Source organism: Curtobacterium sp. UNCCL17 (assembly GCF_000686685.1).
GTDB lineage: Bacteria > Actinomycetota > Actinomycetes > Actinomycetales > Microbacteriaceae > Curtobacterium > Curtobacterium flaccumfaciens.
Window position 1 is genome coordinate 338,586 of the sequence record NZ_KK366002.1, and the last position, 54,667, is coordinate 393,252.

A 54,667-nucleotide genomic window follows, 5' to 3' on the forward strand; every position below is an offset into this window, starting at 1 on the left:
CGGGCGAGGCGCCGTGGACGCGCCCACAGTCGGCCTGGAGGCACGGTGCCGGCCCGCCACGGGCCTCCAGGCCGCCACCCGGCCGGTCGCAACACCCCGCTCACGTCCGCCGAGCGGTCACGAAGCGCCGCCTGCCGGCGGCGCAGCCGACGGTTCCTGACCACTCGGCGGGGGCCGGGCGGGGTGTCCTGACCAGCCGGCGGGCGGGCGGTCCGGGCAGGACGGGCGCCGCGCTCAGCCGCGGATGCGGAAGGCGTCACCGTCGCGCTCGACGGTCAGGCCGTCGTACCCGTGGACCCGGTGCAGGCCGGCCGTCACCGGGTGCTCGAGGGACCCGACGACGACCGTGGTCGCACCGGAGGCGATGGCGGACTCGAGTCCGGCGGGGGCGTCCTCGAACGCCACGCAGTCGGTCGGGTCGAGGCCGAGCAGGGCAGCTCCGCGCAGGTAGCCGTCGGGGTGGGGCTTGCCGTGCTCGACGTCCTCCGAAGGGACGAAGGCCTCGGGCACGGCGAACCCGGCGGCCACCATCCGGCCCGCGGCGAGGTCACGCGGGGCGCTCGTCACGAGGGCCACCGGGACACCGAGTTCGACGAGTCGCTGCACGAAGGCGACGGCGCCGGGGATCTCGAGGATGCCCTCGGTGCTCGCGGTCTCCTCGGCGACGAGTTCCGCCGCGATCCGCTGCTGCTCGGCCAGGGGCAGGTCGGGCAGGAAGCGCCGCAGGGTGTCGATCGCCTGCCGCCCGTGCGAGAACGCGAGGATCTCGTCGGGGTCGATGCCGTTCGCGTTCCCGAACCGGGTCCAGGTCGCCTCCACCACCGCGGTCGAGTCGACGAGGGTCCCGTCCATGTCGAAGAGGACCCCGGACGCCACGATGTCGATCACGCGCCCGACCCTAGCCCACGGGCCCCAGCGCGCCCCCCGACGCCCGCGCGGGCGGGGTCAGCGCGCTCGGACGTACCGGGTGAGCAGCACTCCGCCGGCGCCGAGCAACACGTGCGCCGGTCGCATCCGCCGGAGCTCCGGCGACGACCCTCGGGCGATGCGCGGCCCCGCCCCGCCCTCGAGCGACGGGTCGATCGTCAGGGTCAGCTCGTCGACGGCGTCCGCGGCGATGAGCGCCCCGAGGAAGGACGGCCCGCCCTCGCAGTGGATCATCCCGAGGCCACGGCCCGCCAACAGCCCACGGATCCGCCCGGCGTCCACCGAGTCCGGGTCATCGTCCGCGCTGCACGAGACGACGTCCGCGACCTCGGCGAGCGCCCGGGCCTTCGACGACGCAGCCGCCGTCGCCGACGTCAGGACGATCGGGCGCACCGGCGCCTCGGTGAACACCCGCGACGTCGGGTCGAGCGACAACGACCCGGTGACGATGGCGAACACGGGGTGGTCCGGCATGCCGTGCGCCCGACGCCAGGCGACGTCGGCGTCGTGCAGGACCATCGGCCCGTAGCCCTCGTCGCGGACGGTGCCGGCGGCGACGAGCACGACGTCGGCCACCCGCCGGAGCAGGTCGAAGACGCGCAGGTCGTCGTCGCCGCCGAGCGACCCGGACACCCCGGCGGCCGAGGCCGAACCGTCCAGCGTGGCGACGAAGTTCACGCGGAGCCAGGGGTCCCCGGCGTCGGCGGTGTAGAGCTCGAGCAGGTCGTCGTCGGACAGGTCCGCGATCGACGGGGGCAGGACGTTCACGTGTTGTGCCTCGATTCCACGGGGGTGCGCCATCCGAGCGTGGCCTCGACCATGCGCATCGCGTCGACGCTCTCGGCGACGTCGTGCATGCGGACGATCCGGGCGCCGAGCATCGCGCTCACGGTCGCCACGGCGAGCGATCCGGAGAGCCGTTCACCGCGGGGGCGGCCGAGCGACTCCCCCACGAAGTCCTTGTTCGACACCGCGGCGAGGACCGGGTAGCCGAGCGCGACGACCTCGGGCAGTCGACGGGTGAGCTCGAGGGTGTGCACGGTGTTCTTGTGCAGGTCGTGGCCCGGGTCGACGATGATCCGCGACTCGGGGATGCCCGCGGCGAGTGCCCGGTCGACCCGTTCGCGCAGGAACGCGACGACCTCGCCCGCGATGTCGCCGTACTGCGGCGGCGCCGGCAGGGGCCGTCGGGGTTCGGCGAGCGAGTGCGTGATGACGACGGTGGCGTCGGAGTCGGCGACCACGGCGGCCATCCGCGGGTCGGACAGGCCGGTGGTGTCGTTGACGACGGTCGCCCCGGCCGCGATCGCCGCCGCGGCGACCTCGGGACGGAAGGTGTCGACGCTGATGACGACGTCGGACTGCTGCGCGAGCTGCTCGACGACGGGCACGACGCGGTCGATCTCGTCGGAGGCGGGCAGCTCCGGGCCGGGGGCGAACTTCACGCCACCGATGTCGACCCAGTCGGCGCCCTGTTCGGCGGCGCGCACCGAGGCGGCGACGGCCCGGTCGAGCTCGAAGGTGGCGCCGCGGTCGTGGAACGAGTCGGGGGTGCGGTTCACGATCGCCATCACGGCGATGCGGTGGTCGAAGTCGATGGTGCGGCGGCCGAACGTCCGGACCGGGTGGCGCAGGTCCGGCACGACCCAGCCGGGTCCGGCCGCGCCGTCGGGGAGGCCCGTCATGCGTCCGCCCCGGCACTCGCGTCGTGCCCGGCGTCGGTCGCACGCCCCGCGCCGATGAGCGCGATCGCCTCGGCCCGCCCCGCGGTGTCGGCCAGCGAACCGGTGGCCGCCACCGTCACGGTCGTCGAACCGGTCTGGCGCTCCCCACGCGTCGTGACGCACTGGTGCTGGGCGTCGAGGACCACCAGGACGCCCTCGGCGCCGAGCCCCTCGGCGATGGTCGCGGCGACCTGTTCGCCGAGCCGCTCCTGCAGCTGCGGACGGGAGGCCACCGCGTCGAGCACCCGCGCCAGCGTGCCGAGCCCGATGAGGCGATCGCCCGGCGCGTACGCCAGGTGCGCGACCCCGAGGAACGGCAGCAGGTGGTGCTCGCAGACGGAGCGGAACTTGACGTCGCGGACGATGACGAGTCGACCGCGCTCACCGTCCTCGGCGTGCACGGTGCCGTCCCGGGCGATGGCGACCGCGTCGGTGCCGATCCCGGAGAAGAACTCGGCGTACGAGTCGGCGACACGGGCGGGGGTGCGGGTGAGTTCCGGGCGGTCGGGATCCTCGCCGATGGCGAGCAGCAGCTCGCGGACGGCGGCCTCGACACGGGCGCGGTCCATGGGTGACGTCACCCGCTCATCCAACACCAGCCATGGCCGGAGAACGCGGGCAGACGCCCAGCGCGAGGTGCGCGATCCGCGCGGAACGGGCCTCCCGGCTGTCACAACCTGTGAGACCGGTGTGACACGCCCGAAACCCAGCGTCCTTTAAACTCTCGTGGTGAGCGCCCCGCAGACCGACACCACGCCCCGGAACCGCTTCGCGACCGGCCTCGATCGATTCTTCTCCATCACGCAACGCGGATCGTCGATCCCCCGCGAGGTCCGCGGTGGCCTCGTCTCGTTCGTGACGATGGCGTACATCGTCATCCTGAACCCCCTCATCCTCGGCGGGTTCAGCGCCGACCAGGCCGCCAAGGACGTCAGCGGCGGATGGCTCGAGAACGCTCAGGTGGCCGCGGCGACCGGTCTCGTCGCCGGCGTGATGACCATCGCGATGGGCATCATCGCGAACCTGCCGTTCGGCATCGCCGCGGGGCTCGGGATCAACTCGTTCCTCGCCGTCAGCGTCGTGCACCAGGTCACCTGGGCCGAGGCGATGGGGCTGGTCGTCATCAACGGTGTGATCATCGTGATCCTCGCGTTGACCGGCATCCGGACGATGATCTTCACCGCCGTCCCGGCACAGCTCAAGGCCGCCATCACGGTCGGCATCGGCCTGTTCATCGCGTTCATAGGGCTCGTCGACTCCGGCTTCGTGCGGTCCTCCGGGCTCGCGTCGCCGCCGCTGCAGCTCGGCGAGGACGGCTCCGTCGGCGCCCTGCCGACCATCGTGTTCCTGATCGGCCTGATCATCATCGGCACGCTCATGGCCCGCCGGGTCAAGGGTGCGCTGCTCATCGGCATCGTCGCCACCACGATCATCGCGATCATCCTGCAGGCGATCTTCCAGGTGCCGACCTCGGTCGACTCGAAGACCGGCTGGAACCTCAACGCCCCCGGCCTGCCGAGCGCACTGTTCGCCGTGCCGGACCTGTCGCTCGTCGGCCACGCCGACGTCTTCGGTGCCTTCACCCGCATCGGCCCGCTCGCCGCGTCGATGCTCGTCTTCACCCTGGTCTTCACGAACTTCTTCGACGCCATGGGCACCATGACCGGTCTCGCCAAGGCCGCCGGTGTCGCGAAGCCCGACGGCACGTTCCCCCGCCTGAAGTCGGCGCTCGTCGTCGAGGGCGTCGGCGCGATCGCCGGTGGTGGCGCGTCGGTGTCGTCGAACACCGTCTTCATCGACTCGGCCTCCGGCATCGGCGAGGGCGCCCGCACGGGCATGGCCTCGGTCGTCACCGGACTGCTGTTCCTGGCGTCGATGTTCCTCACGCCGCTCACCCAGGTCGTCCCGCTCGAGGTCGCCGCCGCCGGGCTCGTCGTCGTCGGTGCGCTCATGGTCGCGCAGGTCGCGGACATCTCGTGGTCGGACTTCGGATCGGCCCTGCCGGCGTTCCTGACGATCGTCGTCATGCCGCTGACCTACTCGATCGCGAACGGCATCGGCGCCGGCTTCATCAGCTGGGTGCTCATCAAGCTGCTGTCCGGCCGTGGCCGTGAGGTCTCGTGGCTGCTCTACGTCGTCGCCGCGGGCTTCCTGCTGTACTTCGCGCGGGGGCCGCTGGAGGCGCTGCTCGGCGTCGGCTGAGGCTTTGGTCGGGCGGGGCCTGTCACAAGACGCCGTCGTGTCATCGAGACGCCGCCGATTCCGGCGGCGTCTCGACGTTTCTGGGGCGTCTCCGCAAGATGCCGGCGTCTTCCGCAGGCCGGCGTCGGCCTGGAGGCCCGTGGTCAGTCCGGCAGGTCGCTCGGCGTGGCCTCGTGGTGGCGCTGGTCCTGGGTGCGACGGTCTTCCTTCATGCCCGCCTCGAACAGGTGGCGACGGCCCTGCACGAGCTCGTCGCGCGCCGTGCGCTCGAGCTCCTTGGCGAGGGCGTAGTAGCCGTCGTCGTAGTCCTCGACGATCTGGAACGTCCAGCGGCCCGCGATGACGTTGCGGCCCACGAGTTCGGTGTCGATGCGTTCGGCGAGTTCGGTGTGCCCGGCCTTCCGCAGCTGCTCGACCGCCTCACCGAGGTTCAGGTCAGCGGTGCCGGTCAGTCGGTGGAACCCGTAGAGCAGGCCGCGGGCGTGCTCGATGACCTCGACCGCGGCGGACAGGCTGCCGAGCGCCTCGACCGTGGCCTCGGACACCCCCTCGGGAACCTGGTGCTGCGCGTCGGGGCCCTGTGCGTCGTTCGTCATGGGTCCCGTCTACACGACGACTGCCGAGGCCGAGCGCAGTCACTTCGTCTGGTTGGGGTGGTGGGTGTGCACGTCGGTGATGCACACCACGCGGTCATCCACGTCGACCGTGAACCAGATCCGGGCGCCGCGCTTCAGCTCGAACTGACGACGCGTCCACTCCCGGCCGGAGTGTCGAACCACACCGAGTTCCCCGCGCAGGGCGTGGCAGGACAGGTCCTCGGTCAACGGATCCGTGGTCAGCCGATCCCACGCGGCAGCGACTGCGTTCCGCTGCACCGCCACCACGTCGCGCCACCCCTGTTCCGCGCCGCGCGTCCCGAAGACGATCGTGTACTCCGTCGAACGGATCGGCCGGGGGACCCCGCCGCGCCGGCCCGCCACCGCGTCAGGGCTTCTCGACGCGGATCGGCTCAGCGAGGATCTCCGGCTCTCCGGTGTCCCAGCCTGCTGCGATCGCCTCGGCGCTGTTGCGCCACGCCTGCATCTCGAGCAGGAGCCTGCGCGGCTGCCGGAGCGAGAACGAGCCACGGGCGACGTCGACGATCTCCCGGGCGAAGCGCTGCTGGTCTGCGGCGCTGAGGAGCTTGATCCACGGGTACGGGATCGCCAGCCGATCGTGGAGTGGCAATTGCTCGTTGAGCGTCACCGCGGCGATGAGCTGCGCCGCGATGTCCAGGACCGCGTCGTCGTCGTCGGACCGTTCCTTCGTGGTGAGGACGAGGGGCTTCCCGTCGCGACGGGTGACCTCGAGCGGGGCTTCTTCCGCGGCGGCGAACACCTGCTTGGCGTGGCGGGAGAGGTCAGAGGACTGCACCGACCGTCGGGATCGGGGCGGAGCAACGAGCGTCATGGATCGAGCCTATTCAGAACGTGTTCTGAACGCAACGGTCGGTTGCGACGTCGGAGGTCGACACCTACCATTCGAACACACGTTCGAACGAGGAGACCCGATGATGATCACCGACACGGCCGCCACGGTGTGGTGGGCCGAGGGCACGCCGACCCGGCTGGTGTGGGCCGGACGGCGCTGGCGGGTGAGCGACACCCCCACCCGGCTGACCGTAACGCGCGCTGAACTGCCCACCGCGATCACCCATGCGCCCGAACGCACCGTGGGCTGGCGGTTCCAGGCGACCAGCGACGACGACGGCGAGGCCCTGGTGGTCGACATCGTGCCGCAGGGTGCCGGCTGGGGCGTGGCCCGGACGTGGACGTGAGCGGCCCGGACCGCTACCGTCCGGACATGGACAGGTGGGTGGCGCTGCTGCGCGGCGTCAACGTGAACGGCATCACGATCCGGAGCGCCGAGCTCGCGGAGCTCTTCCGAGGGCTCGGGTTCGACGACGTCCGCACCGTGCTCGCCTCGGGCAACGTCGTGTTCTCCGCCGACGAGCTCGCCGAGCAGCTCAAGACGTCGATCGAGCAGGGGCTGCGCGACCGGTTCGGGTACGACGCCTGGATCGTGCTCGTCCGGCACGACGCCCTCGCAGCCGTAGTCGACGGTTTCCCCTTCGCGCGTGCCGACGAACGGCACGACTACGTCGTGTTCGGGTCCGACGACGGTGCGCTCGACGCGTTGGTCGGGGACCTCGAACTCGACGACTCGGTCGAGCAGGTCGCCCGCGGGAACGGGGTCGTCTACTGGTCCTGCCCGAAGGGGTCGAGCACCGACACCGTGTTCGCCAAGCGGGCCGGCGCCGCACGCTTCAAGCGCACGACGACGACCCGCAACACGAACACGCTGCGGAAGCTCCTGTGACGCTCGGCACCCTGCACCACGTCGAGCTCCGTACCGCCGACCTCGACGCCGCCGCCGGGTCCTGGGGCTGGCTGCTCGGCGAACTCGGCTACGAACCGTTCCAGCAGTGGGACCACGGCCGGAGCTGGCGGCTCGGCCCGTTGTACGTCGTCCTCGAATCGGCGCCACTGGACGGCGATCACGACCGCCGCCGACGCCGGGGTGGCTCAGGCCTGCGGCGGCTGCCCGTTGCTCGCCATGGTGCCGCCGTCCACGGGCAGGACCGCACCCGTGATGAACGAGGCCGCGTCGCTGGCCAGGAACAGGATCGCCTCGGCGACCTCGGCAGAGCGACCCCCGCGGCCGAGGGCGATGCGCTCGGTGAACTTCGACTGCAGGGCCTCGTCCTCCGCCTGCTCCTGGGTCAGGTCGGTCCAGATGAGTCCCGGAGCGACGGCGTTCACGCGCACGCCGAACTGCCCGTTGTCGAGTGCAGCGGCCTTGGTGAAGTTCGTCACGCCTCCCTTCGCCGCGTTGTAGGGGCTCATCCGCCAATCGGCGTCCTCACCGGAGACCGACGACGTGTTGACGATCGACCCCTTCGTCTCGCGCAGGAACGGCAGCGCCGCCCGGGTGCCGTAGAACACACCGGACAGATCGGTCTCGATGACCCGGCGCCACTCGTCCGTGCTGATGTCGGTGATGTCGCCCGAGCTGAAGGTCCCGGCGTTGTTCACCAGGACGTCGAGGCGGTCGAAGCGGTCGATCGCCGCCGAGACGACGGTCTCCCAGTCCTCCGGGCTCGCCACGTCGGCGTGCAGGGCGACGACCCGGTGCGTCGGCAGGGAGTCACCCACCGCGCGGACCTTCTCCTCGACGCTGTCGGTCAGCACGACCGATGCGCCCTCGTCGATGAACGCCCGCACCGTCGCCTCACCGATGCCGGACCCAGCGCCCGTGACGATCGCGACCTTGCCCTCGAACCGGTTGCCCATGATGTCTCCTCTCGTTGCACGAACCGTGCCCGGGGAGACGCCATCGACCCGAGGGGCACGGCAGACCACGGTGCCCCGGGCCGACTGGACGCGTTCGGAGGCGCCGGGAACACCCCGGGGACGCAGGTCGCCCCGGCACCGCGAGGCGGAACCGGGGCGACGTGCGACTGCGGCGCAGGGACGGGCGTCAGCCGGTCGAGTCGTCGAGGTCGAAGTCGCGCTCCAGGGAGATCGTCGGGATCGACGCGGTGATGACCGAGCCGTCCGCCCGCAGCGTGCCCTGGATGTCGCTGGTGGTCGGGGCGTGCCCGGACATGCGCGGCCCGTGGTGCGGCAGCGGCACCACGGTGGGCTCCCCGGCCTCGATGTCCCACTGCTGGTTGTGCACCCACACCGTGAAGCCCGAACCGGTCTCAACCGTGAGGGTCATGGCTTCCTGCTCCAGGTCCACCCGGACCCGCGATCCACGCACCGTCAGACGGTAGGACAGACGGTCCCAGTGCTTCGGCAACCGCGGGTTGAAGGTCATCCGACCGCCGTGGTCGCGCATGCCACCGAAGCCGTTGACGAGCGCACCCCAGATGCCACCGGTCGACGCGATGTGCACGCCGTCCGAGGTGTTGCCGTGCAGGTCCGCCAGGTCGACGTAGAGCGCGGTCTGGAAGTACTGGTCGGCGAGGTCGTGGTACCCGACCTCGGCCGCCATGATCGACTGCACGACCGCGGACAGCGTCGAGTCACCGGTGGTGAGTGCGTCGTAGTAGTCGAAGTCGCGACGCTTCTCGGCCGCCGTGAACTCGTGCCCCTGCAGGAACAGCGCGAGCACGACGTCGGCCTGCTTGAGCACCTGGAACCGGTAGATCACCAGCGGGTGGTAGTGGAGCAGCAGCGGGCGCTTGGACTCCGGGGTGTTCTCGAGGTCCCAGAGTTCCTTGTCGAGGAACTGGGCGTCCTGTGGGTGGATGCCGCGGTGCGGGTCGAACGGGATCTCCATCGACTCGGCAGCGTGCTCCCACTCGACGAGCTCATCCGGCTGCAGACCGGTCCGGCGCACCATGCGGTCGTACTCTTCGGCGTCGTCGGCGGCGAGCTCGCGGCAGGCGTTGACGGCGAACCACAGGTTCGCCCGCGCCATCACGTTCGTGTAGAGGTTGTCGTCGACGACGGTCGTGTACTCGTCCGGCCCGGTGACGCCGTCGATGTGGAACTTCTTGTCGCCGTTGGACCGCCAGAACCCGAGGTCGGCCCAGAGCCGGGCGGTCTCGACGAGCACGTCGATGGCGCCGCGCTTCAGGAACTCGCGGTCGCCCGAGGCCCGGACGTACTGCATGAGCGCATGCGAGATGTCGGCATCGATGTGGTACTGCGCGGTGCCGGCGGCGTAGTACGCGCTGGACTCTTCCCCGTTGATCGTCCGCCACGGGAACAGGGCACCGCGCTGGTTCAGCTCGCGGGCCCGAGCCCGTGCCGCGTCGAGCATGTTGTAGCGGAAGCGCAGGGCGTTCCGGGCGACGATCGGCGCCGTGTACGACAGGAACGGCAGGACGTAGATCTCCATGTCCCAGAAGTAGTGGCCGCCGTAGCCGGAGCCGGTGACGCCCTTCGCGGCGATGCCGTGGCCGTCGGTGCGGGCGGTGGCCTGCGCCAGCTGGAAGAGGTTCCAGCGGACGGCCTGCTGGATCGCGGGCTGACCGGCGATCTCGACGTCGCTGCGGGCCCAGTAGTCGTCGAGCCAGTCGCGCTGCTTCGCGAAGGTCTCGTCGACGTTCTCGGCGTGCGCGCGGTCGAGCGTGCGGTCGCACCGGTCGGCGAGCTCGCGCACGGGCACCCCGCGGGAGGTGTGGTAGACCACGTGCTTCACGAGCCGGATGGGCTGCCCCGCGCGGGCCTGCACCCGGTAGACGTGCTTCGCCAGGTCGTCCTCGATCGAGGACGACTCGTCCCAGCTGTTCTCGGTCTCGATGTGGTGCTCGACGCCGACGCAGATCGTCATGCCGGAGCTGGACGCCTGGTACCCCAGGACCGAACGGCCGCCGGTGCTGCGCTTGAGCTTCGGCACGAGCACCCGCTCGGTGAACGACTCGGCCTTGCGCGGGTCGAAGGCGTTCGCCGCGGCCCGCATGCCGGCGTGGTACTCGTCCTGCACGTCCTGGCGGTTGAGGATCTGGCTGGACAGCAGGATCGAGGCGTCCGCGTCGAGCACGGTGACCTCGTAGTCGATGACGGCGAGGTGCCGGTCGGTGAACGACACGAGTCGACGTGCCCGGATGAGCACCCGCTTGCCGGACGGCGTCGACCACTCGGTCTCGCGGAACAGGTAGCCGCCGCGGAACTCCAGCCGACGCGTGTGCCGGAGGATGTCGGCCTCGGCCAGCACGAGCGGCTCGTCGTCGACGTAGAGGCGGATGACCTTGGCGTCGGGCGCGTTGATGATCGTCTGCCCGGTCTTCGCGAAGCCGAAGGCGTCCTCCGCGTGCCGGATCGGCCAGGTCTCGTGGAACCCGTTGATGTACGTGCCGTACTGCACGCCGCCACGGCCTTCGTCGAGGTTTCCGCGCAGGCCGAGGTACCCGTTGCCGACGGCGAAGTTCGTCTCGGCGACGCCCTGCTCGTCGGGGGTGTACTCGGTCTCGACGAGGGCCCACTCGTCGATCGGGTAGCGGACGCGGTCGAGGGGGTCCGAGGTGATGGGGTTCATGCTGCTCCGTGGGAAGGGAGGGAGATGGGTACGTCGGTGCGGCCGGCAGGCAGGGAGTGTTCGGCCGGGTGGCCTACGTCGTGCTGGTGGCCGGTGCGGGCAGCTCGTCGATGAGTTCGGCGAGGTCGGACACCACGACGTCGGCACCGTGCTCGCGCAGGGCGTCCGCCCCGGCGCCGCGGTCGACACCGACGACGAGACCGAACGAACCGTTGCGGCCGGCTTCGACCCCGCTGGTGGCGTCCTCGACCACGACGCACTCGGCGGCGGTGAGTCCGAACCGGGTCGCGGCGTCGAGGTAGGTGTCGGGCGCGGGCTTGCCGGTCAGGCCGTCCTGGCGCGCGACGAGCCCGTCGACGACCACCGGGAACCGGTCGAGGATGCCCGCCGTCCGGAGCACCGAGGTGGCGTTCGCCGAGCTCGAGACGACCGCGACGGACAGTCCGGCGGCGATCGCGGCGGTCAGGAACCGCAGCGAACCCGGGTAGGGCTCGACGCCGTGCTCGTCGAGCTCGGCGGTGAACTCCGCGTTCTTCCGGTTGCCGAGCCCGCACACCGTGTCGGTGTCGGGCGCGTCGTCAGGGGTGCCCTGCGGCAGGTCGATGCCGCGCGACTCGAGCAGCGAGCGCACGCCGTCGTAGCGGGGCTTGCCGTCGATGTAGGTGAAGTAGTCCTGCTCGGTGTACGGCGCGACCCCGTGTGCTTCGAGGTACGGCGTGAACAGTCGGCTCCAGGCCCGCATGTGGACGTCGGCCGTCGGGGTGAGCACGCCGTCGAGGTCGAACAGGAGCGCGCGCTGGTCACTGAGTCGAGCGGGCGTGCGGTGGTCCTGCGTCGTCATCTGCGGTCCTCCGGGGACTGGTGGTGGACGTGTGGCTCCCGACGAGTCTAGGACCGCTCCAGTCCGGACGTTCCGACGCGCCGCACCCTGTGGAGAGAGTTCACCGGCCGCTCCGCTGTGCAGGGAGGACCCCCGCCACGGCGCACCTGTGAGGCCTCTGATACACACCCCGGCACGCTGACCCGGACGAAAGGCACCACCATGACCAGCGACACCACGGCCGCACCCCACGACGGCACGCAGTCGAAGCTCCGCCAGGCGATCACCGGCCCGCTGCTGTTCCTCTTCATCCTCGGCGACGTGCTCGGCGCCGGCATCTACGCCCTGATGGGGACGCTGGCGAAGGACGTCGGCGGGGCGCTCTGGGCACCGCTGGTGCTCGCGCTCCTGCTGGCACTGCTCACGGCGGGCTCCTACGCCGAACTCGTGACGAAGTACCCGAAGGCCGGCGGTGCCGCGGTCTTCGCCGAACGCGCCTACAAGGCGCCCATCGTCTCCTTCCTGGTCGGGTTCAGCATGCTCGCCGCCGGCGTCACGAGCGCCGCCGGCCTGTCGCTCGCCTTCGCCGGCGACTACCTCGGCACGTTCGTCGACCTGCCGCCCGTGCCCACCGCGATCGTCTTCCTCGCTCTGATCGCCTGCCTGAACGCCCGCGGCATCTCCGATTCGCTCAAGAGCAACGTCGTGATGACGATCATCGAGGTCTCCGGCCTCGTCATCGTGATCGTCGTCGTGGCCGTGATGCTCGGCGGTGGCGGCGGTGACGTCTCCCGGATCGGCGCGTTCCCGTCCGAGGCCAACCCGGCCCTGGCGACCCTGAGCGCCGCGATCGTCGCCTACTACTCGTTCGTCGGCTTCGAGACGTCCGCCAACATCGCGGAGGAGGTCCGCGACCCCCGCCGCGTCTACCCGAAGGCCCTGTTCGGCGCCCTCGCCACGGCCGGCGTCGTCTACGTCCTCGTCGCCCTCGCCAGCGCGATCGCCCTGCCCGCTTCGGAGCTGTCCGAGTCCAGCGGCCCGCTGCTCGCGGTCGTCTCCGCCACCGGCGTCCCGATCCCCGACTGGGTCTTCAGCCTCATCGCCCTGGTCGCCGTCGCGAACGGCGCGCTGCTCACGATGATCATGTCGAGCCGCGTGACCTACGGCATGGCCGAGCAGCGACTCCTGCCCGCCCTGCTCGCGAAGGTCCTGCCGAACCGGAAGACCCCGTGGACCGCCATCGTCGCCACCACGATCGTCGCGATGCTCCTGACCCTGGTGGGTGACGTGGGCGTGCTGGCCGAGACCGTCGTGCTCCTGCTGCTCTTCGTGTTCATCAGCACGAACGTCGCCGTCCTGGTGCTCCGCCGCGACCACGTCGAGCACGACCACTTCAGGGTCTGGACGTTCGTCCCGGTGCTCGGGGTGCTGTCGTGCATCCTGCTGCTGACGCAGCAGAGCGGTCAGGTCTGGCTCTACGCCGCGATCCTGCTCGCCGTCGGCGTGGTCCTGTACTTCGTCGCCCGGTTCACCGGGCGACGTTCCGGACGCGACCACGAGGCGGGCGTGATCCACTGACGGCACGTACCACGGGCCTCCAGGCAGACCGTCTGGAGGCCCGTGGTACGTCCGCCGGTCCACCCGCGTCGTCAGCGCAGGTCGCGCACCCAGGCCTCGATCGCGTCCGAGATCTGCTGGCGGGCATCAGCACGGCTGATGGTCGCCGTGCGGTCGCCCGGCTGGTCGCCGTAGGCACCGAAGTCGGCGTGGTTCGACCCCTGGATCTCGGTCATGGTGGCGGTCGACGGCAGCTTGTCCCGCGCGGCGTCGACCTTGGCCGGGGTCGACAGACCGTCACGCGAACCGGAGACGCTCAGCACGTCGATGTAGGAGCGGCTGATGTCGTTCGCGCAGTAGCTGCCGAGCAGCAGCAGGCCGTCCGCGTCCTGGGCGAGCTGGCACGCGCGGACCCCGCCGAGGGAGTGCCCGCCGACCGCCCAGCGGGTGACCGAGGGTGCGTGGGCCTCGAACGTGGCGAGCGGCCGGGTGTCGAAGAACGCGAGGTTCAGCGTCGGCTTCGTGATGACCACCGTCGTGCCGTTGGCGACCACCTGCCGGAACGTGGCCATGTAGGCGTACGGATCGACCTTCGCGCCGGGGATGAAGACGATCCCGACCCCGTCGGCCTGGCCGGTCGGGGTCATCACCACCGAGTCACCGGCGTCCCGGACCGCGATCCGGTCGTCGCGCCAGACCTGCAGGGCGGCGCTACGGGTGCCCTGCATCACGATGTGGGCCCAGACGAGGAACACCACCGCGATCAGCACGACGACGGCGACGATCCAGGTGGTCCAGCGCAGCGCTCGGTTCATGTGGCCACCGTACGGCGCATCCGGACGGCGGCGTTCGCTTCGTGAGCAGGAATGGTCGGGTGCGACGTGCACACCCGACCATTCCTGCTCACGACGTCGCCCGGGAAGGGCGACCGGGACGCGCTACTTGATGGCGGCGCGGATCTCGGCGGCTGCTGCGCCGACGTCCGAGGCGCTGTAGATCGCGCTGCCGGCGACGGCGATGCGGGCACCGGCCTCCTGCACCGAGGCGACCGAGGACGCGTTCACGCCGCCCGCGATCGAGAACGGGACGCCCGACTCCTTGCCGGCGTCGAGCAGCGTCGAGAACGTGAAGCCCTCTTCGGCCTGCTCGTCGAGCCCGGCGTGGACCTCGACGAACTCGGCGCCGAGTGCGACGACCTCGCGGGCACGGGCGGCCTTGTCGGAGACGCCGATCAGGTCGACGACGATGCCCTTGCCGTGCTTCTTCGCGGCCTTGACGGCTCCGACGATCGTCGAGTCGCCGGCGACACCGAGGACGGTGACCAGGTCGGCACCGGCCGAGAAGGCGATGTCGGCCTCGAGCTCACCGGCGTCCATGGTCTTGAGGTCGGCGAACACGATCTTGTCGGGGTGTGCTTCCTTGATCGCGGTGACGGCGGACAGGCCGGCGCTCTTGATCAGGGGCGTGCCGAGCTCGAGGACGTCGACGTGCGGCGCGGCCGCGGCGGCGAGCTCGAGGGCGGCTTCGGTGGTCAGGGTGTCCATGGCGAACTGGAGCTGCATGGGTGTGCCTTTCATTCGAGGTTGGCGTGACGGGGCCAGAGGTCGTCGGCGGACTGCCCGCCTCGGGCCCACAGGGCGTGGAACACGGCGTCGCCCACCAGGGCGACGGCCTGTTCGAAGAGGCCACCGGCGTACTGGGCCGAGGCGGTGCCGGAGCGGTCGGTCTTCGTCGCGGCGGGCAGCACGATCGTGACGTCCGCCAGCTCGGAGAGCGGGGAGTCGTCGGTGGTCGAGAGCGCCACGACGGATGCGCCGACCTCGTGCGCGGTGCGCGCGGCCTGCACGATGCCGGTGGTCGTACCGGAGCCGCTCGCGACGAGGAGCAGGTCACCCGGACGGATGGCCGGGGTGGTGACCTCGCCGACGACGTGCGCGTCGAGGCCGAGGTGCATGAGGCGCATCGCGGTCATGCGGAGGGCGAGTCCGGAGCGCCCGGCGCCGTGGACGAACACCCGGTCGGCGCCCTCGATCAGGTCGAGTGCGCGCTGGGCCGGGGCGTCGTCGAGGCGGGCCGCCAGGTCGCCGACCTCGCGGACGACCAGGTCGAGCGCTGCGGAGACGGTGGTTGCTGCCATGCCCTCGATCCTTCCGTCGCGCGCCTCGGCACGCCGCTACCCGCCCCGGCAGGGACCCCATCCCATCGGGTGGGCCCGTCCGCTCGGGTGGGACGGGTACCGTCGCGTCCATGGACGCATCGGTCGACACCCTGGAGGCCCGGGGCGGCTCCGCCATCCGGCTCGCGGCCGCCGAGCACGCCCGCACGGTCGCCGAGCAGGCGGATCGGCACGCGCTGACCCTCGAGTCCGTCCTCGCCGTGCTCCGGTCGTCGCGGGTCACCGACGCGGCCGCCCGGGCCGAGGCCGTCGAGATCGCCTCGGCCGCCCTCGTCGACCTGCGCACCGTCACCGATCAGCAGCGGAGCACCCTGCTCGAACCCGTCACCGGCGCGTTCTCGCGGTTGCGCGCCGACCTGCGGCCGCTCGTGCGTTTCGGGGACCTCGACGTGCAGTTCGTCGAGCCGCCGGCCACCGGCCGTGCGCTCCCGGGTGACGTCGCCCACGCGGCCCGGGCGATCGTCCGGACCGCGGTGCTCGCCCTGGTCGACGACGGTGCGGCGAAGCGGGTGCGCATCCAGTGGGACTGCGACGGCCGGAACCTGCTCATGCAGCTCCGCGACGACGGCTCCGGCACGCTCGACGTGCACGACGACGCCATGCGGCCGATCGCGGAGCGGGTAGTCACGCTCGACGGGCGGGTGCAGGTCGCGAGCACGCCCGGCTGGGGGTCCGTGCTCGACATCTCACTGCCGCTCGACCCGCGGCCGGCCGAGGTGGACGCGGTCGACGACGGCGACCTGACCCCGCGGGAGCGCGACGTCCTGCGGCTCGTGGCGACCGGTGTCGGCAACCGGGAGATCGCCGAGGGACTCGGCATCAGCGTCAACACCGTGAAGTACCACGTGGCGAACCTGCTCCGGAAGCACGGCGCCCGGACCCGGGCCGAACTCGCGGCGTTCAGCTCCCGGGCGTGAACCGACGGGATCGCGACGAGGCGTCCCGACGAGACCGCGACAACGGGTACCGACGGTCGAGCGCGGGCTCGACGACGGTCGCCATCAGGAACTGGGAGAGCAGCCGCCCACCCGCCCAGTAGATGGGGATGACGAAGATCGCGGCACCCGGCCAGATGCGCGAACCGATGAGCGCCAGGGTGCCGAGCGTCACGACGATGCCGACACCGGAGTACAGGTACTGCCAGCCGCGCGAAGCAGCGTCGCGCTGCGCCTGCTCGCGCTCGGCGCGCTCGTCGAGACCGCGCACCCCCGGGTCGAGCGACGCCGGCTCCTCGGTGGCGAACAGGTCGCGCACGGGGACCTCGAGGGCCGTGGCCACCGCGGACAGCGACTCGAGGCTCGCGTCGTTGCCGCTCTCCATCCGTTGCACCGTCCGCACGGCGATGCCGCTCGTCTCGGCCAGTCGTTCCTGGGTCCAGCCCCGCAGTCGTCGGAGTTCACCGATCCGCATCTCGTTCATGTCCTGAACAGTAGGGAACCGCGGAACGGCACACCACGACAGGGACCCGCCACCGACACGACAGCTTCCCGCCAGTTCCCCGACAGCGGCGGTCCCCTACGCTCCGGGGGCGAAGCGGTACCCCATCCCGGACTCCGTCACCAGGTAGCGCGGGTGCGCGGGATCGGGCTCGAGCTTCCGCCGCAGCTGCGCCATGTACAGCCGCAGGTACCCGGAGTCGTTGCCGTGCGTCGGCCCCCAGACCTCGGTCAACAGCATCTCGCGGGTCATCAGGCGGTCGGGGTTCGTGACCAGGACCTCGAGCAGGCGCCACTCGGTGGGCGTCAGGCGGATCGCCGGACCCTCGGCCGGGGTGACCTGCTTCGCCACGAGGTCGACGAGCAGCGGTCCGATCGCGATCGTCGGGGTCTCCTCCGACGCCACCACCCGCCGCCGTCCGAGTGCCCGCAGCCGGGCGAGGAGCTCGTCCATCTGGAACGGCTTCGTCACGTAGTCGTCGGCACCGGCGTCGAGCGCGTCGACCTTGTCGGACGAGTCGGTGCGCCCGGAGAGCACGAGGACCGGCACCTGCGACCAGGCCCGGACGCCCTCGAGCACCCCGATGCCGTCGAGCCGGGGCATGCCGAGGTCGAGCAGAACCAGGTCGGGGCGCTCGGTGATGACGGCGTCGATCGCCTCGCGCCCGTCCCGAGCCGTGACGACGTCGTACCCGCGCGCCGAGAGCGTCACCGAGAGCGCGCGGACGAGCTGCGCGTCGTCGTCAGCGATCAGGACCTTCATCGGATCTCCACTCCCACGTGCCCGGCGATCGGCAGCCGCACCACCACGGTGAGCCCACCGCCCGGGGTGTCGTCGACCTCGATCGTGCCGCCCATGCCCTCGGTGAACCCACGCGCCAGGGCCAGGCCGAGCCCGAGGCCGGTCTCGTTGTCGGTGTCACCGAGTCGCTGGAACGGCTGGAACACCTCGTCGCGGCGGTCCTCGGGGATGCCGGGGCCGTGGTCGGCGACGCGGAGTTCCACCCCGCCGGCGAACGCGCTCGCGGCGACCCGGACGTGGGTGCCGTCCGGGGCGTACCGGGCGGCGTTGGCGAGCAGGTTCACGACGACGCGCTGCAGCAGGACCGGGTCGGCGAGCACCGGCGGCAGATCCGCGGGCAGGTCGAGGTCGACGTCGTCCGGGCCGAGCTCCAGCTCGTCGAGCGCGGGGGCGACCACCGTCTCGAGCGCGATCGCCGCCGGGGTGACCGCGAGGACACCGGCCTGGACCCGACTGACGTCCAACAGGTCTGCCAACAGCACCGCCAGCTGACCGAGGCTCTCGTCGGCGGTCGCGAGCAGCGCCTCCCGGTCGGCCCCGGACAGGTCGATGTCGGACGCACGCAGCGTCTGCACGGCGGCGGAGGCCGCGGCGATGGGGCGGCGCACGTCGTGGCCGACGGCCGCGAGCAGCGCGCTCCGGACCCGGTCGGCGGCGGCGATGCGCTCGGCGCCGACGGCGGTGCGTGTCAGCTCGCGGTGCTCGACGGCGGCGTCGAGCTGCTGCTCGACGACCCGCAGCAGCCGGCGCTGGGTCGGGTCGTCGGGCGCACCGGCGAACTCGAGCACGGCACCGGACGCCAGCGTCGTCGACGCGTCCGGCGTCGCACCGAACTCGCCGGAGGTCGCCGGCACCTCGTCGCCCTGGCGGATCCGGACGCCGGCGAAGCCGAACGCCTCCCGTGTGCGGTCGAGCAGTGCCTGCAGGGCGTCGTCGCCGCGGAGCACGCTGCCGGCGATGCCCATCAGGAGCCCGGACTCAGCCGAGGCCCGACGGGCAGCACGCGACCGCCGGGCGGACCGGTCGACCACGAAGCTGACCAGCACCGCACTGATCACGTACATGACCAGGGCGAACAGGTGCCACGGCTGCTGGACGGTGACCATGTAGAGGGGTTGCACGAAGAAGTAGTCGAGGCTCAGCCCGGACAGCACGGCCGTGAAGACCGCCGGCCACATCCCGCCCACGAGCGCCACGACCAGGACGAGCAGCTGGTACGCCAGCACGTCCACCGTGATGGCGTCCGGGTCGCTGCCGATCGACAGCACCCAGGTGAGCAGCGGCCCGACCAGGACCGACAGCACGAACGCGGCGACCACCCGGCCGCGGGACAGGCTGCCGCCGAGCTTGGGCAGGGTGATCCCGCCGCCAGCGCGCTCGTGCGTGACGACGTGCACGTCGATGTCGCCGGACTCGCGGATCACGGTGTTCCCGATCCCCGGACCGGTCATGGCGGCCGCGAGCCGGCTGCGGCGGCTGACCCCGATCACGATCTGGGTGGCGTCGATCGACCGCGCGAACCGCACCAGCGTGCTCGGCACGTCGTCGCCGACGACCTGGTGGTACGTGCCACCGAGCTGCTCGAGCAGGGTCCGCTGCTTGCCGAGCGCGCCGGGGTGCCGGACGCGCAGGCCGTCGTTCGTCGTCACGTGCACGGCGGCGAGTTCCCCACCGGCGCTGCGGGCGGCGATGCGGGCGCCGCGGCGCAGCAGGGTCTCGCCCTCGGGGCCACCGGTCAGGGCGACGAGCACGCGCTCCCGGGTCTCCCACCGGTGCTCGATGCCGTGCTCGGCGCGGTAGGCCTTGAGCGCGTCGTCGACCTCGTCGGCGAGCCAGAGCAGGGCGATCTCGCGCAGTGCGGTGAGGTTGCCGAGGCGGAAGTAGTTCGACAGCGCGGCGTCGATCCGGGCCGCCGGGTAGACGAGCCCGTCGGAGAGCCGTTCGCGCAGCGCTGCCGGGGCCAGGTCGACGACCTCGATCTGGTCGGCCGCACGCACCACGGCGTCGGGGACGGTCTCGCGCTGCACGGTGCCGGTGATCTCGCGGACCACGTCGCCGAGGGACTGCATGTGCTGCACGTTGACGGTCGAGATGACGTCGATGCCGGCATCCCGCAGCGCTTCGACGTCCTGCCAGCGCTTCTCGTTCGGGCTCCCCGGGGCGTTCGTGTGCGCGAGTTCGTCGACCAGCGCGACCTCGGGTGCCCGGGCGATGACGGCGTCGAGGTCGAGGTCGTCGAGGTCGACACCCCGGTGCGAGACGGTGCGGCGGGGCACGACCTCGAGCCCGTTCACCAGTGCTGCGGTGGCGGCGCGCTCGTGCGTCTCGACGACGGCGACGACCACGTCGCGACCCTCGTCGAGCAACCGACGCCCCTCTTCGAGCATCGTGTAGGTCTTGCCGACACCGGGCGCCGCACCGAGCAGGACCCGCAGCTTCCCGCGCTTCACGTGCTCATCCTCTCGCGTGCGGGGGTCGGCGCGGGGGCTGCGCACAACCAAAGTGACCTCGCGCCGCGCGATTCCGCGGTTCCGCGCGAGTTCGGTTGTGCGCAGCGCACTCGCGCCGGGCCACGCACGCTCAGGACGCCTTCGCCAGCGCCAGGTTCAGCGCGAGCACGTTCACCACGGGCTCACCGAGGAACCCGAGCTGCCGCGACTCGGTGTGCGACGCCACCAGCTGCCGCACGGTGTCCGCTGACAGGCCGCGCGCCGAGGCCACACGGGCCACCTGCTGCGACGCGTAGGCGGGGCTGATGTCCGGGTCGAGCCCCGAACCGGAAGCGGTCACGGCGTCGGCAGGCACCTGCGCGGCGGAGACCCCGTCGGCCTTCGCCAGCGCCGCACGACGCTCCTCGACGGCCTTGAGCAGGTCGGCGTTGTTCGGCCCGAGGTTCGAGCCGGAGGACGCTCCCGCGTCGTAGCCGTCCCCGGCGGCGGACGGCCGCGACTGGAACCAGCGGTCGGCCTGCTTGCCCGTGAACGACTGCCCGATCAACGAGGAACCGACGACCTTGCCGGACGAGTCCGTGACCATCGAACCGTTGGCCTGGTCGTGGAACGCCGCCTGGCCGACGCCCCAGACGGCGAGCGGGTACCCGACGCCCAGGACGACGGTGGCGACGAGGGTGAGGCGGATGGCCACACCGGCGGAACGGAAGGTGGAACGTGCAGATGCCATGACTAGAACCCCGGGATGAGACCGACCACGAGGTCGATCAGTTTGATGCCGATGAAGGGGACGACCACGCCGCCCAGCCCGTAGACGAGCAGGTTGCGGCCGAGGATCGACGACGCTGCCGCCGCGCGGTACTTGACGCCCCGCAGGGACAGCGGGATGAGCGCCACGATGACGAGCGCGTTGAAGACGACCGCCGACAGGATCGCGGACGACGGGCTGTGCAGCCCCATGATGTTGAGCGCAGCGAGCCCCGGGAACGCGGCCTGGAACATCGCCGGGATGATCGCGAAGTACTTCGCGACGTCGTTGGCGATGGAGAAGGTGGTCAGGGCGCCGCGGGTGATGAGCAGCTGCTTGCCGATGCGGACGACGTCGATGAGCTTGGTCGGGTCGGAGTCGAGGTCGACCATGTTGCCCGCCTCCTTCGCCGCCGTCGTGCCGGTGTTCATCGCGACGCCGACGTCCGCCTGCGCCAGGGCCGGGGCGTCGTTGGTGCCGTCACCGGTCATGGCGACGAGGTTGCCGCCCTCCTGCTCGCGCTTGATGTACGCGAGCTTGTCCTCCGGGGTGGCCTCGGCGAGGAAGTCGTCGACGCCGGCCTCGTGGGCGATGGCGGCCGCGGTGCGCGGGTTGTCGCCCGTGATCATCACCGTGCGGATGCCCATCGACCGGAGCTCGGCGAACCGCGACGCCATGCCGTCCTTGACGACGTCCTTCAGGTGCACGACACCGAGCAACGTGACCGCGCCCGTCGACGAGCGGCGACCGACGACGAGCGGGGTGCCGCCCTGGTCGGAGATCTCCGCGACGGTCGCATCGATGGCCGACACGACACCGGCTTCGGTGGTGTCCGCCCAGGCGAGCACCGCCGCAGCGGCACCCTTCCGGATCTGCGAGCCGTCGGGCAGGTCGAGACCCGACATGCGCGTCTGCGCCGTGAACGGCACCTCGACGGCCCCGTCGGGCAGACCGACGGCGGCGCCGTGCTCGCGCGCCAGGTCGACGATCGAGCGCCCCTCAGGGGTCGAGTCCGCAGCACTCGACAGGGCTGCCGCTTCCATCAGCGAGGCCTCGCTCACACCCGGCACGGGCACCACGCGGGATGCCCGTCGGTTGCCGTAGGTGATCGTGCCGGTCTTGTCGAGCAGCAGCGTCGTGATGTCACCGGCGGCCTCGACCGCGCGGCCCGACATCGCCAGCACGTTGTGCTGCACGAGCCGGTCCATGCCGGCGATGCCGATCGCGGAGAGCAGGGCTCCGATGGTGGTCGGGATGAGGCAGACGAGCAGGGCGATGAGCACCGGCACGCTGACCGTCGCACCGACGAGCCCCGCGATGGGCTGCATCGTCAGGCAGACGATCACGAAGACGATCGACAACGAGGCGAGCAGGATGTTCAGCGCGATCTCGTTCGGCGTCTTCTGCCGTGCCGCACCCTCGACCAGGCGGATCATCCGGTCGATGAAGGTCTCACCCGGCGTCGAGGTGATGCGCACCACGATCCGGTCCGACAGCACCCGGGTGCCGCCGGTGACGGCACTGCGGTCACCGCCGGACTCGCGGATGACCGGCGCGGACTCACCCGTGACGGCCGACTCGTCGACCGACGCGATGCCGTCGATGACGTCCCCGTCGCCCGGGATGACCTCGCCGGCGACGACCACGACCACGTCGCCCTTGGCCAGGTCGACGGACGCGACCTCCTCGGTCTCGTTGCCGGTCGCGGCCGCGTCGGTCGTCGCGTACCCGAGCACCCGGCGGGCGCTCGTGGTCGAACGGGTCTTCCGCAGGGTGTCGGCCTGCGCCTTGCCGCGACCCTCGGCCACCGACTCCGCCAGGTTGGCGAAGACGACGGTGAGCCAGAGCCAGACGGCGATGGCGATCGTGAACGCGGACGGCTCGACGACGGCGGCCGCCGTCGTCAGCGCTGCGCCGACCTCGACGATGAACATGACGGGGTTCCGCCACATGAGTCGCGGATCGAGTTTCCGCAGGGCGCCCGGGAGGCCCGCCACCAGTTGGCGGGGTCCGAATGCGGACGAGCGGGTGGCCGGTTCCACGGCGGTGCGCGGTTCCGACTCCGTGGTCACGGGGGTGGTCATGACAGTCCTTCTGCGAGCGGACCCAGTGCGAGCACCGGGAAGTAGGTGAGTGCGGTGACGATGACGGCGACGCCGCCGAGCAGCCCGATGAACAGCGGGCGGTGGGTGGGCAGCGTGCCGGCGGTCTCCGGCACCCGGTCCTGCGCGGCGAGGGACCCGGCGAGCGCCAGGACGAACACCATCGGCACGAAGCGGCCGAGCAGCATCACGACGCCGAGCGAGGAGTTCATCCACGTGGTGTTCGCGGTGAGCCCGCCGAAGGCCGAGCCGTTGTTGTTCGCACCCGAGGTGAAGGCGTAGAGCAGCTCGGTCAGCCCGTGGTTGCCGGGGTTGAAGATCGACGTCCCGAGCACCTGTTCGCGGACGCCGGGGATCACGAGCGAGAGCCCGGTGGCCAGGAGCACGAGCGTCGGCGTGACGAGGATGTACAGCGCCGCGAAGGTCATCTCCTTGGCGCGGATCTTCTTGCCGAGGTACTCCGGGGTGCGACCGACGAGCAGTCCGCCGATGAACACCGTGATGACGGCGAGCACGAGCATGCCGTACAGGCCGGATCCGACGCCGCCGGGGGTGACCTCGCCGAGCATCATGTTGACGAGCGCCATCATCCCGCCGATCGGGGTGTAGCTGTCGTGCATCGCGTTGACCGCACCGGTGGACGTCGAGGTGGTCGCGGTCGAGAAGAGCGTCGAACCGAGGATGCCGAAGCGGCTCTCCTTGCCCTCCATCGCGGCCCCGGCAGCGTGTGTGGCGACACCGCCGCCGCCGAGCTCGGCGATCGACATGACCGACAGCGACACGAGGAAGATCGCGCCCATCACGGCGAGGATCGCGTACCCCTGGCGGTCGTCGCCGACCATTCGCCCGAACGTGCGCGGGAGCGAGAACGGGATGACGAGCATCAGGAAGATCTCGACGAGGTTCGTCCATGCCTGCGGGTTCTCGAACGGGTGCGCCGAGTTGGCGTTGAAGTAGCCGCCACCGTTCGTGCCGAGTTCCTTGATCGCCTCCTGCGAGGCGACGAACCCGTCGGGGATGTGCTGCGTGCCACCGATGAGCGTGGTGACGTCGGTGCCGCTCCCCCACGACTGGACGACACCGCCGGCGACGAGGACGATCGCGAAGACGAACGCGCCGGGCAGCAGCAGACGGCCGAGGCCGCGCACGACGTCCACCCACACGTTGCCGAGGGTGCCGGACTTGCGACGGGCGAACCCACGCACCAGGGCCACAGCGACCGAGAGACCGACGGCCGCGGACAGGAAGTTCTGCACCGCCAGGCCGGCCATCTGCACCGAGTAGCCGAGGGTGACCTCGGGCGAGTACGACTGCCAGTTCGTGTTCGACACGAACGACGCCGCGGTGTTGAACGCGAGCGAGGGTCCGACGGCGGGCAGTCCGAGGTCGCCGGGCAGGACGACCTGGATGCGCTGCAGCAGGTAGACGAGCAGGAGCCCGGCGACGCTGAACAGCAGCACGCCGCGCAGGTACACGGGCCAGGACTGCTCGGCGTCCGGGTCGACCCCGATCAGCCGGTAGACCCCGCGCTCGACCCGGTTGTGGCGGACGGGCGTGAAGACCTTCGCCATCCAGTCACCGAGCGGGCGGTACGCGACGACGAGCAGCAGGACGAGGGTGGCGACCTGGGCGATGCCCGCCCAGACGTCCGCGGCGCCCACTAGAAGCGCTCCGGACGCACGAGCGCCCAGACGAGGTACACGACTGCGGCGATGCCGAGGACGGCGGCCGCGATGGTGATGCCGATCACAGCCGTTCCACCCCCTTGGCGATCAGTGCCACCACGCCGAACACGGCGAGGACACCGGCGACGACGAACACGTCGAACACGAGGGACTCCAGAAGATCTGCGGTGTCCGCGCCGGGTGACGCGGACGGCACCATGTGTGGTGCCGAGACCGATGCTGGGTCCTGCGCCGTGCCTCCAGGCCGCTCCTAACGGATCCCTGACGCCGCCCTGGCGGACGCATGCACGCTCCTAACGCGTTCCGGCGTCCTACGATCGAGACGTGACGATCCCCGTGGTCCCCGCCCGTCCCGGTACGACGGCGTCCGTCGTGGCGGCCGGACTGCTGGCGGTCGCCGGCGTCGGGTTCGGTGTGCTCTGGGGGACGGTGTTCGCGCCGCTGTGGCTCTTCGGCGAACGGCGACAGATGCTGCTGTGGTTCTGGGCGGCACCGTTGTCCGTCGTGCCGTGGCTCGTGGCCGTCGCGGCGCTCGTGCTCGCCGCGACGGAGTGGTTCCGCGGTGGTGGCCGGAGCCGGGCGGCGTTGACCATCGGGTGCATCGCGTTCGTCGTGCTCGCGCCGGTGGCGATGTTCTTCGGCGGATCCATCACGGGCGACTGACGCGCAACCGGTCGACGAGGTCGGCCACGGCCTCGACGAACTCGTCCGGACCCACGACGACGAAGTCGACCGCAAGTCCCGCGACCACGCCGGCGAGCCCGTCCCACGACCACGATCCGAGGGTGACGCGGGTCCGGTCGTCCTCGAGCTGCTCGACCAGGGCGTCCTCGGGCAGGTACGGCGCGATCCGCCGCGCATCGTCCGCCGTCGTGGTCACCGAACCGGTGCACGGCCACACGTCGTCGACCGCGGACCCCTTGAACCGCGCGGACACGAACGCGGCCGCATCGCCACCGGGGATCGGTCGCGGCGTGAAGGGGACGCGGGTGCGCATCCGGGGCGTGATCCGGTCGATGCGGTGCGTGCGCCAGTCGTCGCGGTCGACATCCCGGTCGAGCAGGTACCAGCGACCGTTCCGGGCGACGACGGCGTGCGGTTCCACCCGGTGCGGGGTCTCGTCGTCGCCGTACCCGAAGCGGAACACCTCCTGCAGGTGGACGGCCTCGCTCACCGCCACCAGGACCTCCGGGTCGGTGGTGGTCCGGCTCGTCGCGGTCACGGCCTGCACCGCGTCGACCCGGGACCGCAGCCGCGCGGGCATCACCTGCCGAACGGTCGCCAGGGCACGGGCCGCCGACTCGGCGACGTCCGCCCCCGAGGCCGGCGCCACGGCGAGCGCCAGGGCGATCGCCACCGCCTGGTCGTCGTCGAAGAGCAGCGGGGGCAGGTCGGATCCGGCCTCGAGCCGGTAGCCGCCGGCCGGCCCGCGGAGCGCCTCGACCCGGTACCCGAGCCCGCGGAGTCGATCGACGTCGCGGCGGACGGTGCGGGGACTGACGTCGAGCCGCCCGGCGAGCTCGTCCCCCGGCCAGTCGCGGTGCACCTGGAGCAGGGAGAGCAGCGCGAGCATCCGTGCGGAGGGTCCGGCCATGACGTCCATCTTCGTCCGAGAAGCGGACACGATCTGACCGCATTGCCCGACATCCTCGTCCCATGAGCATCGAGACGACAACCCACCTCAACTTCGACGGCGACGCCCGCGCGGCGCTCGACTTCTACGCATCGGTCTTCGGCGGCGAGGTCACCGCCGCCACCTACGGCCAGATGGGCGCCCTGGACGACCCGGCGTGGGCGGACCGGATCGTGTTCGGTCAGGTCTCCACTGCCGCCGGCTTCCGCGTCATGGCCTTCGACGTCTGGCCCGGGCAGCCCTACGACCAGGGATCGAACGCCTTCTACGTGTTCGTGCACGGCGACGACACCGCCGAGATCCAGCGGTACTGGGCCGCACTGTCCGACGGCGCCGAGATCCGGCAGCCCCTGGAACCCTCGGCCTGGGCACCGTTGGCCGGGCAGCTGCGCGACCGCTTCGGCGTGGTCTGGCAGCTCGACGTCGCCCCGGCTGGCGACTAGTCGGTCCTCACGGTCGCGGTCAGCGCGTCGGCGTCCACGTCGACACGGTGACCGCGGCCGTCACCGTCGCCGGCTCGAACACGGTGTCCGCCGCGACGTGGTGGTGACTCGGCCCCATGTGCACGACGTCGTGGACGTCCTCCGCCGACAGCTCCATGGTCCACGTCAGGTCCTCGGAGGACCGCAGCGCGAACGACGGCGTCAGGGAGTCGTGCAGCCGGCGTTCCTTCTCCGGGTCCACGCTGATCGTCGCCTCGGCGAGCTCCGCCAGGTGGCCGGCCCGCGGGGTCACCACCGCGAGCACGCCGTCGGCGCGCAGGACGCGGGCGTACTCGGTCTGGTTGCGGGGTGCGAAGACGTCGAGCAGGACGGCGGCAGCGCCGTCGACGACCGGGAGGCGCTCGGTCACGTCCCCGACGACGGCCCCCGCGCGCTCGTGGGCGCGTGCCGCACGCCGGATCGCGACGGCCGACAGGTCCAACGCGACCCCGAGACGTGGACCCGGCCGACCGCCGGCCGGAGCAGACGCGTCCGGCGCGGCCACGGGCCTCCCGTCCGGAACGTGCGCCGCGTCCAGCGCGTGCGCCAGGTAGGTCCCCGGACCGGAACCGACGTCGAGCACGATGCCGGGCGCGGTGGCGTCCGCGACGATCGCGGCGAGCGCCCGCTCGACGGGCGCGTAGTGCCCACGCCCCAGGAACCGCAGCCGCGCGTCCACCATCTCCGGGGTGTCCGCGGTGAGTGCGCGGCGCTTCGCGGGCAGGAGGGTCAGGTGGCCTTGCTTCGCCTCGTCGAACCGGTGCCCGTTCGGGCAGCCGACCTGGCCGCCGTCGACGCGACCGAGGGGCTCGGCGCACACGGGGCAGGCGAGCATCGGCAGCAGGTCGTCACGCACCGGCCCAGCGTACGGGCCTCGGTAGCCTGACCGGATGTCGCTGCAGCAGCTCTTCGGCCTCGACGGCCGCACCGCACTCGTGACGGGAGGCAGCTCCGGCATCGGCCGAGCGATCGCCACCGCACTCGCCGACGCGGGTGCCCACGTCCTCGTCGCCGCCCGGACGCCCGCGACCATCGACGCCACCGTCGCCGGCATCCGCCAGGCGGGCCGCTCGGCCGACGGCATCGTCGCGGACCTTTCCTGCCGCGCTGGAGCCCACGCACTCGCGGACTCCGCTGGCGACGTGGACGTGCTGGTGAACTCCGCCGGGATCAACCTGCGGCCGCCGATGCCCGAACTCGACGAGGCCACCTGGGACGCCACGATGGCCGTCAACCTCGACGCGCCGTTCGTGCTCGGGCAGCGTCTCGCACCCGGGATGGCGGCCCGCGGGTACGGACGGATCGTGTCGATCAGTTCGCAGCAGGCCCACCGCCCCTTCGCCGCCAGCGGCGCGTACGGGGTCTCCAAGGCCGGCCTGGAGGCACTGGCCCGGTCCCAGGCAGAGGCCTGGTCCGTGCAGGGGGTCACCTCCAACGTCCTCGTCCCCGGTTTCGTACGTACCCCGCTCAACGAGCGGCTCGGATCCGACCCGGCGACGGTGGCGGCCCTCGCCGCACGGACGCTGGTCGGCCGGAACGGGCTGGCGTCGGACTTCGCCGCGGCAGCGGTGTTCCTCGCCGGGCCCGGGTCGGCCTACGTCACCGGGCAGTCCATCGCGGTGGACGGCGGGTTCTCCGTCCACTGACCCCGAGGTGCGCCGACGGCAGGTCCGGGCGTCGCCTGAGGTACTGGCAGGGCCTGCCTGCACCGGGGACCGGCTGGCAGGATCGAGGGCGTGAAGACACTGGAGTTGCCACAGACAGACCTCACCGCTTCCGACGTCGTCGTTGGACTGATGCGGATCAACGACATGAGCGACGAGGACATCCGTTCGCTCTACAGCGCCTCGCGCGACGCGGGCGTGAACATGTTCGACCACGCCGCGGTGTACGGCGAATGGCACGGCTGCGAGCAGCGGTTCGGCGCGGCGGTCACGCTGTCGCCCGCGGAACGCGCCGAGATCGTGCTACAGACCAAGGTCGGCATCCGACCGACGCCGAAGGGCGCCTACTTCGACTTCTCGTACGAGCACATCCTCGAGTCCGTGCACGAGTCGCTCGAGGCGCTGCAGACCGAGTACGTCGACGTCCTGCTGCTGCACCGCCCCGACGCCCTGGTCGAGCCGGAAGAGGTCGCGAAGGCCTTCGACGAGCTGCACGCCGCCGGCAAGGTGCACCACTTCGGCGTCTCGAACCACACCCCCGGCCAGGTCGACCTGCTCAAGAAGCACGTCCGCCAGCCGCTCGCGTTCAACCAGGTGCAGCTCAGCATCACGCACGCCAACGTGATCTCGCAGGGTCTGACAGCGAACATGGGTGGCCTCGAGCAGTCGATCGATCGCGACAACGACATCCTCAACTACTCGCGCATCAACGACGTCACGCTCCAGGCCTGGTCGCCGTTCCAGAAGGGCTTCTTCGACGGCGTCTTCCTGGGCGACCGTGAGCAGTACGCCGAGCTGAACGACGTGCTCGAGGAGGTCGCAGCGGCGCACGGTGTCACCCCGACCGGCATCGCGGTCGCGTGGATCACCCGCCACCCCGCGCACTTCCAGGTCGTCCTCGGCACGACGAACCCGCAGCGTGTGCGGGACTCGGCCGCCGGCTCGGACGTCGAGCTGTCGCGCGAGGAGTGGTACCGGATCTTCACCGCGGCCGGACACACCGTTCCCTGAGCGGGAACGCCCCGGTCGGGTCGGGCAGGGTGGGGTCGTGCTCCACGACCTCGCTCTGCCCGTCCGCCTGACCACACGCTCCGGCGAGGTGACGCTGCGGAACGCCACGGAAGCGGACCTCGACGCACTCATGACGCTGTTGTCCGACGACCCGATCAGTGCCGCGCGTGGAGACGTCGCCGCACCGGAGGACCGCCCGCAGTACGCCGAGGCACTCCGGTCGATCGTGGACGACCCGGCGAACGCGCTGCTCGTCGCCGAGGACCCCGACGGGCAGCTCGTCGGGACGCTGCAGCTCACCCGGATCCCCGGCATGGCTCGTCGTGGTGCCACCCGATTGCTCGTCGAGGCAGTGCGGGTCAGCAGTGCTCGACGCTCCGGCGGCATCGGGAGTGCCCTGATGCGCTGGGTGACCGACGTCGCGGCACCGGCCCTCGGGACCCCGCTCGTGCAGCTCACGTCCGACGCTGCACGGACGGATGCGCACCGGTTCTACGAGCGCCTCGGCTTCACCGGCTCGCACGTCGGGTTCAAGTACCGGGTCATCGACCCTTCCGCCATCCCGCCTGATATGTCACACTGAGACCAGTCGCCCCATCGAGGTGGGTGCGGAAGTGATCCCCGGGAGCTCCTGCGGTATAGCGGGGCCCGGGGATTCGCGCGTTCACCGACGGTGTTCGTGGACGCTCAGCACATGGCCCAGCTGCTCGAGGTAGGCCGTCTCCCCTCGCCGAGCCAGCGCGACCACGCCGCACACCGCGTCCGCCGCCCAGAGAAGTGGCTCGCGGCCACCCGGCAGGTGCTCGAACGCCAACCCGTGCACCAACTTGCGTGATCGCAAGGCGTCGAGGTGCGCACGATCGTTCCGGTCCGAGGGCCCGCGAGATTCGAGGACGACTCGATCGACACCGCCCGCGCGGAGTTCCAAGATCAAGTGCTCAAGAGCGAGACGGCGACGACGCTCGCTCCGGACGGATGGGTCGGTCACGCTCACCACCCCGATGGCTGCAAACGGATGGTCGCACAGCATCCCGACGATCCCGGTGCGGTGCCGGGCGTCGCTCTCGGACCAGTGCAGCTTCCGCGCCGATCGTGGCTTGATGGCGCAGAGCGAGTCCCGGAACCGCTCAGCATCGCTGTCGGCAACTGTGACCGCCCCGAGGATGTACGCGCCGGGGTCACGTTCGTCTCCGGGCTCGGATTCGTCCACAGACGCCGTCGGTACCATTCCGGAATACTACCGGTCGGATGGGGACCGCGCGGCCGCTGCAGCCGGGCGCGCGCTAGTCGTCGGAGTCGGCGCCAGCAGACCTCGGCGTCGGCACGTTCACGTCGACCGGGGACACCCCGGCGGGATCGGCCGAGGCGCCACCCACGACGTCGAACGAGATCCCGAGCATCGCCGGGTCCTCGTCGAGTTCGAGCCCGTCCTGACGGACCTTGTCCTCCGGGATTGCACGGCCACCAGACGGGTCCCACGAGTTCGCGATCGACATGCGCACGAGCATGCCCGAGCCGCTTGGCAATCGCCCAAGAAACCCCGACGGAACCCCGGAACGGTCAGAGGTCGTCCGGGTGCAGCCGCTCACCGGCCTGCGGACGCCGGAACACCGGGCCGCCGCCGGCCTCGTCCTCGTCGTGGTGGCTGACGGGCGAGACGCTCGGGTCGACGGAGTCGTCGCCGACGTCGGCGCCGCGGTCCTCCTCCATCTCGAGCTCGGACTCGTCACTGCCGTCCACGGGGATGGACCGGCCCTGCTGTTCGGGATCGAACGGTGCGCTCATCGACATGGGGCGAGCATGCTCCCGCTCGGTGAACGCCGGGTCAACGCTGTCCGTCGGCCGCGATGAGTTCGAGCTGCGTCAGTGCCAGGTCGGTGCCGGCGGTGAACGTGAACGACGAACCCCCGCCGAGGATCCGGAACACCCGGGTCTGGCCGGCCCACGTGAACTCCGCACCGTCGACTGCGGTGACGGCGTCGTCGAGGCCGACCTGCCACGAGTAGGACCCCGGCGATGCCACCGTCACGGTGTACAGCGAGGCGGCGGCGCACGCCACGTCGAAGGACACGGACTCCCCCGCCGCGAGCGCCGTGACGGTGCGGCCGGTGTCGTCGGTGAGCGCCGAGACCCCGACGGGCAGGACGTCCACCGGGGCGTCCCGGTAGCCGTGCACGTCGGAGGCCGAGACGGGGCGGGTGTCCGACGCCCATCCCTGCGGTTCGTCGGACAGTGTGAACTCGATCCGCGACGCGGCCACGACCACGCTGTGCGGGATGGTGACCGAGGTCCAGGGCGAGCCGTCGACCGTCACCGACGCCACGTACGCGCCTGCGGAGCCGGCGGCGATCTCGATGACCGTGGCCGTCCCCCCAGGCTGCCGCAGCACCGTCCTGCGGACCGACGGCGGCACGAGCACGTAGGTGCCGGTCGACGGCGCCAGCGGGTACAGGCCGATGGTCGCGAAGACGTACCAGGCGCTCATCTCACCGTTGTCCTCGTCGCCGGGGTAGCCCTGGCCGAGGTCGGACCCGACGAACAGGCGCTCGAGCGACTCGCGGACGATGCGGTGCGCGTCGTCGTGCCGCCCGGTGAACATCGGGAAGAAGGGGATGTGGTGCGCGGGCTGGTTCGACAGCCCGAGCATGCCCATCCGGACGTCGCGGGCCTCGGTCATCTCGTGGATCGGGAAGCCGTACGAGCCGGAGCGCGCCAGGGCTCCGGTCTCGGGGGTCGCGAGGAACGCGTCGAGAGCGGCGTCGAAGCGCTCGGGCCCGCCGTGCAGGTCGACGACGCCGGCACCGTCGTGCGGCGCCGTGAACGCGGTGCCCCACGCGTTCGTCTCGGTGTAGTCGTCGCCCCAGTCGCGCGGGTCGAACTCGGTGCCGACCCGCCACGAGCCGTCCGGGTCGCGGCCGATGAAGAACCCGCGTTCGGAGTCGAAGACGTGCCGGTACTGCAGGGACCGACGGGCGAACCACTCGGCCTCGGCCTCGTAGCGGGACAGGTCGGCGGGCGTCCGGGCCCGCGACGCGAGCAGGCCCGCCATCACGGCCAGACCCCAGTCGTTGATGGCCGCGTCCAGGGTCCACGACATCCCCTCGTGGGTCGCCGTGTCGACGTGGCCGCGGAAGGCGCCCGGGAGGCTCCCCTTGCGTCCGACGCGCTCGTCACGCGGCGGGACGGTCGCGTTCCGCACCGCGCTCCGGTACGCCTCGGCCAGGTCGAAGCCGCGCACGCCCTTCACCGCCAGGTCGGCGAAGACGGTGTCGCTCGTGGTGCCGGTCATGCAGTCCTCGGCGCCGGGGGCACTCCAACGGGGCGTCCACCCGCCGTCGTGGTGGTGTTCGACGAAGCCCTGCGCGAGTTCGCCAGCGGTCTCTGGGGTCAGGAGTCCGAGGAGCGGCCAGGCCGTGCGGTAGGTGTCCCAGAAGCCGTTCGTGGTGGTGAACGGCCCCTCGACGATCTCCGGCCCGGGCTCGTCGCGGATCGGGTCCGCCAGCACGTCGCCGTACGGGGAGCGGTGCCGCGGGGTGCCGGTCAGGGCGGTCTCCCCGGCACGGTTGGGGTAGAGGAACAGCCGGTACAGGCCGGAGTACAGGCTCGTCAGCTGGTCGGGGCTCGCGCCGTCGAAGGACAGCGTCGCGAGCTTCTCGGTCCACAGCGCCTCGGCACGGGCGCACATGGCGTCGAACGAGCCGGCGTCGTCGAGGTTCGCGCGGGCGTCCTCGATCGAGACGGTCGAGATGCCGAGCAGGACGTCGACCGGGCCGCCGGTGCCCCCGGGTTCCCCCACGGACAGCCAGCCGCGCAGCTCGTGTTCGCCGATCGTCGTGTGGTCGGCGGTGACCCCCGCGACTCGCAGGTGCACGTGGTGCGGCGGGGTGCCGGGGCGGTCGTCGAGGACGGCCTCGACCACGACGGTGCCGTCGGTGATCGTCACGGAGACGTCGGACACCCGGCCGTGGTGGTCGAGCACGACGCTGCGGGTGCCGGTGAACCGGAACCCGAGGGCGAACTCCCCCGCGGTCAGCTCGGCCGTCACCCCGTGCTCGAGGGCGACCCGGTAGCGGTGCGGGCCGTCCTGCTCGTCCTCGTGGTCGAACCCGAGCGCGCGGGCGGACCGGTCGACGTCGGGGGTGTCGAGTGGCGAGGGCATCACCTGGAACACCCCGCGGTCGCCCATCCACGGCGACGGGATGTGACTCGTCGCGAAGGCCTGGATCGCCGGGCGGAGCCGCCCCTGGTCGTCGAGCCGGTCGTGCTCCTGGTATGCGTAGGGCCAGCGGTTGCTCGAGGCGTCCGTCATCGGCAGGCCGAACACCCCGCCGTGCGGGACACCGACGAGCGGGGCGTTGTTGCCGCGGGAGAACCGGGAGGACGCCTGGGTGCCACGGGTCGTCCGGACGTGGCCGAGCGGGGTCGTCGGGGTCGGACGCGCTGGACCGATCCGGACGGCGTCGAGCCAGCCGCGCAGTGCGGGACGCTCGCCGTCGGCGGCCGCAGCCGGTGCGTCGGAGCCGAGCCGGGCCTCCAGGCGGTCGACGACCAGCCCCGCGAACGGCGTGAGGTCGACCGCGCGACGGTTCCACTGGTCCACCCACTGCTTGCGGGCCGCGTCCTGCGCGTCCGGGGTGACCGCGTTGCCGTACTGGTCGCGGACCCCGGCGTGGTCCCGCAGCCGCGAGCCGTCGGTGAAGACGACGTCGACGGCGAAGGCCGTGGCGTCCCAGAAGTGCGGCAGGTCTGCTTCCGTCGGTTCCGACGCCCCGTCGGGCAGGGTCCGCTCGGGGAACCAGACCCAGGAGAGCTCGTCACCGGTGGCGATGGTGCGTCCGGTGAAGCCGGGGACGATCGCCTCGGCCACCGACCCGCCAGCTGGTCGTTCGACGAGCCAGCCCTTCGCGGAACCGAACCCGACACCGTTCCGAGCGGCCACGGCCGTCGTCGGACCACCGCTCCGTTGCAGTTCTCGCACGGGGCGAGCCTATTTGCTCCAGGGACTGGACGAAAACCCCGGCGTGTCCGTGCCGGTCGTCGGTGTTGGTCGTCAGCCCTTGTTGTGCCCCGGGGCACTGCCGGACTTGCCGGGAGCGGTGTCCGACGTGGTGTCGACCGCGCCGGTGCCGTCCTGCGGCTCCTGCACCGGGTTCGAGGCCGGGGTGCTCGGCTCCGGGCCGACGGGCGGGTCCTGCGTGGGCTGCTCCGGCTGGGTCGGTTCGCTCGGCTGCTCGCTGGGTTCCTCGGCGGGCTGCGACGGCTGCTGCTCCTGTGAGGGCTGCTGCTCGGCCGGTTCGCTCGGCTGCTGCTCCTCGCCCGGGTCCTCGGACGGCTGCTGCTCGGTCGGCGCGGTCGACGTGGTGTCCGTCGGGGCCGGGGTGCCGTCGTCGTCGCCGTTGAGGGCGAACACCGCGACCCCGATGCCGATGAGCACCAGGACGATCACGATGATCGCGGCGATGAGTGGTCCGCGCTTCTTCTTCTCCGGCTGGTCCTCCGGCTGGTCGCCCCGGCCCGGGCGGGGCGCGACCGGCGGCGGGGTCGGCCCGCTCGGGCCCGATGCGCCGCGGTCGGCCGCCTGGGCGCCGAGGACCGTCGTCGAGACGTCGTCGGCGGGGTTCGGGCGCTGGGTGTCGAGGACGCGGGTGGCGTCGTCGCCCGGACGCGCGCCGCCGTTCGGCAGTTCGCTCGCCGGCATCGCCTGCGTCCGGTCATCGGCGTTCGCCGCTGCGGCGGCACCGGCGCCGACCGCGGCACCCGCAGCACCGGCAGCCGCGGCCGTCACCGCACCGGGCGCGCCGGGCAGGAGCTGCGTCGCGTTCGTCGGCTCGTCGCGGCCCAGCGCACGCAGGCGCTCGGCAGCCTCGGCTGCCGTCGGTCGCTCCGCCGGGTCCTGCGCGGTCATCACGTGCAGCAGGGTGCGCCAGGCCGTGGGCAGCTGCCGGTCGATCTCGGGCGAACGGGTCAGCCGAGCGGTGGCCGACTCGACCGCACTGCCCGGGAACGGCTGACGACCGGTCATGCACTCGAGCAGCACGAGCCCGAGCGAGTAGACGTCGGCCTTGCCCGTGATCTCCTTCGCCAGGACCTGCTCCGGGGCCAGGTACGCGGCCGTCCCCATCACGGTCCCCGTCCCCGTCACCCGAGAGGCGTCGCGGAGCAGGGCGATCCCGAAGTCGGCGAGCTTGACGTGCCGGCCGTCGCTCTCGAGCAGGACGTTCGCGGGCTTCACGTCACGGTGGACGATCCCCTGCGCGTGCACGGCGGCCAGACCGTCGGCGACCTGCGCGCCCAGGCGGGCGGCGGTCGCGGGGTCGAGCGGGCCCTCGCGCAGACGGGTCGCCAGGTCACTGCCCGGCACGAGTTCCATGACGAGGTACGAGTCGCCGTCGACGTCGTCGAGTGCAGCGTCGTAGAGCGTGACGAGCTCGGGGGCCCGCAGCGTCGCGAGGGTCTGGATCTCCGCCTCGGCGCGGGCGCGCTCACCGCGGTCGACGGGGCCGATGCGGAACACCTTGACCGCGACCTCGCGGCCGAGTTGCTCGTCGACCGCCCGGTACACGGACGCCATGCCACCGTGTCCGAGCGTGCCCGTGACGCGGTACCTGCCGCCGAAGACCCGTTCTTCCATGCCCGGCAACCTACCGGTCGCGGCTGACGGCGCTCTGCCGTTCGGGGCGCCGGCGGCGCGGGCCCTGGCGACTTCGTGAGCAGAAGATGTCGGGTGCGGGCGAGCGACCCGACGTCTTCTGCTCACGAAGTGATTCGGTCGACGTCCGGCGCGGGCTCGGCACCGTGGTGGAGCGCCGTCAGGTACAACCGGTGCGCCGTGATCACGAGGGCGAGCCAGGCGAGTCCGAGCGCCCACGCCGCCAGGACGTCGGTCAGCCAGTGGTGCCCGAGGAACACCCGCGACGCCCCGACCGACAGCACGAACAGGGTGCCCACGACGATCGTCCACACCCGGGTGACGACGCGCGACTGCCGCAGGAGCAGCAGGTACACGATGGTGCCCACGATCACCGTGGAGTTGAGCGTGTGCCCCGACGGGAACGACGGCGACGTCTCGTACGGCGGCACCGCGTCGGACAGCGGCGGACGAGCGCGACCGATCAGGTCCTTGCCCGCGATCGTCATGAGCAGCGAACCACCGCTCGCGGCGACCAGCAGCACCAGTGGCGTCCACGCACGGCGCTGGATCGTGAAGCCGACCAGGAACCCGAGCGCGACGATCGGCATCCCGATCGTGCCCGCGATGTCGGTCCACCAGGTGACGAGCGTGTCGGCCGTGGGTGATCGGAGTGTGAGCGCCCAGTCGAGGACGGGTCGGTCGAGCACCGCGACGTCGTCGGCTTCACGGACGGCGTCGTAGACCTCGGAGGCGATCCACGTGGCGAGGACGGCGACGCCCAGGCCGATGGCGAGGGTCAGCAGCAGGACGGGCATGGCGCCGAAGCGCTTGCCGAGCGCGGTCCACGCACCGGCGACGCTGCGGCCGGCACGGGAGCGCCAACGGGTCAGGTCGACTTCGCCGACGGTGCGGTCGGCGGCGTCCCCGTGTTCGGTGTGCATCCGTCCACACTGCCCGAAGCCGCCGGGAGCCGTCCCGGCCGCCTCAGTCCTTCGCCTCCGAGTACGCCCCGACCACCCCGACCGACAGCGGGAACGTCACCGGGAAGTCCTGGAACAACAGCCGTCCGGCATCGACGGCGGCCTCCCGGATCTGCTGCGCCACCCACTCCGCGTGCTCCGCCGGGGCGTGCACCACGATCTCGTCGTGCACGAAGAACACCAGGTGCGGCCCGTCCGTCACGGCTCCGGGGAACCGCGCGAGCAACCGCGACCGCAGGGAACCCATCCACGCGAGCGCCCACTCGGCCGCGGTCCCCTGCACCACGAAGTTCCGGGTGAACCGTCCCCAGCTCCGGGCGCGGGACTCGACGGCACGCTGCATCGCCGGGGTCCCCTCGACCGTGTACGCCTGGTTCCGGGCCTCGAACCACGAGTCCTCGGGCACCGGTGACGTCCGGCCGAGCAGCGTCGTCACCGGCTCGCCGCGCTCCCCCGCACGCGCGGCCCGCTCCACCATGTCGAGCGCCTGCGGGAACGCCCGGACCAGGCGTGGCACGAGCCGACCGCCCTCGCCCTGGGTCGCCCCGTACATCGCACCGAGCATCGCCACCTTGGCCTGCTGCCGGGTCTCGACCGCCCCCGACGCCACCACGCCGTCGTACAGGTCGCGCCCGTCGCCGGCCGCGGCCATCGCCCGGTCGCCGGACATCGCGGCGAGCACCCGGGGCTCCAGCTGCGCGGCGTCCGCCACGACCAGCTTCCACCCGGGGTCGGCGATGACCGCCCCGCGGATGCCCATCGGCAACTGCATCGCTCCCCCGCCGTCGGCCGCCCAGCGCCCGGTGACGACACCACCGACGACGTACTTCGGGTGGAACCGTCCGTCGCGGATCCAGTCGTCGAGCCAGGTCCAGCCGTTGGCGGTGAGCAGTCGCGCCAGGCGCTTGTACTCGAGCAGCGGCTCGATGACGGGGTGCTCGATCTCCTGCAGCTCCCACTTCCGCGTGCTCGTGACCATCAGGCCGGCCCGGCGCAGCGACTTCAGGACGTCGGCGGGTGAGTCCGGGTTGAGCCCGGGGTCGTCGAGGCGCTCGCGCACGACGGCGGCGATCTCCTCGAGGCGTCGCGGTCGCACCCCGTAGGGCACGCGCGGCCCGAGGGCGTCCTCGAGCAGCCGCTCGTGCACATCGGCACGCCACGGCAGCCCGGCGTGCAGCATCTCGGCCGCCACGAGCGCACCGGCCGACTCCGCGGTGAGCAGCAGGCGGAGCGCACCCGGAGCGCTCGACCCCGCCACCGCGGCGAGCTGCGCCCGGAACTCCGCCACCGGGTCGACCTCGTCGTCGGGCGCAGCGGCGGTGAACAGGGCGTCGTCGAAGAGCTGGGCCTGCGTCGGCCGGACCACGCGGGGTTCCGCGACCGGAGCGTCCAGGGCGTCGGCCGGCCGAGCGGCGAGCGCGGATCCCCGTGCAGCGAGCGCAGCCCGCAGGACACGACGACCGAGACGCAGGTCGACGCAGCGTCCGACTCGCCCGCCAGCGGCGAGCACGGCCGGGTACCAGCGGGCGGTGTCGTCCCACACCCAGCGCACGCCCGGTGCATCGTGGGCCGCGACGAAGGCCGGGAGGCCCGGCTCGTCCAGGTGGATCGGCTCACCTCCGGCGGTCCCCGCGTCGGTCAAGGGCGTCGCGAGGACGCCGCCGTCGACGCGGCGGAGGACGAGGTGCACGACACGATCATGCCGTGCCCCACCGACCCCGGCGGACCAGGGCCGGAACGGGTGTCACTCGCCGGGTCGGACCGCCGCGGTGTCGGCGACGTCGATGCGGACGTCGCCGTCCTCGGCACGGGAGACCTCGACCCGCGGGTCGGCGTCGTGCTCGTCGGATCCGGACATGCGGCGGAACGTGTCCTGTCGGCGTTCCTCGAACGTCATGTCGACGCCGTCGTCGAGGTGGTCGTGGTCGGGCTTCGTCATGCCGTGCACGGTACGCGGCCGCAGCTGCGGGCGGTCATGCGACCGGTGCCGTGCCGGTCCGCTCGGTCCAGTGCCCACCGCTCGCCCACCGGTCGAGCACCGCCGTGCGCAACCGACCGGACGGCGCCGCGGACCGTGCGGTGGCCAGCGGCACCCCGAAGACGAACTTCGCGACGCTGGCGTCCCCCTCGGTCGCATCGTGCTCCCCCGGCGGGACGAGACGGAAGCGCCGGGCGAAGCGCACGAGGTTGGCATCGGGGCCGAGCGCGGCGGGCAGGCCCGGATCGAGCATCCAGGAGCGGCACTGCCACCGGTCCGCAGCGAGCTGCGGTGCGAGGCCGCGCAGGACCTCGGGTGCGCGGGCGAACGAGCGGTCGCAGGCCACCGGGTCGAGCGGCCCGGTCTCCGGCACGTGCACACCCCAGGCCGGCGTGCCGTCCGCCAGGTGGTCGCCGAGTTCGAACTGGAGGCGCCCCACGGCCACCACACGCCCGGTCACCACGGCGACGAGCCACTCCACCCCGGTGCCGTGCAGCCCGTAGCGCGCGAGCTTGCGGTCGACGTCGGCGACGGATGCCTCGGCGAGCGCGCGCGGGAGCCCACGCTCCGCGAGGGCGTCGGCGGTGTCCGGCACCGCGGCGCGGAGCGCCGCCACCAGGCGCGCGTCCCGCTCCGCGGCCCCGGCGTCGGCGACGGTGGCGGCCAGTGCGGCCGCCACCGTCGCGGAGTCGTCCGGTGACCCCACGGCGGCGGCGAGGACCGCGACGGACGCGGGACGGGCCTCCCGGCCGGGGGTCACGGTGGTCACTTCAGACCGGACGACGCGAGCCCGTCCATCACCCGACGCTGCAGCACGACGAACATGATGAGCACCGGCGCCATCGCCATCAGGCTGGCGGCCATCAGCACCGGGTAGTCGATCGTGCGGTCGCTCGACAGCGTCGCGAGGCCGGCGGCGAGCGGCATGTCCTCGGCGCGGGTGGAGACCACGAGCGGCCAGAGCAGCTCGTTCCACGACCACAGCACGATCGTGATCGCGAGCACGCTGATCGAGGGTCGGGCCAGGGGAAGCATGATCCGCCAGAACGTCTGGAACGGGTTCGCACCGTCCATCCGCGCTGCCTCCTCGAGCTCGGGCGGCATGTTCAGGAACGCGGTCCGCATCAGGAACGTTCCGAAGGCGCTGAACAGCCCGGGTGCGACGATCCCCATCAGGGTGTCGAGCCAGCCGAGCCCCTGCACGATCTGGTACTGCGAGATCAGGTAGACCTGCGAGGGCACGAGCAGGATCGACAGCACGATCGCGAGCAGGGCTGCCCGACCGCGGAACCGCATCCGGGCGAAGGCGTACCCGGCGAGCGTGCACAGGACGATCTGCGCGAGCGTGCGGATGATCGTGACGTACACCGACGTGCCGAGCTGGCTGAGGAACGGCAGGCGTTCGAAGACCTGCGCGTAGTTCTGCCACTGCAGCTCCCCCGGCCAGAAGACCGGCGTGACGGACTGCACCTGCGCGTTCGTGGAGAGCGACATGATGATCTGCCACAGGAACGGGAACGCCATCGCGAACCCGCCGATGCCGAGCACGACGTGGATCCACCAGTGGCTGCCGCCGCGACGGCCGGGCCGACGCGCGGTCCGAGGCGGTGTGACGGTGGCGGTCATCCCTGCACCCACTTCCGTTGGACGCGGAACTGCACGAGCGTGACGATGCCGATGAGCAGGAAGATCACCATCGCGATCGCGGCCGCGAAGCCCTTGTCGTTGTCGATGAACCCGGCACTGTAGAAGTAGAAGACGAGCGACATCGTCTTCGGGATCACGGGGTTGGTGCTGCCGAGGATCGCGTACAGCAGGTCGAAGAGCTGGAAGCTCGAGATCGTCGTGACGATCACCACGAAGAAGATGCTCGGGCTGAGCAACGGCACGGTGACCGAGCGGAACTGCCGCCACCGGCTCGCGCCGTCGAGCTCCGCGGCCTCGTAGAGCTCCGGCGGGATGTCCTTGAGCCCGGCGCCGAGGATGATCATCGAGAACCCGAGGGACGACCAGAGGCCGACCAGGCTCACCGCGATCAGCGCGAAGCCGGGGGTCGAGATCCAGTACGGGCCGTCGATGCCGAAGTTCCCGAGGAACCAGTTCACGATGCCGTAGTCGCCGTTGTACATGATGCGCCAGACCAGGGCGATCGCCGCGGGCATGGCGACGTACGGCAGGAAGAAGAGCACCCGGTAGAACTGGGCGAACCGCAGCCCCGGGGTGTTCAGCAGACTGGCGAGCCACACCGCGATCGGGATCCCGGCGAGGACGATCACGGTGTAGATCACCGTGTTGAGCAGCGACTGGTAGAGCTGCGGGTCACCGACGAGTCGGACGTAGTTGGCGACGCCGGTGAACGTGGCGCCCCCGAAGACGCCCCAGCTGGTGAACGAGTACCAGAACGTCTGGATGATCGGCCAGATGTAGAAGGTGCCGACGCCGACGAGCAACGGGAGCACGAAGAGCCACGGCCACCAGCCGTCGGTCCGTCGTGGCGCTCGGCCGCCGTCGGCGCGCGGCGCGGGGGCGCCCCGCCCGGACGAACGTGTCGTCCGGGCGGGGGTGGCTGCGGCCGGGGGCCGCTCGGTGTTGATCGTCACGCGCGGGTCCTACTTTTCCTTGGCGAGGGCGGCGTCCATCTTCTGTGCGAGGTCCTCTGCCACCTGGTCGACGGGCTTCGACCCGTCGAAGGCGCTCGGCAGCAGGGTGGTCTCGAGGGTGTTCCAGGCGGCCGTGTTCTTCGACACCGGCAGCGGCTTCGCGTAGTCCACCGCGTCGAGGAACACCTGCAGGTCGGCGTCGGGCATCGTCTTCGTGAAGGCGCTCTGCGTGCCCTCGTACGCCGGGATGACCGCGCCCATGTCGCCCTGCTGCTGCTGGGCCGTCTTGCCCGCGAGGTAGACCTGCAGCGCCTGGGCGGCTGCCTTGTCCTTGCTCGCCTCGGACACGACGTTCGAGACACCGTGGATGACGGTCGCCTGCTCCTTGCCCTTGGGCAGCGGGTAGGCGACGACGTCCTTCTCGAGCTCGGTGCCGGTCAGCGCGGAGCGGAACCAACTGCCGCCCTGGTACATCGCGAGCTTGCCCGAGGTGAACCACTGGTCGGCCGTGGTGTCGGTGAGTTGCTTGATCGAGGGCGATGCCCCCGAGTCGATCAGGTCGGTCCAGAACTGCAGGCCGTCCTCGGAGGCCTTCGTGGCGTACTCGGACTCGGTGCCGTCCGCGTTCACGACCGATCCCCCGGCCTGCAGGATCGTGTTGTAGTACGTCGTCTGGCCGTCCATGCCACCGGCTGCGCCGTAGGCGCCCTTCGCCTGCAGCTTCTCGGACAGCTCGGCGCCGGTCCGCTGGAAGTCGTCCCAGGTCCAGTCGTTGGAGGGCAGGTCCATGCCGGCCTGCTCGAACAGCGACTTGTTCACCCAGACGCCGATGGTGTCGAAGTCCTTCGGCACGCCGTACTGGGTGTCGTCGTACGTGTAGAGGTCGTTGAGTGCGCTCGAGTACTTCGACGCGTCGATGTCACCCGACTCGACCTCGCCGGTGATCGGCGCGAGCTTGCCGTTGGCCGCGTACAGCTGGAAGTTCGGGCCGTTCATCCAGAACAGGTCGGGCAGGGTGTTGCTCGAGCCCTGGGTCTGCAGCTTCGTCCAGTAGTTGGCGAACGGCGTGACGTCGACGCTCACCTTGATGTCCGGGTACTCCTCGTTGAAGCCCTTCAGGTTGGCCTTGATGGCCTTGACCTGGTTCTCGTCCCAGACGGCGTAGGTCAGGGACGCCTTGGTGTCCTTCGGCGCGGCTTCGTAGTCGCCTCCGGAGCCGGACGCTCCGGACGACGAGGAGCAGCCGGCCAGGAGTGCGGCCGCGCCGAGGGCGGCGACGGCGCCGAGGAGGACGCGGCGCACGCCGGTTCCTCGGGTGGGGATGTGTGCGGTCATCGGGGTGTCCTTTCGCACGGCCGTCAGGAACCGACGGTCTGGGCGGGATGCGGGGTGGAGGGGGTGGAGCGGGTGAAGTGCGCGATGGTGTCGGCCGGCAGTGGGGGGACGTCGATGGGGACGGACCCGTTGCGGAGCGAGCGCGTGGCCAGCGCGCCGGCGGCGACCGCGGCACGGGCCGCGATCGGGGAGAGCTCCGACGGTTCGCCGAACGCGACGGACCGCAGGAACTCGGTCATGGTGAGCAGGTCGGCATCGGCGTGACCGTCCTCGACGCCGTCGATCGGGTACTCGCGGTCCCCCGCGGTGTCCCAACCCCGGCGGTGCGTCCAGACCTTCACGACGCCACCACCCGTGTCGCCGATGTTCTCGAGGCGTCCTTCGGTGCCGATGACGGTGTAATTCCGCCAGTAGTCCGGGGTGAAATGGCACTGCTCGTAGCTGGCCTGCACCCCGTTGTCGAGCGTCATCATCACCATCGAGACGTCCTCGACGTCGACGACGGGGTTCAGCCCGGTCTGGGCGAGCGGCGGCCAGTTGTCGTGGGAGAACCAGTCCCCCATGAGCTCGCCGCTGCGGTCGCGCCGGTCGGTGACGTCGCCGTAGACCGACAGCGACCCCATGCCGACGACCCGGGCGGTGTCACCCCCGCCGAGCGCGTGGATGACGTCGAGGTCGTGGCTCGCCTTCTGCAGCAGCAGGGAGTTCACCTTGCTGCGATCGGCGTGCCAGTCCTTGAAGTAGTAGTCACCGCCGTTGCCGACGAAGTGCCGGCACCAGACGGCCTTGACCTGGCCGATCTCGCCGCGGGCCACGATCTCGCGCATCAGGCGGACCACGGCGGCGTGCCGGAAGTTGTGCCCGACGTACAGCGGCGTGCCGGTCTCCGCCGCGGTGTTCAGGACGGCGTCGGCGTCCTCGACCGTGATGGCCAGCGGCTTCTCGAGGTAGACGGCGATGCCCGCGCGGAGCAGGTCGATCGCGATCTCGGCGTGGGTCCAGTCCGGCGTGGTGACGATGGCCGCGTCGACGTGGCCGGTGAGGTCACGGTGGTGTTCGACCACCAGGGCGTCCGGGTACTCGTCGTGCCCGCGGTTGCGGCCGGCCGCGGTGACGTCCGCGACGGCCACGACCCGGGCCTGCAGCGACGGGTCGTCGGCCGTTGCCTCGGCCACGTGGCGCGCGATGGCGGACCGCTGGCCCATCCCGATCACCGCGACGCGGAGTCCTGCGTTGTCAGCGCCCATGCTCATCGCTCCCTTGCGTGAATGTGACGCCCATGATGCCGAATCGATCATGAATGCACAATAGGCGCTCACGGATCGCTCACGCATCCGTGCCGGGGAGGGTTTTACACGATCGAAACGTCCGGACCGTTCCGGGGTGGCCGCAGGGGGCGCTCAGTCGGCGACGACGAGCTCCACGCCTGCGCTGGCCAGGTCGGCGGCGAACGAGGCCGGCACCGGCTGGTCGGTGACCAGGACGTCGATGCGGTCGAGCGGGCAGATCCGGGCGAAGGTCGACCGCTCGATCTTGGTCGAGTCGGCGACCACGACGACCCGTCGCCCGACCGAGGCGAAGTGGCGGCTGACCTCGGCCTCGCCCTCGTGCATGGTCGTCGCGCCGTACTGGCCGGTGAGCCCGTCGACACCGAGCACCACGAGGTCGAGGGCGAACTCGTCGAGGGTGTCCCGGACGAGCGGCCCGACGAGCTCGTAGGACTGCCGCCGCGCCACACCACCGGTGACCACGATCTTCACGTTGGCGCGGACGGACAGCTCGTACCCGACGTTCAGGGCGTTCGTCACGATCGTGATGCCGAACTCGCCGTCGGCGCGGATGAACCGCTCGCTCTTGCCGAGTTCACGCGCGACCTCGGTCGTGGTCGTCCCGCCGTTGAGCCCGACGGTCTCCCCCGGCTGCACCAACCGGGCGGCCGCGCGGGCGATCGCCGTCTTCGCCTCGGCCTGCCGGGCGATCTTGTACTGCAGCGGGAGCTCGTACCCGGCCCCGAGTGCTGCCGCTCCCCCGTGCGTGCGCGTGACGAGCCGCTGGTCGGCGAGGGTCGCGAGGTCACGGCGAGCCGTCGCGGCGGAGATCCCGAGCAGCTCCCCGATCTCGGCGATCGACACGTTGCCGCGTTCACTCACCAGTTCGAGCAGGGCGTTCAGCCGCTGTTGGGGGGTCATGACGGTCATCCTACGGCGTCGCCGCCGTCCCACGGTGATCGGAAATGACGTTTTGCCCTTCCCTTGCGCACGATCGCTCGCTACGCTTCCTGATCATCGATCACCCGGATCGATCCGGACCCGGAAGGCTCCCATGACCGACACCTTCGTGAGCGCTGAACTGGCCTCGCAGCCGGAGACCTGGCGTGCAGCCGCCGCGCTCCTGCCGACCTTCGCCGATGCGCTCCCTCAGCCGGGCGAACGCGTGGCCGTGATCGGCTGCGGCACGAGCTGGTTCATCGCCATGAGCTACGCCGTCGCCCGTGAGCAGGCGGGCCTCGGCGTGACCGATGCCTTCGCCGGGTCCGAGTACCCCGCGTCCCGCGAGTACGACCGCGTGCTCATGATCAGCCGCTCGGGCACGACGACCGAGATCGTCGACCTGCTGCAGGCCCTGCCGTCGCAGCGGACCGTCCTGATCACGGCCGTCGCCGACAGCCCCGCCGCGGCCGTCGCCGACCAGGTGGTCGCCCTGCCGTTCGCCGACGAGCGCTCGGTCGTCCAGACCCGCTTCGCCACCACGACGCTCGCACTGCTGCGGGCGTCCATCGGTGACAACGTCGACGCGCTCGCAGCCCAGGCCGAGACCGCACTGACGGTGCCCATCGACGACCTGCTCGACGCCGAGCAGGTCTCGTTCGTCGGTCGTGGGTCCGCCGTCGGCCTGACGTTCGAAGCCGCGCTCAAGACGCGTGAGGCAGCGCAGTTCTGGGCCGAGTCCTACCCGGCGATGGACTACCGGCACGGTCCCATCGCGATCGCCCAGCCCGGACGGCTCGTCTGGTCGCTCGGTACTGCGCCGGACGGACTGGCCGACGAGGTCGCCGCCACCGGCGCCCGCTTCGTCCAGCACGACCTCGACCCGATCGCCGGACTCGTCGTCGTGCACCGGTTCGCCGTCGCCCTGGCCGAGGGACGCGGGCTCGACCCGGACAACCCCCGGTCGCTCACCCGGTCGGTCATCCTCACCTGATGGGTGGCGCAGGCGCGGTGCTCGGGGTCGACGTCGGCGGCACGGGCATCAAGACCCGGCTGACGACCGCCGACGGTCTCGTCCTCGACGAGACCCGGGTACCGACGCCGCGCAACGACCCGGGCGCCGAGCGCCTCGCCGCCGTCGTCGCCGGACTGGCCGCACAGGCCACGCGACGGGTGCAGCTCGGAGCCATCGGGGTGGTGACCCCCGGCGTCGTCGACGAGACCCGCGGCACCGTGGACCTGTCCGTCAACCTCGGGTGGCGCGACGTCCCGGTGCGTGACCTCGTCCGCGCCGAGCTCCTGCGGCAGGGGATCGACGTACCGATCGCCTTCGGCCACGACGTCCGCGCCGGCGCCCTGGCCGAGGTCCGGGCCGGCGACCCGGCGCTCTCGCGAGGGTCGGTCTCGTTCGTGCCGGTCGGCACCGGGCTCGCGAGCGCCCTGGTGGTCGACGGCGCCGTCGTGTCCGGCGGTGGCTGGGCGGGGGAGATCGGACAGGTCCGGATCCAGGCCGGCCCGCACGCGGGCCACCGCGTCGAGGAGATCGCGTCCGCCGGGGGAGTCGCACGTCGTTCCGGTGTGCCGTCCGCTCACGCCGCCATGCTCCTGGTCCGCCAGGGCGACCCCGCTGCCCGTGCGGTCTGGGACGACTGCGTCGCGGTCCTGGCCGACGCACTCGCCTGGACCACCGCGGTCGCCGGGGTCCACACCATCATCGTCGGCGGGGGACTCGCGGAGTCGGGCCCGCTCCTGCTCGACCCGCTGCGCGACGCCGTCTCGGAGCGTCTGCAGGGCGTCCGTGTCCCCGTCATCGTGCCCGCCCGGCACGGTGACGCAGCCGGCGCCATCGGAGCGGGGCTCCTCGCACGCACGCTGCTCGAGGCCGAGACCGGGGTCCTGCTGTGACCACCCTCGTTCGGGCCCATCGCATCGTCACGGCCCAGGCAGACCTGCACGACGGTTGGCTCGTCATCGGTGACGACGACACCGTTCTGGCGACCGGCACCGGGTCCCCGATGCGCACGGACACCGCCGTCACCGTCGACGGTGTGGTCGTGCCCGGGTTCGTCGACCTGCACGCCCACGGGGCGCTCGGGCACGACTTCGCCGGGTGCTCCGCCGAGGATGCCCGTGTCGCCGCCGGGCACCACCGGTCACGGGGCACGACCACCCTGGTCGGGTCCATCGCCACGGGCGAGCGCGCGAACACCGTGGCGGCCCTCACCCGGCTCCGGCCACTCGTCGCGGACGGCACGCTCGCCGGGCTGCACCTGGAGGGGCCGTGGCTCGCGCCCGCCCGTCGCGGGGCGCACCGCGTGGACCTGCTGCACGCTCCGGACCCCGCCGAGGTCGACGCCTACTGCGACGCCGCGGGTGGCGCCCTGCGGATCGTCACGCTCGCGCCGGAGCTCCCGGGTGCACTCGAGGCCGTCGCCCGTTTCGTCGAAGCCGGGGTCGTCGTCGCCATCGGCCACACCGACGCCACCGCCGAGCAGACCCGCCGCGCGGTCGACGCCGGAGCCTCGCTCGTCACCCACCTGTTCAACGGGATGCCCCCGCTGCACCACCGTGCGCCCGGGCCGGTCGGGGTCGCGCTCTCCGACGACCGTGTGCTGCTCGAGTGCATCGTCGACGGCCACCACCTCGATCCCGTGACGGTCACCCTCGTGCAGCGCAGTGCTCCGGGCCGGGTGGTCCTGGTCTCCGACGCCATGGCTGCGACCGGCTGCTCCGACGGCACGTACACGGTGGCCGGATCGGCGGTGACCGTCCGCGACGGGCTCGCCGTGCTCGCCGACGGTTCGTCGCTGGCGGGCAGCACGATCACGGTCGCCGACGCCGTCCGCCGCCTGCTCGACGCCGGGACCGACCTGCCCGAGGTCGTCGCGGCGTCCGCGAGGCGTGCGGCACGCCTGCTCGGGGCTCCGGCACCGCTCAGCGTGGGCGCCCCCGCCGACCTGGTCGTGCTCGGCCCGGAGCGCGGCAGCGTCCGAGCCCTGCCGACGGCGGTGGTCGCATGATCCTCGTCGTCACCCCGAACCCGGCCGTCGACGTGACCTACCGGGTCGCCGAACAGCGCATCGGCGAGACCCAGCGCGTGCTCGAGGTCCAGCGGCGCCCTGGCGGCAAGGGCCTGAACGTCGGGCGGGTCCTCGCCGCCACCGGCGTGCCGACCCACGCCGTGCTGCCCCTCGGCGGCGACGGCGGGCGCTGGATCACCCACGCCCTCGACGACCTCGGGCTCGTCCACACCGACGTCGCCGTCCGTGGTGAGACCCGCACGACCGTGACGGTGGTGGACGACCTCGCCCACCCGACGATGTTCGGCGAGCCCGGACCCGTGCTCAGCCCCGACGAGTGGGACACGGTCACCGCCGCGGTCGAGACACTGCTCGACGGCGATGTCGGCCGTACTGGCGGCGCCGTCGGTGGCGCCGGTACCGCCGGTACCGCCGATGCCCTGCTCGCAGCCGCCCTGGTCGTGTCGGGCTCGCTGCCCCGCGACTCCGATCCCGCGGTCGTCGCCCGCTGGGTCACCGCCGCTCGCCACCGCGGTGTGCTCTCGGTGGTCGACTGCTCGGGCACCGCGCTGCTGGCTGCCGCCTCGGCCGGGGCGACGGTCTGCAAGCCCAACCGCGAGGAACTGCTCGAGGCCACGGGCACCGACGACGAGCGGTCCGGGGCACTCCGGCTCCTCGGACTCGGTGCGACAGTCGTCGTGGTGTCCCGCGGATCCGACGGCATCGCCGCCCACACCGCCGAGCACGTGCTCGAGGTGCCGGCGGTCCCCGGGGTCTCGGGCAACCCGACCGGCGCCGGTGACGCCGCCACCGCCGGGCTCGTCGGTGTCCTCGTCGAGGTGCTCGTCGGTGCCGGTCTCCCCGCGCCCGACGGCAGCGTCCCGGCCCCCGACGACGCCACCCTGCTCCGAGCCCTGCGGTCCGCCGCCGCACACGGGGCCGCCGCCGTCCTCCAGCCGGTGGCCGGCGCGGTCGACCCGGCAGACGTCCACCGCTTCCTGTCCACCCCGCCCGCTCCCGCCCACGACCGAACGAGGACCCCCGCATGATCACCGACCTCGCCCTCACCGGCCTGCTCGACACCGCCCGCACGGCACACCGCGGGGTCGGTGCGTTCAACGTGGTGCTGCTCGAGCACGCCGAGGCGATCGTCTCCGGCGCCGAGCTGGCTGGTCTTCCGGTGATCCTGCAGATCAGCGAGAACTGCGTCCGCTACCACGGCGGCCTCGCACCGATCACGACCGCGACGCAGGCGGTCGCACGTGCCGCCGACGTCGAGGTCCTCGTGCACCTCGACCACATCGAGGACCCCGAGCTGGTGGCGGCCGGCGTCGACCTGGGCGTCGACTCGGTCATGTACGACGGTTCCCACCTGGACTTCGCCGCCAACGTGGCAGCGACCCGCGAGCTCGCCGCGCGGTGTCACGCCGCGGGTGTCGCGATCGAGGCCGAGCTCGGCGAGGTCGGCGGCAAGGACGGCGTGCACGCGCCCGGCGTCCGCACCGATCCGACCGACGCCGCCGCGTTCGTGGCCGACACCGGGGTCGATGCCCTGGCGGTCGCGGTGGGGACCTCGCACGCGATGCAGACCCGCGAGGCCTCGGTGGACCGCGACCTGGTCGAGCGCCTCCGTGCCGCGGTGCCGGTCCCGCTCGTGCTGCACGGGTCCTCGGGCCTGTCCGACGACGAACTCCGCGGTGCCGTGCACGCGGGGATGACGAAGATCAACATCTCGACGCACCTGAACGGCCTGTTCACCCGTGCGCTCCGCACCGTGCTCGACGAGCGGCCGGACGTCGTCGACCCGCGCAAGTACGTGTCGGCGGGCCGGGACGCCATCGCCACCGAGACGGCGCGACTGCTGACGCTCCTGCACGCCTGACGCGCGAGCGGACGCTCAGCAGAGCGGGACGTTCACCGCGAGCCCGCCCATCGCCGTCTCCTTGTACTTCGACGACATGTCCGCCCCGGTCTGCCGCATCGTCTCGACGACCTGGTCGAGCGACACGTGGTGCACCCCGTCGCCGCGCAGCGCCATCCGGGCGGCGTTGATCGCCTTGTTCGCCGCGATCGCGTTCCGCTCGATGCACGGGATCTGCACCAGACCGCCGATCGGGTCGCAGGTCAGCCCGAGGTTGTGCTCCATCGCGATCTCGGCGGCGTTCTCGACCTGCTCCGGCGTGCCCCCGAGGACCTCGGCGAGCCCCGCAGCCGCCATCGACGCCGCGGATCCGACCTCGCCCTGGCAGCCGACCTCGGCGCCGGAGATCGACGCCCGTTCCTTGTAGATCGACCCGATCGCTCCGGCGGTGAGCAGGAACCGCACGACGGCGTCGTCCCGTTCGGCGGCGGGGGCGTCGGCGACCGTGGGCACGTAGGTGAGCGCGTAGTACAGGACCGCGGGGATGATGCCGGCTGCGCCGTTCGTCGGGGCGGTGACGACGCGGCCTCCGGTGGCGTTCTCCTCGTTGACCGCCATGGCGACGAGGTTCACCCACTCCATCGCGAAGAGCGGGTCGTGGTCGGGGTCCTCGCGGGTGAGCTGCTCGTGCCAGGTGGCGGCGCGACGGCGGACGTCGAGCCCGCCGGGCAGGCACCCACCTCTGCGGACGGAACGGTCGACGCACGAATCCATGACGCCGTGGATGCCCAGCAGTCCGGACCGGATCTCGACGTCGGTCCGGGTGACGGCCTCGTTCGCCAGGGCGACGCCGCTGATCGGCAGACCTGAACCGGCACACGCGGCGAGCAGCTCGGCGCCGCTCGAGAACGGGTGGGGCACGGCGTCGTCGACCGGGATCGCCGCACCGGCGACGGCAGCCGACGCGTCCGCCGCGGGCTCGGCTGCCTCGTCCCGCGCGATGAACCCGCCACCGATCGAGTAGTAGGTCTCGTCGGCCAGATCGGTCCCGGCGGCGTCACGGGCACGCAGCCGCATGGCGTTCGGGTGCCGGGGGAGCATCGTCAGGGGGTGCAGGACGATGTCGGCGAGGCGGAACGGCACGCTCGCACCGCCGTCGAGCCGCAGGACACCGTCGCGCTCCACGGCGTCGAGCGCGAGGACCATGGCATCGGGGTCGACGGTCTCCGGGTGGGACCCCATGAGCCCTGCGACGACGGCACCGAGGGTGCCGTGACCCTGGCCGGTCGACGCGAGGGACCCGTACAGGTCGACCACCACGGACGTGACGGGCAGGCCACGGACGAGGGTGGCGAACTCGGCACCGGCTCGCATCGGACCGACGGTGTGCGAGCTCGAGGGGCCGACACCGACGCTGAACAGATCGAAGACGGAGACCGGCACGCCGCAACACTAACCCGTCCGGACGGACCGGTGCTCAGCGCCGCGACCCCGACCGCTCAGCGCCGCCGACCACCCTCGGGTGGCATCACGAACCACAGCACGACGTACGCGATCCACAGCGGCCCGGGGAAGAAGCTCAGGATGACCCAGACCACCCGGACCAGGGTGCGGGACAGGTTGAAGCGGTCGGCGAGACCGGCGCAGACGCCGGCCAGCAGACGACCGTTGCGGGGACGGGAGAGTGTGCTCATACCGACGACGCTACGCAACGCCGCCGGTCGCGCGCATCCGGGACGCACCCCGAGCGTGGTGGGGGAAACCCCCGGACCGGCCCTGAGCGGCGCTGGGATCAGGGGATGAGGACGATCTTGCCGCGGGTGTGGCCCTGCTCGAGCTCCTCGAAGGCGTCCTGCACGCGGTCGAGCGGGTAGGTCGCGGCGACGGGCACCTCGATCGCGCCGTTCGCGACCTCGAGGGCGAGCGCCCCGAGGATCTCCGGGTCGGCGGTGTCCGCGCTGCCCGAGGCCTTCGCCCCGACCTCGGCGGCCTCGTCGAACGCGATGATCGTCTCGATGCGGTCGACCGGCACCCCGAGGGCGATGCCGAGCCGGACGTACTCGGCGCCGTGGGTGTCGATCACGGCGTCGATGCCGTTCGTCGCGAGTTCGGTGATGCGCTCCTGCAGCCCGTCGCCGTACGCGATCGGCCGTGCACGCTTGGAACGGAGCCACTCGTGGTTCGCCTCGGACGCGACGGCGATGACGTCGATGCCCTCGTTCGCGAGCAGCTGGGTGACGAAGCCGCCGACCCCGCCCGCGGCGCCGGACACCACGACGGTCTCGCCCGGACGCGGATCGACCGCACGGACGGCCGCGGCCGCGGTGGTCGCGATGACGTCGAGGCCACCCGCCACGGTCCAGTCGAGCAGGCGTGGCTTCTGGACGACCTGGACGGCCGGCACGGAGACGTACTCGGCCTGGCTCGCGCGGTCCCACGACCAGCCGATGACCTCTTCGCCCTCGTCGACGCCGTCGACCTCGGCCCCGACGGCCACCACGATGCCGGCGAAGTCGGTGCCCTGCCCGGACGGCAGGTCGCCACCGAACGCACCCTGGCGGATGGCCGACTCACCGGGGTTGATACCCGCGGCGCGGACACGGACGAGCACCCGCCCGGGCGTCACCTCGGGAACGGGCACCTCGGCGACGTGCAGGACCGATCGGTCACCCCACTCGTCGAAGCGGACAGCGCGCATGGTCTCCGGGATCTCAGTCATCCTCACCGACGCTACCCCGGCGCGCGGCACCCGGTCTGTGTGGACCGCTCCATCGCTGCGAGGACGCGAAAGGGAGAGGGTGCGAGACTGGGGGCATGCCCATCCTGAACAAGGACATGCAGGTCTGCATGTCGCTGGCCGCGCGACCGAGCAACATCGGCACCCGGTTCCACAACTTCCTGTACGACGAGCTCGGCCTCAACTTCCTGTACAAGGCGTTCACCACGACCGACCTGCCCGGTGCCGTCACCGGCATCCGTGCGCTCGGGATCCGCGGTTGCTCGGTGTCGATGCCCTTCAAGGAGGCGATCATCCCGCTGGTCGACCACATCGAGGACTCCGCCGCCGCGATCCAGTCGGTCAACACGGTCGTGAACGACGACGGCGTGCTCACCGCGTCGAACACCGACTACGAGGCGATCGCCGCCCTGCTCGGGTCCCACGAGGTCGACCCGGCTTCACGCGTGCTGCTCCGCGGCTCGGGCGGCATGGCCAAGGCCGTCACGGCGGCGTTCCGCGGTGCCGGCTTCGACCGGTTGACGGTCGTCGCCCGCAACGAGCAGACCGGCCCGGCCCTGGCGTCGCAGTACGGCTACGAGTGGGTCGCCGACGAGCGGGAAGCGGGGGAGACCGACCTGGTCGTCAACGTCACCCCGCTCGGCATGCGCGGCGACCAGCAGGACGCACTCGCCTTCGCGCCGGAACGGATCGAGGCGGCGCACACCGTCTTCGACGTGGTCGCGTTCCCGTCGGAGACCCCGCTCGTGCGGGCAGGCCGCGACGCCGGCAAGCACGTCATCACCGGCGCCGAGGTCATCGCCCTGCAGGCGGCGCGCCAGTTCGAGCGGTACACGGGCGTCGCCCTGACCGACGACCAGGTGGCGCGGGCCAGCGAGTTCTCGCGCGCCGAGTAGTCGACGCACCCACAGGGCGGACGGGAGGCACGTGGCGGCACCGCCACGGGCCTCCCGTCCGTCTCGTGGGACGTCTCAGGCGTTGGCCGCGCGCCCGACGGCCACCCACTCGAGGCGGCGGAGCGTCTCGCGGTTGCGGATCCAGATGAGCGGCTGCATGAGGAAGTCGGGCACGTACGAGCCCGGCCCGGCCACCGCGTTCTCGGTGATCGTGACCTTGCTGCCGTGCCGGTGCGGTTCGACCGTCAGCTCGACGCGGGCCTCGCCGATGGGCCAGCCCTTCGGCTGGATGACCATGCGGTGCGGCGGCTCCCACACCAGCGACGTCGTGACGTCGTTGATGACGATCGGCCACGCGCCGAACGAGTGGTGCAGGTGGGTACCGACCTGCGGCCAGCCGGACTCCTCCTTGCGCATGCGCGAGGCCCCGACCACCCAGGTCGTGTAGAGCCACCCGTCGCCGAGCACGTCGAAGACGGCTTCGGGACGGCAGTGCAGGATGCGGACGTTCTTCGCCATGTGATCAGCCTTCCGGGGTGAGGTCGACGTCCTCCGGCAGGCCGAAGGTGTGCCGGAGTGCGCTCTTCGCCGCGTGCCACCCGGCCATCCCGTGCACGCCGGGGCCGGGCGCGGAGGACTCGGAGCACAGGTACATGCCGCCACCCATCCGCCACGGGTCGCTGGACAGGACGGGGCGCTTGACGAGCTGCCAGAAGCTCGCGGCACCGGCGGCGATGTCGCCACCGACGTAGTTCGGGTTGTACTCGCCCATCTGCACGGCGGTGCGGGAGCTCGACGACAGGATCGTGTCGCGGAACCCCGGCGCGAACCGCTCGATCTGGCGGGTGACGGCCTCGGTCGGGTCGACGTCCGACCCCGCGGGGACGTGCGCGTAGGCCCAGAAGACGTGCTTGCCGGCCGGTGCCCGGGTCGGGTCCACCACGGTCGGCTCCGCCCCGAGCACGTACGGGCG

General features: G+C 71.8%; 58 protein-coding genes (1 of these 58 running past the window's edge). 16 read left to right on the forward strand and 42 right to left on the reverse strand.

Going from position 1 to position 54,667, the window contains the following annotated elements; genetic code table 11:
- Positions 1–234 precede the first annotated feature (234 nt).
- Genes BR70_RS0115430 through folE form a run of 4 tightly spaced genes read right to left on the reverse strand, consistent with a single transcriptional unit; the run spans position 235 to position 3,220 of the window.
- Entirely contained in the window at positions 235–888 is a 654-nt protein-coding gene (locus BR70_RS0115430) for an HAD-IA family hydrolase (protein WP_027466779.1), read from the reverse strand.
- Positions 889–945: 57 nt separating this feature from the next.
- Complete coding sequence (locus tag BR70_RS0115435) at positions 946–1,695, reverse strand: pyrimidine reductase family protein (protein ID WP_231495714.1); 750 nt, start codon at positions 1,693–1,695, stop codon at positions 946–948.
- Positions 1,692–2,612 carry a dihydropteroate synthase gene (gene folP / locus BR70_RS0115440; RefSeq protein ID WP_051597008.1) on the reverse strand — a complete coding sequence of 307 codons (921 nt, stop codon included), beginning with the start codon at positions 2,610–2,612 and terminating at the stop codon, positions 1,692–1,694. The genes BR70_RS0115435 and folP overlap by 4 nt, the downstream gene beginning before the upstream one ends.
- A complete protein-coding gene (gene folE / locus BR70_RS0115445; protein WP_027466782.1) occupies positions 2,609–3,220 on the reverse strand; it encodes a GTP cyclohydrolase I in 612 nt (203 codons plus the stop codon). Before folE ends, folP begins: the two co-directional genes overlap by 4 nt.
- A 157-nt stretch (positions 3,221–3,377) precedes the next feature.
- Here folE and BR70_RS0115450 point away from each other — a divergent pair, with 157 nt between their 5' ends.
- On the forward strand, positions 3,378–4,853 hold the full coding sequence (locus tag BR70_RS0115450) for an NCS2 family permease (protein ID WP_027466783.1): 1,476 nt from the start codon (positions 3,378–3,380) through the stop codon (positions 4,851–4,853).
- Positions 4,854–4,996: 143 nt separating this feature from the next.
- Here the strand turns inward: BR70_RS0115450 and BR70_RS0115455 are convergent, their stop codons facing one another.
- The 3 genes from BR70_RS0115455 to BR70_RS0115465 are packed head-to-tail and all read right to left on the reverse strand — an operon-like array spanning position 4,997 to position 6,302.
- Positions 4,997–5,449, reverse strand: a complete 453-nt coding sequence (locus BR70_RS0115455; RefSeq protein WP_017887957.1) for a hypothetical protein — start codon at positions 5,447–5,449, stop codon at positions 4,997–4,999.
- Positions 5,450–5,488: 39 nt separating this feature from the next.
- On the reverse strand, positions 5,489–5,833 hold the full coding sequence (locus tag BR70_RS0115460) for a hypothetical protein (protein WP_027466784.1): 345 nt from the start codon (positions 5,831–5,833) through the stop codon (positions 5,489–5,491).
- A gap of 4 nt (positions 5,834–5,837) precedes the next feature.
- A complete protein-coding gene (locus tag BR70_RS0115465; protein ID WP_027466785.1) occupies positions 5,838–6,302 on the reverse strand; it encodes a hypothetical protein in 465 nt (154 codons plus the stop codon).
- A 100-nt stretch (positions 6,303–6,402) separates the two neighbouring features.
- Between BR70_RS0115465 and BR70_RS21305 the strand changes: the two genes are divergently transcribed.
- Both BR70_RS21305 and BR70_RS0115475 read left to right on the forward strand, forming a co-directional pair.
- Positions 6,403–6,669, forward strand: a complete 267-nt coding sequence (locus tag BR70_RS21305; protein ID WP_035809269.1) for a hypothetical protein — start codon at positions 6,403–6,405, stop codon at positions 6,667–6,669.
- Between the two features lie 26 nt (positions 6,670–6,695).
- Entirely contained in the window at positions 6,696–7,211 is a 516-nt protein-coding gene (locus BR70_RS0115475) for a DUF1697 domain-containing protein (RefSeq protein WP_027466786.1), read from the forward strand.
- 206 nt (positions 7,212–7,417) lie between these two features.
- Here the strand turns inward: BR70_RS0115475 and BR70_RS0115480 are convergent, their stop codons facing one another.
- The 3 genes from BR70_RS0115480 to BR70_RS0115490 form a co-directional block, all read right to left on the reverse strand.
- Complete coding sequence (locus tag BR70_RS0115480) at positions 7,418–8,185, reverse strand: meso-2,3-butanediol dehydrogenase (RefSeq protein ID WP_027466787.1); 768 nt, start codon at positions 8,183–8,185, stop codon at positions 7,418–7,420.
- A 187-nt stretch (positions 8,186–8,372) separates the two neighbouring features.
- The gene (locus tag BR70_RS0115485; RefSeq protein WP_027466788.1) at positions 8,373–10,883 is read right to left on the reverse strand and encodes a glycoside hydrolase family 65 protein; all 2,511 of its coding nucleotides are present in this window, start codon (positions 10,881–10,883) and stop codon (positions 8,373–8,375) included.
- Positions 10,884–10,956: 73 nt separating this feature from the next.
- Positions 10,957–11,724, reverse strand: coding sequence for an HAD family hydrolase (locus tag BR70_RS0115490; RefSeq protein ID WP_027466789.1), 768 nt, complete (start codon positions 11,722–11,724; stop codon positions 10,957–10,959).
- A 201-nt stretch (positions 11,725–11,925) separates the two neighbouring features.
- Between BR70_RS0115490 and BR70_RS21310 the strand changes: the two genes are divergently transcribed.
- Entirely contained in the window at positions 11,926–13,281 is a 1,356-nt protein-coding gene (locus BR70_RS21310; protein ID WP_035809271.1) for an APC family permease, read from the forward strand.
- Positions 13,282–13,352: 71 nt separating this feature from the next.
- Here BR70_RS21310 and BR70_RS0115500 read toward each other — a convergent pair whose 3' ends face one another.
- The 3 genes from BR70_RS0115500 to hxlB all read right to left on the reverse strand — a co-directional run bounded on the left by BR70_RS0115500 (position 13,353) and on the right by hxlB (position 15,397).
- Positions 13,353–14,075, reverse strand: coding sequence for an alpha/beta hydrolase (locus tag BR70_RS0115500; protein WP_027466790.1), 723 nt, complete (start codon positions 14,073–14,075; stop codon positions 13,353–13,355).
- 123 nt (positions 14,076–14,198) lie between these two features.
- Entirely contained in the window at positions 14,199–14,822 is a 624-nt protein-coding gene (hxlA, locus tag BR70_RS0115505) for a 3-hexulose-6-phosphate synthase (protein WP_027466791.1), read from the reverse strand.
- 11 nt (positions 14,823–14,833) lie between these two features.
- Positions 14,834–15,397: a 6-phospho-3-hexuloisomerase gene (hxlB, locus tag BR70_RS0115510; RefSeq protein ID WP_027466792.1), complete on the reverse strand. Its 564-nt coding sequence runs from the start codon at positions 15,395–15,397 to the stop codon at positions 14,834–14,836.
- 110 nt (positions 15,398–15,507) lie between these two features.
- Here hxlB and BR70_RS0115515 point away from each other — a divergent pair, with 110 nt between their 5' ends.
- Complete coding sequence (locus tag BR70_RS0115515; RefSeq protein ID WP_027466793.1) at positions 15,508–16,353, forward strand: helix-turn-helix transcriptional regulator; 846 nt, start codon at positions 15,508–15,510, stop codon at positions 16,351–16,353.
- Here BR70_RS0115515 and BR70_RS0115520 read toward each other — a convergent pair.
- From BR70_RS0115520 to BR70_RS23385, 8 genes are all read right to left on the reverse strand, one after another.
- Entirely contained in the window at positions 16,337–16,855 is a 519-nt protein-coding gene (locus BR70_RS0115520) for a helix-turn-helix domain-containing protein (RefSeq protein ID WP_027466794.1), read from the reverse strand. The genes BR70_RS0115515 and BR70_RS0115520 overlap by 17 nt on opposite strands.
- A 96-nt stretch (positions 16,856–16,951) precedes the next feature.
- Positions 16,952–17,635, reverse strand: a complete 684-nt coding sequence (locus tag BR70_RS0115525; protein WP_027466795.1) for a response regulator — start codon at positions 17,633–17,635, stop codon at positions 16,952–16,954.
- A complete protein-coding gene (locus BR70_RS0115530; RefSeq protein ID WP_027466796.1) occupies positions 17,632–20,124 on the reverse strand; it encodes an ATP-binding protein in 2,493 nt (830 codons plus the stop codon). Before BR70_RS0115530 ends, BR70_RS0115525 begins: the two co-directional genes overlap by 4 nt.
- 130 nt (positions 20,125–20,254) lie before the next feature.
- Positions 20,255–20,854 carry a K(+)-transporting ATPase subunit C gene (gene kdpC, locus BR70_RS0115535; RefSeq protein ID WP_027466797.1) on the reverse strand — a complete coding sequence of 200 codons (600 nt, stop codon included), beginning with the start codon at positions 20,852–20,854 and terminating at the stop codon, positions 20,255–20,257.
- Between the two features lie 2 nt (positions 20,855–20,856).
- A complete protein-coding gene (gene kdpB, locus BR70_RS0115540) occupies positions 20,857–22,956 on the reverse strand; it encodes a potassium-transporting ATPase subunit KdpB (RefSeq protein WP_027466798.1) in 2,100 nt (699 codons plus the stop codon).
- Entirely contained in the window at positions 22,953–24,635 is a 1,683-nt protein-coding gene (gene kdpA, locus BR70_RS0115545; protein WP_035809273.1) for a potassium-transporting ATPase subunit KdpA, read from the reverse strand. Before kdpA ends, kdpB begins: the two co-directional genes overlap by 4 nt.
- Positions 24,635–24,724 (reverse strand): potassium-transporting ATPase subunit F, encoded by a 90-nt coding sequence (locus tag BR70_RS21315; RefSeq protein ID WP_017887940.1) that lies wholly within the window; start codon positions 24,722–24,724, stop codon positions 24,635–24,637. The genes kdpA and BR70_RS21315 overlap by 1 nt, the downstream gene beginning before the upstream one ends.
- Positions 24,721–24,858 carry a hypothetical protein gene (locus BR70_RS23385; protein WP_155896901.1) on the reverse strand — a complete coding sequence of 46 codons (138 nt, stop codon included), beginning with the start codon at positions 24,856–24,858 and terminating at the stop codon, positions 24,721–24,723. The genes BR70_RS21315 and BR70_RS23385 overlap by 4 nt, the downstream gene beginning before the upstream one ends.
- A gap of 125 nt (positions 24,859–24,983) precedes the next feature.
- Between BR70_RS23385 and BR70_RS0115560 the strand changes: the two genes are divergently transcribed.
- Positions 24,984–25,322, forward strand: coding sequence for a hypothetical protein (locus BR70_RS0115560; protein ID WP_027466800.1), 339 nt, complete (start codon positions 24,984–24,986; stop codon positions 25,320–25,322).
- Here BR70_RS0115560 and BR70_RS0115565 read toward each other — a convergent pair.
- Positions 25,309–26,253, reverse strand: coding sequence for a helix-turn-helix transcriptional regulator (locus tag BR70_RS0115565; RefSeq protein WP_035809488.1), 945 nt, complete (start codon positions 26,251–26,253; stop codon positions 25,309–25,311). The two genes, BR70_RS0115560 and BR70_RS0115565, sit on opposite strands and share 14 nt — an antisense overlap.
- Before the next feature lie 62 nt (positions 26,254–26,315).
- Between BR70_RS0115565 and BR70_RS0115570 the strand changes: the two genes are divergently transcribed.
- Positions 26,316–26,735 carry a VOC family protein gene (locus BR70_RS0115570; protein WP_027466802.1) on the forward strand — a complete coding sequence of 140 codons (420 nt, stop codon included), beginning with the start codon at positions 26,316–26,318 and terminating at the stop codon, positions 26,733–26,735.
- A gap of 19 nt (positions 26,736–26,754) precedes the next feature.
- Here the strand turns inward: BR70_RS0115570 and BR70_RS0115575 are convergent, their stop codons facing one another.
- Complete coding sequence (locus tag BR70_RS0115575) at positions 26,755–27,630, reverse strand: putative RNA methyltransferase (RefSeq protein ID WP_027466803.1); 876 nt, start codon at positions 27,628–27,630, stop codon at positions 26,755–26,757.
- 34 nt (positions 27,631–27,664) lie between these two features.
- On the opposite strand from BR70_RS0115575, the gene BR70_RS0115580 reads away from it, so the two are divergent.
- From BR70_RS0115580 to BR70_RS0115590, 3 genes are all read left to right on the forward strand, one after another.
- A complete protein-coding gene (locus BR70_RS0115580; RefSeq protein ID WP_027466804.1) occupies positions 27,665–28,420 on the forward strand; it encodes an SDR family NAD(P)-dependent oxidoreductase in 756 nt (251 codons plus the stop codon).
- Positions 28,421–28,510: 90 nt separating this feature from the next.
- Complete coding sequence (locus tag BR70_RS0115585) at positions 28,511–29,449, forward strand: aldo/keto reductase (protein ID WP_027466805.1); 939 nt, start codon at positions 28,511–28,513, stop codon at positions 29,447–29,449.
- A gap of 37 nt (positions 29,450–29,486) precedes the next feature.
- The gene (locus BR70_RS0115590; RefSeq protein WP_027466806.1) at positions 29,487–30,032 is read left to right on the forward strand and encodes a GNAT family N-acetyltransferase; all 546 of its coding nucleotides are present in this window, start codon (positions 29,487–29,489) and stop codon (positions 30,030–30,032) included.
- A gap of 81 nt (positions 30,033–30,113) precedes the next feature.
- Here the strand turns inward: BR70_RS0115590 and BR70_RS0115595 are convergent, their stop codons facing one another.
- From BR70_RS0115595 to BR70_RS0115660, 14 genes are all read right to left on the reverse strand, one after another.
- Positions 30,114–30,659, reverse strand: a complete 546-nt coding sequence (locus BR70_RS0115595) for a hypothetical protein (RefSeq protein ID WP_027466807.1) — start codon at positions 30,657–30,659, stop codon at positions 30,114–30,116.
- A gap of 73 nt (positions 30,660–30,732) precedes the next feature.
- Entirely contained in the window at positions 30,733–30,945 is a 213-nt protein-coding gene (locus tag BR70_RS0115600) for a hypothetical protein (RefSeq protein ID WP_155896902.1), read from the reverse strand.
- Positions 30,946–31,009: 64 nt separating this feature from the next.
- Positions 31,010–31,240 carry a hypothetical protein gene (locus tag BR70_RS0115605; protein ID WP_027466809.1) on the reverse strand — a complete coding sequence of 77 codons (231 nt, stop codon included), beginning with the start codon at positions 31,238–31,240 and terminating at the stop codon, positions 31,010–31,012.
- A 34-nt stretch (positions 31,241–31,274) separates the two neighbouring features.
- A complete protein-coding gene (locus BR70_RS0115610; protein WP_231495715.1) occupies positions 31,275–34,427 on the reverse strand; it encodes a GH92 family glycosyl hydrolase in 3,153 nt (1,050 codons plus the stop codon).
- A 72-nt stretch (positions 34,428–34,499) separates the two neighbouring features.
- A complete protein-coding gene (locus tag BR70_RS22560) occupies positions 34,500–36,080 on the reverse strand; it encodes a serine/threonine-protein kinase (RefSeq protein WP_051597010.1) in 1,581 nt (526 codons plus the stop codon).
- A 122-nt stretch (positions 36,081–36,202) separates the two neighbouring features.
- Entirely contained in the window at positions 36,203–37,021 is an 819-nt protein-coding gene (locus tag BR70_RS0115620) for a phosphatase PAP2 family protein (RefSeq protein ID WP_027466811.1), read from the reverse strand.
- A gap of 43 nt (positions 37,022–37,064) precedes the next feature.
- The gene (locus BR70_RS0115625) at positions 37,065–38,750 is read right to left on the reverse strand and encodes a bifunctional 3'-5' exonuclease/DNA polymerase (RefSeq protein ID WP_027466812.1); all 1,686 of its coding nucleotides are present in this window, start codon (positions 38,748–38,750) and stop codon (positions 37,065–37,067) included.
- 54 nt (positions 38,751–38,804) lie between these two features.
- Entirely contained in the window at positions 38,805–38,999 is a 195-nt protein-coding gene (locus BR70_RS0115630) for a hypothetical protein (RefSeq protein WP_017887924.1), read from the reverse strand.
- A 34-nt stretch (positions 39,000–39,033) separates the two neighbouring features.
- Positions 39,034–39,807 carry a hypothetical protein gene (locus tag BR70_RS23390; protein ID WP_051597011.1) on the reverse strand — a complete coding sequence of 258 codons (774 nt, stop codon included), beginning with the start codon at positions 39,805–39,807 and terminating at the stop codon, positions 39,034–39,036.
- Positions 39,804–40,664: a carbohydrate ABC transporter permease gene (locus BR70_RS0115640; RefSeq protein ID WP_027466813.1), complete on the reverse strand. Its 861-nt coding sequence runs from the start codon at positions 40,662–40,664 to the stop codon at positions 39,804–39,806. Before BR70_RS0115640 ends, BR70_RS23390 begins: the two co-directional genes overlap by 4 nt.
- Entirely contained in the window at positions 40,661–41,638 is a 978-nt protein-coding gene (locus tag BR70_RS0115645) for a carbohydrate ABC transporter permease (protein WP_027466814.1), read from the reverse strand. The genes BR70_RS0115640 and BR70_RS0115645 overlap by 4 nt, the downstream gene beginning before the upstream one ends.
- A gap of 9 nt (positions 41,639–41,647) precedes the next feature.
- Complete coding sequence (locus tag BR70_RS0115650; protein ID WP_035809280.1) at positions 41,648–42,973, reverse strand: ABC transporter substrate-binding protein; 1,326 nt, start codon at positions 42,971–42,973, stop codon at positions 41,648–41,650.
- Between the two features lie 23 nt (positions 42,974–42,996).
- On the reverse strand, positions 42,997–44,226 hold the full coding sequence (locus tag BR70_RS0115655) for a Gfo/Idh/MocA family protein (RefSeq protein WP_027466816.1): 1,230 nt from the start codon (positions 44,224–44,226) through the stop codon (positions 42,997–42,999).
- 147 nt (positions 44,227–44,373) lie between these two features.
- Positions 44,374–45,162: a DeoR/GlpR family DNA-binding transcription regulator gene (locus tag BR70_RS0115660; protein ID WP_027466817.1), complete on the reverse strand. Its 789-nt coding sequence runs from the start codon at positions 45,160–45,162 to the stop codon at positions 44,374–44,376.
- Positions 45,163–45,295: 133 nt separating this feature from the next.
- Between BR70_RS0115660 and BR70_RS0115665 the strand changes: the two genes are divergently transcribed.
- Genes BR70_RS0115665 through BR70_RS0115685 form a run of 5 tightly spaced genes read left to right on the forward strand, consistent with a single transcriptional unit; the run spans position 45,296 to position 50,082 of the window.
- Positions 45,296–46,174, forward strand: coding sequence for an SIS domain-containing protein (locus tag BR70_RS0115665; RefSeq protein WP_027466818.1), 879 nt, complete (start codon positions 45,296–45,298; stop codon positions 46,172–46,174).
- Complete coding sequence (locus tag BR70_RS0115670; RefSeq protein WP_035809283.1) at positions 46,174–47,085, forward strand: ROK family protein; 912 nt, start codon at positions 46,174–46,176, stop codon at positions 47,083–47,085. Before BR70_RS0115665 ends, BR70_RS0115670 begins: the two co-directional genes overlap by 1 nt.
- Positions 47,082–48,200 (forward strand): N-acetylglucosamine-6-phosphate deacetylase, encoded by a 1,119-nt coding sequence (gene nagA / locus BR70_RS21330; protein ID WP_035809285.1) that lies wholly within the window; start codon positions 47,082–47,084, stop codon positions 48,198–48,200. The genes BR70_RS0115670 and nagA overlap by 4 nt, the downstream gene beginning before the upstream one ends.
- Positions 48,197–49,249 (forward strand): 1-phosphofructokinase family hexose kinase, encoded by a 1,053-nt coding sequence (locus tag BR70_RS0115680; RefSeq protein ID WP_027466820.1) that lies wholly within the window; start codon positions 48,197–48,199, stop codon positions 49,247–49,249. The genes nagA and BR70_RS0115680 overlap by 4 nt, the downstream gene beginning before the upstream one ends.
- A complete protein-coding gene (locus BR70_RS0115685; RefSeq protein ID WP_181440535.1) occupies positions 49,246–50,082 on the forward strand; it encodes a class II fructose-bisphosphate aldolase in 837 nt (278 codons plus the stop codon). Before BR70_RS0115680 ends, BR70_RS0115685 begins: the two co-directional genes overlap by 4 nt.
- A gap of 15 nt (positions 50,083–50,097) precedes the next feature.
- On the opposite strand, the gene BR70_RS0115690 is transcribed toward BR70_RS0115685, so the two are convergent.
- From BR70_RS0115690 to BR70_RS0115700, 3 genes are all read right to left on the reverse strand, one after another.
- Entirely contained in the window at positions 50,098–51,504 is a 1,407-nt protein-coding gene (locus tag BR70_RS0115690; protein ID WP_027466822.1) for an L-serine ammonia-lyase, read from the reverse strand.
- Between the two features lie 56 nt (positions 51,505–51,560).
- Positions 51,561–51,755 (reverse strand): PspC domain-containing protein, encoded by a 195-nt coding sequence (locus BR70_RS0115695; protein WP_027466823.1) that lies wholly within the window; start codon positions 51,753–51,755, stop codon positions 51,561–51,563.
- A 98-nt stretch (positions 51,756–51,853) separates the two neighbouring features.
- Positions 51,854–52,780: an NADP-dependent oxidoreductase gene (locus tag BR70_RS0115700; protein ID WP_027466824.1), complete on the reverse strand. Its 927-nt coding sequence runs from the start codon at positions 52,778–52,780 to the stop codon at positions 51,854–51,856.
- Between the two features lie 95 nt (positions 52,781–52,875).
- Here BR70_RS0115700 and BR70_RS0115705 point away from each other — a divergent pair, with 95 nt between their 5' ends.
- Positions 52,876–53,694: a shikimate 5-dehydrogenase gene (locus tag BR70_RS0115705; RefSeq protein ID WP_027466825.1), complete on the forward strand. Its 819-nt coding sequence runs from the start codon at positions 52,876–52,878 to the stop codon at positions 53,692–53,694.
- Positions 53,695–53,769: 75 nt separating this feature from the next.
- On the opposite strand, the gene BR70_RS0115710 is transcribed toward BR70_RS0115705, so the two are convergent.
- Entirely contained in the window at positions 53,770–54,213 is a 444-nt protein-coding gene (locus BR70_RS0115710; protein ID WP_027466826.1) for an SRPBCC family protein, read from the reverse strand.
- Between the two features lie 4 nt (positions 54,214–54,217).
- A protein-coding gene (locus tag BR70_RS0115715) for a phytoene desaturase family protein (RefSeq protein ID WP_027466827.1) crosses the window boundary here: on the reverse strand, positions 54,218–54,667 show its 3' portion. The gene runs 996 nt beyond the window's last position; the window shows 450 of its 1,446 coding nt (coding positions 997–1,446); its start codon lies off the right edge, out of view; the stop codon is at positions 54,218–54,220.

What these genes read in the sequence shown, in the direction of transcription:
- folP (WP_051597008.1), bottom strand. Translation starts at nt 2,612, where the DNA reads ATGACGGGCCTCCCCGACGGCGCGGCCGGACCCGGCTGGGTCGTGCCG.
- folE (WP_027466782.1), bottom strand. Translation starts at nt 3,220, where the DNA reads ATGGACCGCGCCCGTGTCGAGGCCGCCGTCCGCGAGCTGCTGCTCGCC.
- BR70_RS0115455 (WP_017887957.1), bottom strand. Translation starts at nt 5,449, where the DNA reads ATGACGAACGACGCACAGGGCCCCGACGCGCAGCACCAGGTTCCCGAG.
- BR70_RS0115465 (WP_027466785.1), bottom strand. Translation starts at nt 6,302, where the DNA reads ATGACGCTCGTTGCTCCGCCCCGATCCCGACGGTCGGTGCAGTCCTCT.
- BR70_RS21305 (WP_035809269.1), top strand. Translation starts at nt 6,403, where the DNA reads ATGATGATCACCGACACGGCCGCCACGGTGTGGTGGGCCGAGGGCACG.
- BR70_RS0115475 (WP_027466786.1), top strand. Translation starts at nt 6,696, where the DNA reads ATGGACAGGTGGGTGGCGCTGCTGCGCGGCGTCAACGTGAACGGCATC.
- BR70_RS0115480 (WP_027466787.1), bottom strand. Translation starts at nt 8,185, where the DNA reads ATGGGCAACCGGTTCGAGGGCAAGGTCGCGATCGTCACGGGCGCTGGG.
- BR70_RS0115485 (WP_027466788.1), bottom strand. Translation starts at nt 10,883, where the DNA reads ATGAACCCCATCACCTCGGACCCCCTCGACCGCGTCCGCTACCCGATC.
- BR70_RS0115490 (WP_027466789.1), bottom strand. Translation starts at nt 11,724, where the DNA reads ATGACGACGCAGGACCACCGCACGCCCGCTCGACTCAGTGACCAGCGC.
- BR70_RS21310 (WP_035809271.1), top strand. Translation starts at nt 11,926, where the DNA reads ATGACCAGCGACACCACGGCCGCACCCCACGACGGCACGCAGTCGAAG.
- BR70_RS0115500 (WP_027466790.1), bottom strand. Translation starts at nt 14,075, where the DNA reads ATGAACCGAGCGCTGCGCTGGACCACCTGGATCGTCGCCGTCGTCGTG.
- hxlA (WP_027466791.1), bottom strand. Translation starts at nt 14,822, where the DNA reads ATGCAGCTCCAGTTCGCCATGGACACCCTGACCACCGAAGCCGCCCTC.
- hxlB (WP_027466792.1), bottom strand. Translation starts at nt 15,397, where the DNA reads ATGGCAGCAACCACCGTCTCCGCAGCGCTCGACCTGGTCGTCCGCGAG.
- BR70_RS0115515 (WP_027466793.1), top strand. Translation starts at nt 15,508, where the DNA reads ATGGACGCATCGGTCGACACCCTGGAGGCCCGGGGCGGCTCCGCCATC.
- BR70_RS0115520 (WP_027466794.1), bottom strand. Translation starts at nt 16,855, where the DNA reads ATGAACGAGATGCGGATCGGTGAACTCCGACGACTGCGGGGCTGGACC.
- BR70_RS0115525 (WP_027466795.1), bottom strand. Translation starts at nt 17,635, where the DNA reads ATGAAGGTCCTGATCGCTGACGACGACGCGCAGCTCGTCCGCGCGCTC.
- kdpC (WP_027466797.1), bottom strand. Translation starts at nt 20,854, where the DNA reads ATGGCATCTGCACGTTCCACCTTCCGTTCCGCCGGTGTGGCCATCCGC.
- kdpB (WP_027466798.1), bottom strand. Translation starts at nt 22,956, where the DNA reads ATGACCACCCCCGTGACCACGGAGTCGGAACCGCGCACCGCCGTGGAA.
- BR70_RS23385 (WP_155896901.1), bottom strand. Translation starts at nt 24,858, where the DNA reads ATGGTGCCGTCCGCGTCACCCGGCGCGGACACCGCAGATCTTCTGGAG.
- BR70_RS0115565 (WP_035809488.1), bottom strand. Translation starts at nt 26,253, where the DNA reads ATGGCCGGACCCTCCGCACGGATGCTCGCGCTGCTCTCCCTGCTCCAG.
- BR70_RS0115570 (WP_027466802.1), top strand. Translation starts at nt 26,316, where the DNA reads ATGAGCATCGAGACGACAACCCACCTCAACTTCGACGGCGACGCCCGC.
- BR70_RS0115580 (WP_027466804.1), top strand. Translation starts at nt 27,665, where the DNA reads ATGTCGCTGCAGCAGCTCTTCGGCCTCGACGGCCGCACCGCACTCGTG.
- BR70_RS0115600 (WP_155896902.1), bottom strand. Translation starts at nt 30,945, where the DNA reads ATGTCGATCGCGAACTCGTGGGACCCGTCTGGTGGCCGTGCAATCCCG.
- BR70_RS0115605 (WP_027466809.1), bottom strand. Translation starts at nt 31,240, where the DNA reads ATGTCGATGAGCGCACCGTTCGATCCCGAACAGCAGGGCCGGTCCATC.
- BR70_RS22560 (WP_051597010.1), bottom strand. Translation starts at nt 36,080, where the DNA reads ATGGAAGAACGGGTCTTCGGCGGCAGGTACCGCGTCACGGGCACGCTC.
- BR70_RS0115620 (WP_027466811.1), bottom strand. Translation starts at nt 37,021, where the DNA reads ATGCACACCGAACACGGGGACGCCGCCGACCGCACCGTCGGCGAAGTC.
- BR70_RS0115630 (WP_017887924.1), bottom strand. Translation starts at nt 38,999, where the DNA reads ATGACGAAGCCCGACCACGACCACCTCGACGACGGCGTCGACATGACG.
- BR70_RS0115640 (WP_027466813.1), bottom strand. Translation starts at nt 40,664, where the DNA reads ATGACCGCCACCGTCACACCGCCTCGGACCGCGCGTCGGCCCGGCCGT.
- BR70_RS0115650 (WP_035809280.1), bottom strand. Translation starts at nt 42,973, where the DNA reads ATGACCGCACACATCCCCACCCGAGGAACCGGCGTGCGCCGCGTCCTC.
- BR70_RS0115655 (WP_027466816.1), bottom strand. Translation starts at nt 44,226, where the DNA reads ATGAGCATGGGCGCTGACAACGCAGGACTCCGCGTCGCGGTGATCGGG.
- BR70_RS0115660 (WP_027466817.1), bottom strand. Translation starts at nt 45,162, where the DNA reads ATGACCCCCCAACAGCGGCTGAACGCCCTGCTCGAACTGGTGAGTGAA.
- BR70_RS0115665 (WP_027466818.1), top strand. Translation starts at nt 45,296, where the DNA reads ATGACCGACACCTTCGTGAGCGCTGAACTGGCCTCGCAGCCGGAGACC.
- BR70_RS0115670 (WP_035809283.1), top strand. Translation starts at nt 46,174, where the DNA reads ATGGGTGGCGCAGGCGCGGTGCTCGGGGTCGACGTCGGCGGCACGGGC.
- BR70_RS0115680 (WP_027466820.1), top strand. Translation starts at nt 48,197, where the DNA reads ATGATCCTCGTCGTCACCCCGAACCCGGCCGTCGACGTGACCTACCGG.
- BR70_RS0115685 (WP_181440535.1), top strand. Translation starts at nt 49,246, where the DNA reads ATGATCACCGACCTCGCCCTCACCGGCCTGCTCGACACCGCCCGCACG.
- BR70_RS0115695 (WP_027466823.1), bottom strand. Translation starts at nt 51,755, where the DNA reads ATGAGCACACTCTCCCGTCCCCGCAACGGTCGTCTGCTGGCCGGCGTC.
- BR70_RS0115700 (WP_027466824.1), bottom strand. Translation starts at nt 52,780, where the DNA reads ATGACTGAGATCCCGGAGACCATGCGCGCTGTCCGCTTCGACGAGTGG.
- BR70_RS0115705 (WP_027466825.1), top strand. Translation starts at nt 52,876, where the DNA reads ATGCCCATCCTGAACAAGGACATGCAGGTCTGCATGTCGCTGGCCGCG.
- BR70_RS0115710 (WP_027466826.1), bottom strand. Translation starts at nt 54,213, where the DNA reads ATGGCGAAGAACGTCCGCATCCTGCACTGCCGTCCCGAAGCCGTCTTC.